This window comes from Pseudomonas sp. Irchel 3H3 (assembly GCF_900187635.1).
Classification (GTDB): Bacteria; Pseudomonadota; Gammaproteobacteria; order Pseudomonadales; family Pseudomonadaceae; genus Aquipseudomonas.
This window is the reverse complement of record NZ_FYEC01000008.1, coordinates 159,451-214,847: the sequence shown is the minus strand read 5'-3', so window position 1 is coordinate 214,847 and position 55,397 is coordinate 159,451. Positions and strand designations below refer to the sequence as shown.

The window sequence follows — 55,397 nt, the reverse complement described above, 5'->3', positions numbered from 1 at the left end:
GCGAGGCCACCAGCAGCAATGCCATGCCCCAGTTGAACAGGCGCAGCCAGCGCCGGTCCCGCAGGACATTGCGCAACAGCGAGCCACAGACCACCCAGACACCGACGCTGGGCAGGTTGATCAGGGCAAACACGGCCGCGATCACAATCACATTGGTGAAGTAGCCCTGCAGCGGTGTATAGGTACTGATGGCACCAATTGCCATGATCCAGGCCTTGGGATTGACCCACTGGAAGGCCGCCGCGCCCAGGTAGCTGATGGGCTGGCCGCGCCCCTCTTCGCTGTCCGAGACCGGCCCTGCGTGGGCAATCTTCCACGCCAGGTACAGCAAGTAGGCCGCGCCGACAAAACGCAGCACGTTATAAAGCAACGGATAGGTTTGAAATACCGCTCCCAGGCCAAACCCCACGGCCAGCACCAGGACAAAAAAGCCGCAGGTAATCCCCAGCATGTGCGGGATGGTACGGTTAAAGCCGAAATTGACCCCGGAGGCCAGCAACATGGTGTTGTTCGGCCCGGGCGTGATCGAAGTCACCAGGGCAAACAGGGCAAAGCCGAGCAGTACATCCAGGGAGAGGGTCATGGTGCGCTTCCATCAGGTCAGTCAGGACTCGACCCTATCGCAGCGTCCACACGGCGGGCACGCACAGTTAACAAAAACTTCAAGCAGTACAGTCGCTCAACTCGCCCGTCCGTGCAGTTGCAGGGAGCGCTCGGCGTTCATCTCGGCCTGCGGGTCAAATCCGCTGGCTTTGCTTGGCTGGGGTAGCAACTGGGCCTTTTTCGCCTGGTATTCATCAAACGACAAGCCACGACGACTCAGCGCTTCCAATGCCAGTTCGCGGCTTTCCTCGGCCGAATAAGGCCGCAGTTCCGGGGCCGGGTGAGTGGCGCAACCGGCAAGCAGCGAGGCGATCAACAACAATGTGGCGCTTGGCAAATGATTCATGGGGGCGATTCCTGAGAGCTGTCCTGAAGCAATGGACACAGGCTACGCCCCAGCCTTTCTCGAGAAAAATCATCGCGCTCGATAGTCCTTATCGAGTTTTTTGCGCGTTAGCGCGTCCTAGCCCACCAGGCTGCATTGCAAGGCATTGTCCGGGCTGCGCTCAATGCTGCGCAGAACCTGGAACGAGCCGAAGGTCACACCCTTGGCCTGATGGGTGCGGATCAACTGCCAGAAATCCTGCTCACCGCTTTCGAAACTGCGAAACGCCGCCTCACCTGCCTCACGGGTTTGCCACTGCAGGTAATTGAGCACTCGCCGTCCGTCATCGCTGGCCTGCACACTGGCGCTGAGAAAGCCGCTGTGGTGCTGGGCCAGTCGCTCGGTCTGGGCGGATAACGCCGACACCAGGCCATGTTGTTGATGGGGCTCGATCTCGAATTCGATCAGTTGGGTAAAACTGCGATTGTTCTCTATCGATTGCATGAGGATTCCCCCTGGCACGTAAGTCGCATCTTGCGAATTGAAGGTTGGCAGGATAAAACCTCTAGTTAAGTCAAGGTCAAGTGGCAATTGAAATGATCAGCAAGGAACACCTGCACAAAGAGTTGAGTGTCGGGCAACTGGCGCAGCGCAGTGGCGTGGCGGTTACCGCCCTGCACTTCTATGAGTCCAAGGGGCTGATCCACAGCAACCGCAACCCGGGCAACCAGCGTCGTTACCCACGGGAAGTGCTGCGCCGGGTGGCGTTGATCAAAGTGGCCCAACGCCTGGGCATTCCCCTGGCGGAAATCGGCGCGGCCCTCAAGTCCCTGCCTGACCATCGCGCGCCGACGGCGGCAGACTGGAAACTGCTGTCGGAAAAATGGAGCAATGACCTTGATGAACGGATCCGTCAACTGAGCCTGCTGCGCGACAAACTCAATGGCTGTATCGGTTGCGGTTGCTTGTCGATGGAGGCCTGCCCGCTGCGCAACTACGGGGATGTGCTGGGTGAGCAAGGCGCCGGCGCGCAGTTGCTGGTACCGGGTCATTGATAGCCCCTGATTGATAGCCACTTGCTGGCCATGCAGCAACCCGTCGGCCGATCCGTGGCGGCACCAGGGCTGGCCTATAGTTACTCGACCGCAAATCGGCGAGAAACAGTGCGCCATCCCCCACCCACCCTGGAGAACCGTCATGAGCGTTAAACCCATCCCGGAGGGTTATCACAGCATCACGCCTTACCTGGGAATCCACAAAGCTGCCGAAGCCATCGAGTTCTACAAAAAAGCCTTTGGCGCCACTGAGGTCATGCGCCTGTCGATGCCCGACGGCAGCATCGGCCATGCCGAACTGCGTATCGGCGACTGCCCGATCATGCTTGGCACGCCGTGCGACCAAGGCCCCTTGAGCAATCCCGACACCTCGCCCTCAGTCGGCCTGCATCTGTATGTCCAGGATGTGGATCAAAGCTACGCCCAGGCAATCAACGCCGGTGGCATCGTGGTGTCCGAGGTCAAGGACCAGTTCTACGGCGACCGTTCGGGCACCCTGAAAGACCCCTACGGCCATTTATGGTTTCTGGCCACCCGCAAGGAAGACCTGACTCAGGAGCAGATCGAACAGCGCGCCAAGGACATGTTCAATCAGCAATAATCCCCAGCCCCTATAGGAACTGGCTTGCCCGCGAACCACAATCTTCAGCCTGAGTGCTTGTTTTCGGGGCGCTGGCGATTGTTTTTGCTGGCAAGCCCGGGCCAACCATTGCGGCGCCTGCAGCCATGAATGCGTCTTGGAAACATTTGCTTTCATATTGTTTTTCGGGATTTTTGATTCTCATTCGTCTTAAATAGATGCAGCAGGTCGCGTAGGCAAAAGCTACGGCCGGCTTTTTCGGGAATCACGGTGCATCCACACCGCTCCTCTCATCGAATCAAGACCCTCATTCATGTCGAAGAAGTCCCGTTCCAAACTGTGGTTTCTGGTGCACAGCTGGCTGGCATTGCCCATCTGGTTCTTTGTACTGATCGTCTGCGTCACCGGCACCCTGGCGGTAGTCAGCCAGGAGATCGTCTGGCTGGCCAATCCGGACATCCGTGCCGGCCAACCATCCGACGACGCCGAACTGTTGAGCTATGACCAGGTCATTGCCGCAATCAAGCAGGCCGAACCACTCACCATCGTCGAATCCATCAGCCGCCCGGATGAATCGCACTTCGCCCTGTCAGCCCAGGTGAGCTACCCGGACGGACGCTCGGTCGAGGTCTATGTGAACCCCTACAGTGGCGTGATTCAAGGGATCAGCCCGGACTTCAACTTCCAGGCCTTTACCCGTGCACTGCATGGCTGGTGGCTGGTGCCCTTTACCAACGGTTTCAGCTGGGGCTGGTACCTGGTGTCGTTCCTCGGCATTCCACTGCTGGTGTCTTTGATCACTGGCCTTGTGGTGTACAAGAAGTTCTGGAAGGGCTTCTTCAAGCCCACCCTGCGGTTCAACCACGGAGCGCGGATCTTCTGGGGCGACTTCCATCGCCTGAGCGGCATCTGGTCGATCTGGTTCATCGCGGTGATTTCCATCACCGGCATCTGGTTCTTGATCCAAGCCCTGTTGTTCGACAACCAAATTTCCATCTCCAGCGAGCCGGTGGTCCCGGTGGTCGCCCGCGAAAGCGTGCCCCTGTCGGCTGATGGCTCCCCGCCGAAAATGCTCGACCTGGACAACGCTATCCTGATCGCCCAGGAGAAAATCCCCGGTTTGGAAGTGAGCTTCGTCAGCCTGCCGAGCAACGCCTACAGCCACCTCAACATCGGTGGCCGTGGCTGGTATCCGCTGATGTTCCAGACCGCCACGATCAACCCCTACAACGGCGACATCGATGCCTCGCGGCTGCTCTCGGACCGCACCGGCCTGGAGTTCGTCACCGAATCCATGCGCCCGTTGCACACCGGCGACTTCGGCGGCCTGTGGATAAAACTGATCTGGTTCTTCTTCGGCCTGGTCCTCAGCATGATGGTGCTCAGCGGCTTGCTGATCTGGACCAAACGCACCGCCCTGGCCACCGCCCACGCGCTGAAGCGCAGCAACAAGACGCCCCGCCCGGCCAAGGTCGAACAGCCAGTGGCAGCCATGAACGACAACTCGCCGGAGGGTAACCTGTGAGCAAGGCCATCACCGCAGTCCCTCCTTCGCGCCTGAGCGTGTTCTGGCGTAAATGGCGCTTTCACATCAACATCCTGCTGCTCCTGATTCCACTGGGGTTCATGCCCAAGTACTTCGCCGACGTCGCGCTGTTTCGCGGCGACAGCGGCCTGGGTGAGCGGGAAGTCGGTGAAATCCAGGTCGGCCCCTGGAGCCTGCGTCTGGCCGAACTGCGCAATCAGGAGCCGCAACTGTCAGGCCCGGCCGGCTACATGAAGAGCTTTAACGCGGCGCTGTGCCAATCCTGCATCGGCCAGGTCAAGGCGACTTACCTGCGCATCGGCAAACCCCGCAGCCTGCGTGCCGCCGGGGTGATTTTCTTCGGCGCCCCCTATCGCATGGGCGCGACCTTGCCGATCCCCGAGAAGAGCAAAACCGACGCCGAAATCTGGATCACCATGGAAGGCTGGGACGGCAGCATGCATCAGGCGGCCGTGCCGCTTGCCCAAGCGTCCCCGGCCACTATCGCCTGGCTGAACAAACAAGGAGGCAAACCATGACCGTTGCCCGCAGCTTGACCCCTTTGCGCCTGCTTGGCAGTGCGCTGGCCCTGGCCCTCGGCGCGGGCTTCAGTGCCCAGGCGCTGGCCCACAACCCGATGTGCGAATGCAAGGCCATCGACGCCGAGCAGATCCAGTGCACCGGCGGCTTCTCCGATGGCAGTGGCGCTCCTGGCGTGACCCTGGATGTGATCGGCTATGACGAAACCATCCTGGTGCCGGGCAAACTCGGCGCCGACTCGACCCTGACCTTCAAGAAGCCCGGATCCGAGTTCTATGTCTTGTTCGACGCCGGCCCAGGCCACGTGGTCGAGATCGACCAAGCGGATATCGAGGCCCCATGAGTACGCCCACCACACAGCTCGTCCGCCCGGCCGGTGCCGGCCATGAAACCCTCTACGTACTGTTGCTGTGCCTGGCGATTCTCGCAGTTGCCGGTTCCGTGGTGCTCTGGCGTGGCGAGCCAGAGGTGGTCAGCAGCGTGCAAACCCATCAACTGGATGCGCGGCGCGATCTCGGCGCCTCGGAGCAAGGCATTTATGCCGACCTGCGGGTGACCCTCGATGAAATCCACCTGCTGCGTGAAGAGCAGCAAGCCCTGCCGACCCCGCAAGTCCTGGCCGATGAGGGTTTTGCGCCTTTCGCCCAAGACGCCAGCTCCGTCAGCCGTGGCGCTCACGCCTGGCAGTTGCTGGGCAGTGGCGCGTACTTCGGGCAGAGCCAGGTACCGAGTGTCGCCGGTTCCTTCCTGATGCGCCTGAATGCGCACGGCAACACCGAACCGGATATCTGGCTCAACCGCAGCGCCGGCCTCCAGGCCCCTGCCGATCTGGCCGACGCCGCGCTGATCAGCGCAGGCTGGCAGCAGGTCATCGCCCAATTCGACGCCGGTGTCACTCGCCAGCATCGTCACTGATTTGCGTATTTACCCCAGAGAAGACCGTTTGCTCATGCCTAGTTCATCTGCGCACCATCGTTTTCTGTACCGTGCACGCCTGCTGCTGGCAGGCCTGCTGGCCCTGGTGGTCATGCCCCTGGCCAGCGCCGAAGAGGCCAAGCGCCTGCGCATCGGCATCACCTTGCATCCGTACTACAGCTACGTGGCCAATATCGTCGGCGACAAGGCCGAAGTAGTGCCGTTGATTCCGGCCGGCTTCAATCCCCATGCCTATGAGCCTCGTGCCGAGGACATCAAGCGCATCGCCGGCCTGGACGTAATCGTGCTCAACGGAGTCGGCCACGACGACTTCGCCGACCGCATGATCGCCGCCAGCGAAACCCCCAACGTCAAGGTGATCGAGGCCAACGAAAACGTGCCGCTGCTGGCGGCCACCGGGATTGCCGCGCGGGGCGCAGGCAAGGTGGTGAACCCGCACACTTTCCTGTCCATCAGCGCCTCCATTGCCCAGGTCAACAACATTGCCCGGGAACTGGGCAAGCTTGACCCCGCCAATGCCAAGACCTACACCCAGAACGCCCGCGCCTACGGCAAACGCCTGCGGCAGATGCGGGCCGACGCCCTGGCCAAGCTGACCAAGGCGCCCAATGCCGACCTGCGGGTGGCCACGGTCCACGCGGCCTACGACTACCTGTTGCGCGAATTCGGCCTGGAAGTGACCGCCGTGGTCGAGCCGGCCCACGGGATAGAGCCGAGCCCGAGCCAACTGAAAAAAACCATCGACCAACTGCGCGAACTGGACGTCAAGGTGATCTTCTCGGAGATGGATTTCCCCTCCGCCTATGTCGACACCATCCAGCGTGAGTCGGGGGTAAAACTGTACCCGCTGTCGCACATTTCCTACGGTGAATACAGCGCCGAGAAATATGAAAAGGAAATGACCGGCAACCTCGACACCGTGGTCCGGGCGATCCAGGAGGCCGGGGCATGACCATCCAGCAAACCCTCACCACGCCACTGGCCGGACCCGCCATCGAGTTCGCCGACGTCAGCCTGACCCTTGGCCGCACGACCATCCTCGACCAGGTCAGCTTCCAGGTCCAACCCGGCAACGTGCACGCCCTGGTTGGCCCCAACGGCGGTGGCAAGAGTTCTCTGATCAAGACGCTGCTTGGGCAAATGCCCCACCAGGGCCGCTTGAGCCTGCAATGGCCGGGTGAGCCCGGGACCATCGGTTATGTGCCACAGGCTCTGGAGTTCGACCGCGGGTTGCCGATGACCGTCGACGATTTCATGGCCGCGATGTGCCAGCGGCGTCCGGCGTTTCTGGGTATCAGCCGGCATTACAGCGTGGCCATCGGCGAAGCCCTGGAACGGGTCGGCATGCAGGACAAGCGCAAGCGCCGCATGGGCGCGCTATCCGGCGGTGAACGCCAGCGCGTTCTGCTGGCGCAGGGCTTGATCCCGGCGCCCCAGTTGCTGGTGCTCGATGAGCCGATGTCGGCCCTCGATGAAGCCGGTATCCAGGTGTTCGAACGTTTGCTGGGAGACTGGCGTCAATCCGGGATCAGCGTGCTGTGGATCGAGCACGATCTGGAAGCCGTCGGCCGCCTGGCCGACCGCGTCACCGGCCTCAATCGCCGGGTGCTATTCGATGCCACACCCAAACAGGCCCTGACCCCGGAGCGTTTGCTGAGCCTGTTTTCCACCCACCCACGGACGAGCGGGAGCGCTGCGTGATGAGTTACGAAGCCTTTCGTTTGATGATCCAGGGCTGGGCATCTTCCGGCTATCTGCCCGAAGCGCTGGCCTACGGGTTTGTGGTCAACGCCCTGCTCGCGGGCCTGTTGATCGGCCCGGTACTGGGCGGCCTGGGCACCCTGGTGGTGGTCAAGCGCTTTGCGTTTTTCTCCGAAGCCGTCGGCCATGCGGCGCTGACCGGCGTGGCCATCGGCATCCTGCTCGGCGAACCCTACACTGGCCCCTATGGCAGCCTGTTCGGCTACTGCCTGTTGTTCGGCATACTGCTCAACTACCTGCGCAACCGCACCGGCCTGGCACCGGATACCCTGATCGGGGTGTTTCTCTCAGTGTCGCTGGCCATGGGCGCGAGCCTGCTGCTGATTCTCGCCGGCAAGATCAACGTGCACATTCTGGAGAACGTGCTGTTCGGTTCGGTGCTGACGGTCAACGGTAACGACCTGCTGGTGCTGGCCATCGTCGGCACGCTGGTGATGGGCCTGAGCCTGCCGCTGTACAACCGCATCATGCTGGCCAGCTTCAACCCACAACTGGCAGCCGTTCGCGGGGTGGCGGTGAAGACCCTCGACTATCTGTTCGTGATCCTGGTGACGCTGATTACCGTGGCGGCAGTAAAAGTCATCGGCGCGATTCTGGTGGGCGCCCTGCTGGTTATTCCAGCCGCTGCGGCGCGCCTGTTGAGCCAATCGCTCAAGGGCTTTTTCTGGTGCTCGGTGCTCATCGCCACCATCAGCACCCTGTGCGGGATTCTCGCGCCGATTGTCTTCGACCTGCCGATTCCGTCCGGTGCGGCAATCATTCTGGTGGCCGGTATCGCCTTCGCCCTCGCCGCCATTGCGCGCGGTGTGGTGCCCAGCCTCAAAGGGAATATTGGATAAATGGCTTTCTCCATGCGTCAGTTGACTCTGGCCATCGCCCTGTGCGGCCTGGCCACCAGCAACACCTTCGCCACCGACCGCTTCGAACCGATGCGCCTGGTGGCCAATAACGGCGTCGGCAACACCGTGCTGCATGCGGCCACCTCGGCCCACAAAGTGCGGGTGCTAGCCTCGCTCCCCATCACCTATGGACTGGCCAACAGCCTGGTCGAAGGCAGCGAGATCATCCTGGAACGGGCGGCTGCGGCCAACCTCCCCGGCTCGCGCCAGGCCGCCTACTTCACCGGTCGCGGCGCACCCGCGCTGCACAAATTGTCCATGGACGCCGATGCTGTGATCGGCCTGCGCTCGATCTGGGCGGATGACCCGCTGTACCCCAACGCCCGACGCAGCAATATCCGCATCATTGAAATCGACGCGGCGCGCCCGGTCGATGGCGCGCTGCCTGGCGTGGCGCTCCAGCCGGGCACCAGCGACGGGCTGAACAGCCAACCGTGGATGGCCACCAACAACATGGGGCGCATGGCTGACGTAATCGCCGCCGACCTGGTGCGCCTGGTGCCAGAAGCCAAACCGCAGATCGAGGCCAACCTGGCTGCGCTCAAGCAGCGCCTGCTCAAGCTCAGCGCCGACAGCGAAGCGAAACTGGCCGAGGCAGACAACCTCAGCGTGTTTAGCCTCAGCGATCACTTCGCTTACCTGATCAGTGGCCTCAATCTGGAGCCGGTAGGTGTCGATGCCCGCGCCGATAACGAGTGGACGGCCGACGCCCTGCAACAACTGAGTACCACTCTCAAGGACAACGACGTGGCACTGGTGCTGCATCATCGCCAGCCGTCGGCCGCCCTGCAGGCCGCCATCACTGCCGCTGGCAGCCAACTGCTGGTCCTGAGTACCGAGGGGGTGGACCCGGTGGCCGAACTGTCCGGCAACATCGAACACGTACTCAACGCCCTGCTGCAGAAGTCCTGAAGCGCCCCGCCTGATTGCGCGGGCCCCGGTGCCCGCGCTTACAAAATCCCTCAAGAAACCCCGTCCCAGCCGATGCTAGTCTGCCCTGCACATAATCAGGACCGACCAGGATGGGGTCTTCACCATGAGTGACTATATCTCGCTGAACAAGGCCAACTGGGACGAGCGCGCCCCGCTCCATGCGGCCTCCAGGGACTACGCGACCCAGGCCTTCGTCGAGGCCGCCGATCATCTGTCGCAGGTGGTGCGCTTCGACCTGCCATTGCTGGGCAACATCCGCGGGCTGCGCGGGGTGCACCTGCAGTGCCACATCGGCACCGATACCCTGTCGCTGGCCCGTCTGGGCGCGCAGATGAGCGGGCTGGATTTTTCCCCCGCGGCCCTGGTCCAGGCGCGCTCCCTGGCCCAGCGCTGTAACACGCGGATCGACTATGTCGAAGCGGATGTCTACAACGCCTGCTCCGTATTGCCCGCGGCCTCCTTCGATCTGGTCTACACCGGCATCGGCGCGTTGTGCTGGCTGCCGAGCATCGACGCCTGGGCGCGCACTGTCAGTGGCTTGCTCAAGCCCGGTGGCCGGCTGTTCATTCGCGAAGGGCATCCAGTGCTCTGGTCACTGAATGAAAGCCGTGCGGACCTGTTGTCCATCGAACAACCCTACTTCGAGCGCGAGACTCCGCTGGTGTGGGATGACGACAGCACCTATGTCGATACCGACATTTCACTCAAGGCCACACTGACCCATGAGTGGAACCACGGCCTGGGGGAGATCATCAGTGCACTGCTGAACCACGGACTGGCCATTAGCGGATTGGTCGAGCATCAGAGTATCCCCTGGGACGCCCTGCCAGGGCAGATGAGCCGCGATGAACAAGGTGAGTACCACCTCAAGCAGGCACCTTGGCGCCTGCCGCTGAGTTACAGCTTGCAGGCCATCAAGCACGGCGCCTGAAGCGCAAACACGAAAAAGCCCGTTGAACCGAAGATTCAACGGGCTCGGGGGGCATCAATTGCTTCGCGGGCACGCCTTGCTCCTGCGGGCCTGGGGTCAGGCCTGGAGCGGCATGGTCAGCTCGACGCGCAAGCCATCAGGACGGCTGTCGAAATGCAGGACACATTCGCAGCGCTGGACAATTGCCTGGACAATCGCCAACCCCAGGCCACAACCGGTGCTCCCGCCGTTGCGCCAGAAGCGCTGGGTCAGGTGCTGCAGGTCATCGTCGGCAATTCCCGGACCATGGTCACGGACCTGGAAGCGCACTCGATTAGCAGTGGTTTCCAGGCTCAGCTCCACCGGTCCGTCATCGGGTGTATGCCGCAGCGCGTTGTCCAGCAGGTTACGCAAGGCGGCAATCGCCAATACCGCGGGCATCTGCAGCGGTGCCTGGGAACAACCCGGCGGCACATGCAACTGGATCCGCCGGCGATCACCGCTGGACGCGTCCTGGATGGCCAGGCGGGCGACCTGCTCGGCATTGCACTGCACGCCGTCGTCGAACGACAGGCTGCCCTCGACCCGTGCCAACAGCAACAACTGCTCGAGGGTCCGATGCAGACGATCGGCACCCTCCTCCGCACGAGCCAGGGATTGGTCGCGGGCCGCGCCCTCGGTCATGCGCGCCACTTGCAGATGGGTCTTGATCGCCGTCAGTGGACTGCGCAGCTCATGGGCGGCATCGCCGGTCAGGCGCCGTTCGCGTTCGATGGCCTTGCCGATACGCTGGAACAGTTGGTTCTGGGTTTCCAACAACGGCTTCAATTCACTGGGAAATGCCTGCAATTGCAAGGGTTCCAGCGAGTCGGCATTGCGCCGCATCAAGGCTTCGCGCAGACGGTTGAGCGGTGCCAGCCCCTGGCCGATCCCCAGCCACAACAGGCACAGGCAGCCGAGCAGCGCCACCGCCACCGGCACCGAGGCCGCCAGCAGAATCGACATGTTCAGGGCCTCGCGCTCGATCTGCCGATCCGCCGTGGTGATCCGCACATCGCCCCGAGCCAGGGTGAAGCTGCGCCACGGAGCGCCGTCGATCATCTGGTCGTGGAAGCCCATCTTCTCGGCTTCCAGCGCTTGTTCGGGATGATTGTGGCTGCGGGCCAGAATTTCGCCGCGCAACGAGCTGACCTGGCAGGCCATACCCCCGGGCACGTTCAGTTGTTCGGCACTGAAATGGGTGCCCTCGCCCTTGCTCGGCAGGCTCGGCAACTGCTCCAGCAACCCGGCCACCATGCGCGCCGACGCCACCAGACGCTGGTCGAGGGAAAACATCATCTGGTTGCGCAGGTCGCTGAGCATCCAGGCCGCGGCCAGGGCCCAGATCAGTGCAAATGCGGCGCCGAGGGTCAGGCTCAGGCGCAGGCGCAGACTCATCACTTGCTTGGCCCTGCCCCATCCGCCGGCCCCAGGCGATAGCCCAGGCCGCGCACGGTTTCAACGATGCCTTTGCCGAGTTTGCTGCGCAAATGGTGGATATGTACGTTCAGCGCGTTGCTCTCCAACTCGTCGTTGAAACCGTACACGCTGTCCTTCAGTTGCTCGGTCGACAGCACCCGGCCGCGGTTATGTAGCAGCGCTTGCAACAGCGCTTGCTCGCGACGCGAGAGGTCCACCGGCTGACCGGCCAACAGGGTTTCCCGGCTGCTGGGGTCATAGCTCAGGGCGCCATGCTCGATCAGGTTGACGCTGCGCCCCGCGACCCGGCGCAGCAGGGTGTGCAGGCGCGCGGCCAGTTCGCGCAGGTCGAAGGGTTTGAGCAGGTAGTCATCGGCACCGGCTTGCAGGCCGTCGACGCGGTCGGTGACCGAGTCCCGGGCAGTCAGGATCAGCACCGGAATCTCCAGGCCCTGGTGGCGCAACTGCTGCAGCAGTTTCAGGCCGTCTTCGTCCGGCAACCCAAGGTCGAGCACCATCACATCGAACTCGGCAACCTTGAGCATGGCCCGGGCCGCCGATGCCGTGGCCACATGCTCGACGGTCAGGCCCTGAGCGGTCAGGCCGGCTACAATGCCGCTGGCAATCAGCTCATCATCTTCACAGACAAGTACGTGCATGGTGAGACCTGTAGAAAAATGTTGATTAAGAAGGCGACGGATTAAGCGGACATTATGCACCGCCCGCCGTTGCCACAAGGATAACGCGGTTAATCATCGGTTAATCGTCACCCCTCATGGTGCATCCAAATTGCACCGGTATAAGGCTTGCTCATGCGTCGTCTGTTTTTACTGTTCCTGGTTTTTTTTGCCAGCCTGGCCCAGGCCGCGTCGAACCCGTTCGAGACCAAACCCGATTTCCTGCCCGTCGGCAAAGCTTTCGTTTTTACCTCCGAGCGTCTTGAGTCGGGCGAAACCCAACTGTTCTGGCAGATAGCCGACGGTTACTACCTGTACCAGAAGCGCATGAGCTTCAACGGCCTGGCCGAGGCCCACAAGCCGGCATTGCCTGAGGGCGAGGCCCACAGCGACGAGTTCTTTGGCGACCAGCAGGTCTACCGCCAAGGACTGGAACTGAAGATCCCGGCCGGCGCCACCGGCCAGATCAAGGTCGGCTTCCAGGGCTGTGCCGATGCCGGCCTGTGTTACCCACCACAGACCCAGGTGGTCGACCTCGGTGGCGGCGCGGTGCAAGCCAACGCCAGTGAGGCGCCGGACCAGGCCCTGGCCAGCGGCCTGCAACAACACGCCCTGGGTTGGAGCCTGCTGGTGTTCTTCGGCCTGGGCCTGCTCCTGGCCTTCGCCCCTTGCTCGTTGCCGATGCTGCCGATTCTCGCCGGCCTGGTGGTTGGCAGCGGAGCCAGCGCCAAGCGCGGCTTTGCCCTGGCCGGCAGCTACGTGGTGAGCATGGCGCTGGTGTATGCCGCGCTGGGGGTACTCGCCGCCCTGCTGGGTGCCAATTTGCAGGCCCTGTTGCAGAACGCCTGGCTGCTCGGCAGTTTTGCCGTGATCTTCGTGCTGCTGTCGTTGCCAATGTTCGGCTTCTTCGAACTGCAACTGCCGGCCGCCCTGCGTGATCGCCTGGAGAACGCCAGTCGCAAACAAGGTGGCGGCAGCCTGGTCGGCGCGGGCATCCTCGGGGCGCTGTCCGGTTTGCTGGTGGGGCCGTGCATGACCGCACCGCTGGCCGGCGCCCTGCTGTACATCGCCCAGAGCGGCAATGCCCTGCACGGCGGGCTGATCCTGTTCAGCATGGGCCTGGGCATCGGTTTGCCGCTACTGCTGCTGGTGACCGTTGGCAATCGATTCCTGCCCAAGCCCGGCGCCTGGATGAACCTGCTCAAGGGGGTTTTTGGCTTCCTGTTCCTGGGTACCGCGCTGGTAATGGTGCGCCCAGTTCTGGACCCGGTGCTGTGGGTCGGGTTGTGGGGTGGGCTGTTGCTGGTCATCGCCTACAGCGCCTGGCGCCAGACCGAAGGTTTTGGTCGCGCCACCCACCTGTTCGGCGGCCTGGCCCTGTTGTCCGGATTGTGGGGTAGCCTGCTGCTGATTGGGGCCGCCGGTGGCAGCGATGACTTGTTCAATCCATTGCAGGTGTATCGCGCGCCGAGCTCCAGCGCGATCGCTGCGCCGACCGCCCACGATGCCTTCATCACCGTCAAGGAGCCCGCCGAGTTGCAACGCCAGCTCGACGATGCCCGCGCCCAGGGCCAATGGGTGTTGCTGGACTACTATGCCGACTGGTGCGTGTCCTGCAAGATCATGGAGAAACAGGTATTCGGCAAACCCCAGGTCATGGAGGCCCTCAAGGAAGTGCGTCTGCTGCGCCTGGACGTGACCGCCGACAACCCTGCCAGCCGCGAACTGCTCGCTCGCTACAAGGTTCCGGGGCCACCCAGCCTGTTGTGGATTGGTGCCGACGGTGTCGAGCGTCGCAGCCAGCGCATTACCGGCGAAGTGGATGCCGCCGGTTTCCTGCAGCGCTGGGACATTACCCGGGACGCGCGCTGATGCTGACCTTCACCCTCGGTACCTTCGCCATCGCCCTCAATCACCTGCTGCTGATCAGTGCCCTGGCACTGGCGACCTTTGTCGGCTGGCGGGTGGCCAAGCGTGGCGGAGATAACCCCGAGTCGGTGCTGTTCGGCCTGTTCATGCTCGGCATGCTGGCGGCGCGCCTGGCTTTTGTCGCGTGGTACTGGCCCCACTACCGCAACGATCCCTGGCAGATCATCGACCTGCGCGACGGCGGCTTCCTCGCCTGGCCGGGGGTGATCGTGCTGTTGCTGGCCGCCTTGTATCGCGGCTGGCGGCGACCCGGGCTCCGACGCCCGATGGGTTTCGGCGTCGCCAGCGGCCTGGCGTTCTGGCTGCTGGCAAGCCTGTCGCTGAGCATCTACGAACAAGGCACGCGCCTGCCGGATATCACCCTGCGCAACGCCGCCGGGGAAACCCTGCAACTGACCGACTACCAGGGCGGCCCACTAGTGATCAATCTGTGGGCCACCTGGTGCCCACCCTGCCGCCGGGAAATGCCGGTGCTGGAAAACGCCCAGCAACAACGCCCGGACCTGACGTTCCTGTTCGTCAACCAGGGCGAAAGCATGCAAAGCGTCGCTACCTTTCTCGAGACCCAAGGCCTGAGCCTGAGCAACATGCTGTTCGACCGCGGCGGCCGCCTGGGCCAGGCCGTGGGTTCGATGGCCCTGCCGACCACGCTGTTCTATAGCCCGGACGGACGCCTGCTGAGCAGCCACCTGGGCGAACTGTCCAATGCGAGCCTGGCCCACGCCCTGGAAGCCTTCGAGCCCTCCACCCCTGCCACAGCACCCGCCACCTCTGTAAGGAAACTGCCATGCCCCGCCTCCGCCACCTGCTGACGCTGACCCTGGGCGCTGCCCTGTTGCACCTGCCGTCGGTGCAGGCCGAAGAACTGCCCGCCGCGATCAAACAGATGGAAGCCAAGGGTGCAAAAATCATTGGCAGCTTCGATGCGCCCGACGGCCTGCGCGGGTATGCCGCGCAATACCAGAACCGCGGCATGGCCTTGTACCTGACACCCGATGGCAAACACGTGTTGCTGGGCAATTTGTATGACGCCGACGGCAAGGACCTGAGCGCCGAGCCGCTGCAAAAACTGGTGTATGCACCGATGGCCAAGGAGGTATGGGCCAAGTTCGAGACCAGCCACTGGATTCAGGACGGCAACCAGGATGCACCGCGCGTGGTGTACCTGTTCAGCGATCCCAACTGCCCTTACTGCACGCTGTTCTGGGAGCAGGCACGGCCTTGGGTGAAGTCCGGCAAGGTGCAGTTGCGACACATCATGGTCGGCATCATCCGTGAAGACAGCCCGGGCAAATCCGCCGCCCTGCTGGCCAGCAAAGACCCAAGCAAGGCCTTGGACGCCCACGAGAAGGCCGGCAAACAAAGCACCCTCAAGGCGCTGAAAACCATCCCGGCAGACGTGCAGGCCAAGCTCGACGCCAACTTGCAGTTGATGGACGAACTCGAACTGTCCGCCACCCCGGCGATTTTCTACCTGGACGCCAAGGGCGAACTGCAACAGCAACAAGGCGCGCCGTCGCCGGCAAAACTGGCCGCGATACTCGGGCCGAAATAACCCACCGCTCTCAACGACATTGCAAGACTCGGCAGCCTTTTCGCTGGCAAGCTCCGCTTGCCAGCAATGAGCCTGGATTATCTTCAACGTAGGACCGTCAACGATTGGCCAGGAATGCCAACAACGCCTCGGTGACGAATTGTGGGTTTTCCAGATTGCAGATGTGCCCCGCCTCGGGCACCAGTTGGTAAGGGCAACCGATCAACTCGGCCATTTCCATGGTTTCTGAAGGCGGCCTTGGCGTGTCCTGCTCCCCGCACATCAACAGCGTCGTATCCGGGTTCAATTGATTCAGGCGCGCCAGCATGTCTTCGCGACCGAAGGTGATACGCCCCAGCGGCACGATGCTCCTGCGCAGCCGTTCGGCTGGCAGCGCGGCCAATGAGTCGCGCAACTGTCGATACAACGCTGATTGCGGGTCGATTCCCGGCCGGAAGAAGATTGGCACCACGACATCGAGGATCTGCGGTGTAATTGCACCCGCCTCCTCAATCTGCTTGAGCAGTGAGAAATAGTATTGCCGAGTGGCTTCGGGCTCAGCCCCCAGGTACGTGTCCATCAGTACCAGGGCGCTTATGCGTTGCGGGTGCGACAGGGCCAGGCGCGCCCCCCACATTCCGCCCACTGAAAGACCCACCAGTGCGACACGCTCAATGCCCAGGTGATCGAGTAACGCCAGTGCCTGGCGTGCCAGGTCACTGAGTGAAGCGGTTCCCTGCGGCAGTGCCCCGGACTCCCCGTGCCCCCACAAATCCAGGGCAATCACCCGATAGTGTGAGGACAACGCGGCAATCTGCGGCGCCCACATGGTCTGGTCCCACAAGTAGCTTCCAGCCAGGAGCACGGCAGGGCCTGTGCCCTGATCAATATAGTGAAGGGGTTCACCATCAATAGTAACGAAGGGCATCCTGTATCTCCTGCGTAGGCTCTGTTGAAAAAATCCCCGCAAAGACTGTCCCGCCCGGGTACCTCCGTCAATTCAAGCCTTAACAGTAGATATTACAGAGCCCCCGACAACAGAAACCACGACCGCGATCTGCAGTAATGGCTATCTCAAACTCACACCCGGCTTACACGCGATGATCTCCCCCAATGGTTCGACGGCTTTAACAATTAGTCTAAAACACCGAGCGCAAGTTAATCCTTCACTGCATTCCAAAGCTGAAAAGCAACACTAACAAACTGTAAAACACCCACAAAGACTTCCACCAATAAAAATACTACTTTCAGGGCTTCAAAAACCCATTGAAAAGTAGAGCACATACAATGAACAGCATCAGCGACTACACACGCAACTTTGAACGCAGCGCCAATATCAGCGAACTCAGAATATCTGCAAAAATAGCCGAGGAAAATTGGGCAGGCACCGATGACAAAGTATACATAAGCATGGGCCATCATAATAACTTCCAGTTGTTTTCCGACGCCCCCAGGGTGGGTGAAATCATTAGCGTTGACATTGATATTTCCCGCCTGTTCGGAAAACAAAGCATTCACATCAGTGAACTGCAAAATATCTCCCTGCACCAAGTACCGATTGCTCACCCCATCGCCAGCGACAACTGGGAGCTAGAGTCGCTGATACTGACCGCCAATGGCGTTTTCACTAACCGTTCCTTCAAACAAATTCATCAGTGGCTACATGCCTCTTCCTCACATCTCCAGCAGGTTTGGGCTGGACATATCAATTGGTCAGACTGGAGCAACTCCGACAATCGTCCCGTCGATATCAACACCCAAACCTATCCCGTGCGCTGGATGCCCTGGATCGGCGATATCAAATCATGGCGAACCTACGATCCCTCGACTATCGAGGGCACAGGCCAACTGGTCGGCATGGTCGATGGAAAGCTGCTGGGCGAACTGTTGAAAGACCGACAGACAGAAGTACTAACACCTAACACCTCCAACGATAGTTACACCTGGGTGTATACCCCAGAGGGTGCAATTATCTACAGGCGCTGGAAACATGAGTCGCGAAACGACTACATCAGGCATAGCCAACTGGGCAGTGGACGACCGGTCATCTGCGCAGGCGAATTCAGAATAGAGAGTGTCAACGATGGTATTGCCTTGCGAGACGTTATCGCTAGCGTCAATGACGCCTCCGGCCACTATCAACCCGATGGAGGATTATGTTTGAAGTACGTAGAGGAAAAGCTCAACGGATTAGGCATTGATACCGATGATACCCATTGGTACTTCAAACAAAAATAAGTCCTCTGTAACGACTTCGCGGCAGGTCGGATCGAGACCCGACCTGCCGCGAACAGGCCGTCGATGTGTTCAAGCGCGGGCTTGGCAAGCAGGACGTAACCAGGACGCAATTGCCCCATACGAACGGATGGAGCAACGAGCGAATTGATCCTGGTGGGGCAGCCAGCGCCGCAACTCAAAGCGTGTCAGCGTGAGCTTGTCGGCGAAAGCCAAACGGAATTAATTCTTCCTCTCAATTGACAATTATTATCATCTAGCCTAGCTTGTCGCTCAATGCGTAGGACGGATCCGAAGCGCTGGTCGTCCCACTAACTTTTTGCAGCGAGGTGACTTCCATGGCGCAATCCGTTTCCACAGACAGCTGCGACTCATCCTTACTCCAGGCGTTCGTCGACAACCGGCTGATGCTGGTGAAGACTGCGGCACGCATTACGGGTTGCCGGTCGCGTGCCGAAGACGTGGTGCAAGACGCTTTCTTCCGCTTGCAATCGGCGCCCCAGATCACCTCTTCGTTCAAGGCCCAGCTCAGCTACCTGTTTCAGATCGTGCGCAACCTGGCGATCGATCACTACCGCAAACAGGCCCTGGAGCAGAAGTACTCGGGCAGTGAAGAAGAAGGCTTGAATGTGGTCATCCAGGGTGCTTCACCGGAAACCTCGCACATCAACTTCCGCGTCCTGGAAAACATCGCCGATGCCCTTGGCGAATTGCCCAGCCGGACCCGCTACGCCTTCGAAATGTATCGCCTGCACGGCGTGCCACAAAAAGACATCGCCAAGGAACTGGAGGTCTCGCCGACCCTGGTGAACTTCATGATCCGCGATGCGCTGGTGCACTGTCGCAAGGTCTCGGACACCCTCAGCGATACCTTCGCCCGCCGCTGACCAACCCCTCCCCCCGGCCTCGCAGAGTGATGAGCTGATTTCAGCCCTGGGGCACAGCGACGAGCGCAATCTTGTAAGGCTGGAAAATCTTCAGCATCTGGCCGTTATCCCGCAGGCCCTGCAACATCTTGCCGAACGCTTCGCCACTGAGCGGTGCCTGCGGACGGATCAGGGCGTAATGGTGATAGACCTGATCAACCCGCTCGGACACCAGCAAGTGGGAGGCGACCTGTTCGTTGCGCAACACGTAGTCACTCAAGAACGAGCGGGTAACCAGGGCGATGTCGGCACGACCGCGCAGCACCATCAGCAGGTTGCTGTCGTGGGAATACGTCAGCGTCACGTTGTAGCGGCTGGCGAGATAGCGAGTGTCGGAATTGAAGTCGGCAAAGGCATAGTGATAGCCATTGAACAGCGCGAGGCGTTTGTCCTGCAGGTCGGAAAAATAGCTTTGCGCGCGCTCAGGGAGCAGTTGCGAGACAAACACCTCCGCATCCTCCAGGCCCATGTCGACGGCGGTGTGCGGGACATCCTTCCAGCCCCACTGGGGATTCTCGAAGATAGCCACGTCGATCCGGCCCTGCTTGAAGTCACCGAAGCGGCGCGGAATGGAGGTGGGCACCTGGACAAATTGATAGTCGCCCTGCAACTGGTTGAGGGCGACGATCAATTGCGCGAGAAGACCGGTATCGGCGCCGGTTTCCGGGCGAATGGTGTAAGGCGGGAAATGCGCCGCGCCGATGCGCACCAGTTGTGCGGCCGAACTCGGCGCTACCGACAGCGCACCTAGCGCCATCAACAACATCCGCGAAGCCATCCGAACTGGCGAATACATCAACCAACACCACCCCTGAAAATAGACCCACCTGGATTAAGCTAGGCGGTTTCGCCCACTAAGACAACGCGATGGTGGCTATTTAATGCGTTTTGCCCAAATCGTCATGCTTGCGTCAGCACCAGAATCAACGCCTCATCGGCCAACTGATCGAGGTTCATGCTGCCATCGGGGCGAAACCAGGTGGTGGTCCAGGACAATGCACCGGTGAGGAAACGACGGGTGATGAACAGGTCCCCGCGAATCAGCCCCGCGTCCTTGGCTTCTCCCAGTACCTGCAGCCAGATCTGCTCGTAAATGTCGCGCAGCGCCAGCACCTGGGCCTGCCCGCCTTCGGACAACGAGCGCCATTCGTAGACCAGCACCGCCATCGCCTCGCCGCTGCCGCCCATGATCGACTGCAACTCGCAGCGGATCAGCGCCAGGACTCGCTCGCGCACGCTGGTGGATTGCGCCAGGGCGGCGCGCATCAACGCGGTGTTGTAGCGAATGGTTTCCTCCATCACCGCGCGCAGGATTTCGTCCTTGCTCTTGAAGTGATGAAAAATGCTGCCGGACTGAATCCCTACCGCACTGGCCAGGTCGCGCACCGTGGTGCGTTCATAGCCCTTGTTGCGAAACAGGTGGGCCGCCATCTGCAGCAGTTTGCCGCGAGCGCTGTCCGGATCGGTCAGTTGCCCGTTGTCGACCAACTCGCGCATTACCAGCAGAGCTTTTTGCTCGTCCACCCATTCTCTCCTACAGTCGCTCGAACCCAACGCACACACCACAAATGCCGTGGCTGGCGCGGGCAATTTAAGCCGCCGAAGGAAACCAAGCAAGCGCTCGGGTAAAAGTCCTGCCCGGGATTTACAAACCAAGCGCTTGCTTGGTAGTCTCGAAACACTTCTGTCGGAGGCTTGCCATGAACAAGACGGTTCGTATCGGATGTGCCAGTGCCTTTTGGGGGGATACCTCGACCGCTGCCGCTCAACTGGTGGAAGGCGCCGCCCTGGACTATCTGGTCTTCGACTACCTGGCAGAAATCACCATGTCATTGCTGGCCGGGGCGCGCATGAAGGATCCCCAGGCCGGCTACGCCAGCGACTTCGTCGAGGTCCTCAGTCCGTTGCTCGGGCAGATCGCCGAACAGCGCATTCGGGTGATCAGCAACGCCGGCGGAGTCAATCCACTGGCCTGCGCCGCCGCCTTGCAGCACGCCTGCGACCAGGCCGGCGTGCCCCTGAAGATCGCCGTCCTGCTGGGCGATGACCTGCAACCGCAGTTCAAGCAATTGGCCGCCAGTGGCGTGCGCGAGATGTTCAGCGCAGCGCCCCTGCCGCCCGTCTGCGTATCGACCAACGCCTACCTTGGCGCTCCCGGCATTGTTGAAGCCCTGCGCCTGGGGGCGGACATTGTCATCACCGGGCGAGTCGTGGACAGCGCGGTGGTCAGCGCAGCACTGGTGCATGAGTTCGGCTGGGCGTGGCACGACTACGACCGCCTGGCCCAGGCAGCACTGGCCGGGCACATCATCGAGTGCGGCGCACAGTGCACCGGCGGCAACTTCACCGATTGGCAGCAGGTGCCGGACTACGAGCACATCGGTTTCCCCGTGGTCGAGGTCAGCGCCGACGGCCAGTTCATTGTCAGCAAACCCGAAGGCTCCGGTGGTTTGGTCACGCCCTTGAGTGTGGGCGAACAATTGCTCTACGAAATCGGCAATCCACGAGCTTACCTGCTGCCGGACGTAATCTGCGATTTCAGCCAGGTCAAACTCCAGCAGCAGGGCCCGAACCGGGTCCAGGTCCACGGCGCCAAAGGCTTGCCGGCACCGGCGCAGTACAAGGTCAGCGCCACCTACCCGGATGGTTTCCGTTGCACCGCCAGTTGCTTGATTGCCGGGATCGACGCCGTGGCCAAGGCGCGCCGGGTGAGCGAGGCGATCATCAACAAGACCGGGCAAATGTTCAGTCAGCGCGGTTGGGCACCCTATAGCGAAGTGCACATCGAACTGCTCGGCAGCGAGGCCACCTATGGTCCTCACGGGCAACGCCAGGACAGCCGCGAAGTGGTGATCAAGCTCGCGGTACGGCATCCGAACAAACAGGCACTGATCCTGTTCTCCCGGGAAATCGCCCAGGCTGCCACCGGCATGGCGCCGGGCCTGACCGGCATTGTCGGCGGCCGTCCTACGGTCTACCCGCTGATCCGCCTGTTCTCGTTCCTTATCGACAAAAACGCCTGCACCCTGCAGATCGACCTGCAAGGCCAGCGCCACCCTTGCACCCTGCCCGCCCTCGATCACCTCGACAGCGCTGACCTGCCCTTGCCCTTTATTGCCCCCAAACCCCAAGGCCGTGCCGATGCCAGCGTGGCACTGGTGAAACTGGCGGTGGCGCGCTCCGGTGACAAGGGCAATCACAGCAACATCGGGGTCATGGCCCGCGCCCCCGAATACCTGCCGTGGATCGCCGAAGCACTGACTCCCGAGGTGGTCGTGGACTGGATGAGCCACGTGCTCGACCCGCTCCTGGGGCGCGTCGAGCGCTGGTACCTGCCGGGCAGCCACAGCCTCAATTTCCTCCTGGAAAACGCCCTTGGCGGTGGTGGCGTGGCCAGCCTGCGGATCGATCCACAAGGCAAGGCATTCGCCCAGCAACTGCTGGAAATCCAGATTCCGGTGCCGCAAAGCATCGCTGACCAAGTCAACTAGAGGGCTGTCGCCGTGGCTTTTGATTCGATCTTCAAACCCGAGCTGTTTGCCGGTCAAAACATCATTGTCACCGGTGGCGGCAGTGGCATTGGCCGCTGCACCGCCCACGAGCTGGCAGCCCTTGGCGCCCACGTGCTGTTGGTGGGGCGCAAGGCGGAAAAACTGCAGCAGGTCGCCGCCGAAATTGCCGCCGACGGTGGCCAGGCCAGTTGGCAAGCTTGCGACATTCGTGAGGAGGAAGCGGTCAAGCAACTGGTCAGCCAACTGCTCAAGACCCACGGCCCGATTCATGGCCTGGTCAACAACGCCGGCGGCCAATACCCTGCGCCACTGGCGTCGATCACCCAGAAAGGCTTCGAGACGGTGATGCGCACTAACCTGGTGGGCGGTTTCCTGATGGCCCGGGAGGTGTTCAACCAGTCCATGTGCAAGACCGGGGGCGCCATCGTCAACATGCTCGCCGACATGTGGGGCGGCATGCCGGGCATGGGCCACTCGGGGGCTGCGCGCTCGGGCATGGACAACTTCACCAAGACCGCCGCCTTCGAATGGGGCTACGCCGGGGTCCGGGTCAATGCCGTGGCCCCCGGCTGGATTGCGTCCAGCGGCATGGACACCTATGAAGGCGCGTTCAAGGCGGTGATCCCGACCCTGCGCGAGCATGTGCCGCTCAAGCGCATTGGCAGCGAATCGGAAGTCAGCGCCGCCATCGTGTTCCTGCTGAGTCCTGCGGCCGCCTTTGTCAGCGGCAGCACCTTGCGCATCGACGGTGCAGCCAGTCTCGGCAGTCGGGCGTGGCCATTGCACAAGGCCCAGCACAGCGAGTCCTTCAATGGCTTTCACCGCGCCTTCCTGCCCGATGTACTCAAGGACGAGGACTAAGCGATGCCAATGATCGAATCCCAACTCGACCCCCACAGCCCGCAGTTCGCGCAGAACCGCGAGGCGATGCTGGCCAGCATCGAGCAGGTCCGCCAACTGGAACGTAATCTGCTGGCCAAGGCCGCCGAGGCCAAGGCGAAATTCGACCGGCGCGGACAACTGCTGCCGCGTGAACGCTTGAATCTGCTACTGGACCCCGGCGCGCCGTTTCTCGAACTGGCGAGCCTGGCCGGCTATAAATTGCACGACGACAAAGACGGTTGCCAGGCAGGCGGCGGCTTGATCGCCGGGATTGGTTATGTGTCCGGGGTGCGGGTACTGGTGGTGGCCAACAACAGCGCGATCAAGGGCGGGACCATTTCCCCCAGCGGCCTGAAAAAATCCCTGCGCCTGCAGCAGATCGCCATGGAAAACAAACTGCCGGTGATCACCCTCGCCGAAAGCGGCGGCGCCAACCTCAACTACGCCGCAGAGATTTTTGTCGAAGGCGCGCGCAGCTTTGCCAACCAGGCGCGGATGTCGGCCATGGGGCTGCCACAGATTACCGTGGTGCACGGCTCGGCCACCGCCGGTGGCGCCTATCAGCCCGGGCTTTCGGACTACGTGGTGGTGGTGCGCGGCAAAGCCAAGCTGTTTCTCGCCGGCCCTCCGCTGCTCAAGGCTGCCACCGGGGAAATCGCCACCGATGAAGCCCTGGGCGGCGCCGAAATGCACGCGCAGACCGCCGGCACCGCCGAGTACCTGGCCGAGAACGATGCCGACGGGCTGCGTCTGGTGCGCGAGATCGTCAGCCTGTTGCCGTGGAATGCCCGTCTGCCACTGCCCGCCCGCACCGACTTCGATGAGCCGCTGTACCCCATCGAGGATCTGCTGGGACTGATTCCCACCGATCCGAAAAAACCCTACGACGTGCGCGAAATCATCGCGCGTATCGCCGACGGTTCGCGCTTCCTCGAGTTCAAGGGCGAGTTCGACCAGCAGACCCTGTGTGGTCATCTGAAAATCCAGGGCCGGCCTTGTGGTTTTATCGGCAACAACGGCCCGATCACCCCGCAAGGCGCGAGCAAGGCGGCGCAGTTCATCCAGCTGTGTGACCAGAGCCAGACTCCGCTGCTGTTTTTCCACAACACCACCGGCTTCATGGTCGGCACCGAGTCGGAACAGCAAGGGGTGATCAAGCATGGCTCCAAGCTGATTCAGGCCGTGGCCAATGCCCGGGTGCCGAAGCTGACGCTGGTGGTCGGCGGCTCCTACGGTGCCGGCAACTACGCGATGTGCGGCCGGGGACTCGATCCGCGGTTCATCTTCGCCTGGCCCAACAGCCGCACTGCGGTAATGGGCGGCGCCCAGGCCGGCAAGGTGCTGCGTATTGTCACCGAGGCCAGGCAGCTCAAGGATGGCCTGGTCCCGGACCCGAAGATGCTCGACATGCTGGAGCAGGTCACCGCACAGAAACTCGACAGCCAGTCCACCGCCCTCTACGCCAGTGCCAACCTGTGGGATGACGGGCTGATCGATCCACGGGACAGTCGCACGCTGCTGGGCTACCTGCTGGATATTTGCCAGGAGGCCGAGGTTCGTCAGCTGCAACCCAACAGTTTTGGTGTCGCCCGGTTCTAGTCCGGCCAAAGGAGAACAACAACAATGATCTTTACCCAGGAACACGAAGCCCTGCGCCGTACCGTGCGCCAGTTTGTCGACAGCCAGATCAACCCCTACGTCGATGAGTGGGAGAAGGCCGGGCGCTTCCCGATCCACGAGATTTTTCGCCAGGCCGGCGAACTCGGCCTGCTGGGCATCAGCAAACCGGAAAAATTCGGCGGCATGGGCCTGGACTACAGCTATTCGATAGTCGCGGCCGAAGAGTTCGGCACCATTCACTGCGGCGGGATCCCCATGTCCATCGGCGTGCAGACCGACATGTGCACCCCGGCGCTGGCGCGCTTCGGCTCCGATGAACTGCGCGAGGAGTTCCTGCGTCCGGCCATCAGCGGCGAACAGGTCGGCTGCATTGGCGTCTCGGAAGTCGGCGCCGGGTCCGATGTCGCCGGGTTGAAGACCACCGCGCGCAAGGACGGCGACGACTACGTGATCAACGGCAGCAAGATGTGGATCACCAACGCACCGAGTGCCGACTTCATCTGCCTGCTGGCCAACACTTCCGACGACAAGGCGCACATCAACAAGTCGCTGATCATGGTGCCGATGAACACGCCGGGCGTCAGCCTCGGCTCGCACCTGGACAAACTGGGCATGCGCAGCTCGGAAACTGCCCAGGTATTCTTCGATGACGTGCGCGTGCCGCAACGCTACCGCATCGGCCACGAAGGGGCCGGGTTCATGATGCAGATGCTGCAGTTCCAGGAAGAACGCCTGTTCGGCGCGGCCAACATGATCAAGGGCCTGGAGTACTGCGTCGACAGCACCATCGAGTACTGCAAGGAACGCAAGACCTTCGGCAATGCCCTGATCGACAACCAGGTCATCCACTTCCGCCTGGCCGAACTGTCCACCGAGATCGAGTGCCTGCGGGCGTTGGTCTATCAAGCCACCGAGCAGTACGTCAAAGGCCAGGACGTCACCCGCCTGGCGTCCATGGCCAAGCTCAAGGCCGGTCGCCTGGGCCGGGAAGTCAGCGACAGTTGCCTGCAGTACTGGGGCGGCATGGGCTTCATGTGGGACAACCCGGTGGCCCGCGCCTACCGCGACGTGCGCCTGGTGTCGATCGGCGGCGGTGCCGACGAAATCATGCTGGGGATTATCTGCAAGCTGATGGGTACCCTGCCCGGGAAGAAAAAATGAGCACCCTGCCCGATTGCCAGACCCTCTTGCTGGAACTGCACAGTGGCGTGCTGCACATCACCCTGAACCGCGCCGATTGCCGCAACGCCATGAGCCTGCAGATGGTCGCCGAGTTGCGTGCGGTGCTGGCGGCGGTCCGCGATGACCGGCAGGTACGCGCACTGGTCTTGGGCGGTGCCGGCGGGCATTTCTGTGCCGGCGGCGACTTGAAAGACATGGCCAACGCCCGAGCCCAGGGCGCAGACGCTTACCGGGAACTGAACCGGGCCTTCGGCGCGTTGCTGGAAGAAGCCCAGCACGCGCCTCAAGTGCTGATCTGTGTGTTGCAGGGCGCAGTACTCGGCGGCGGCCTGGGCCTGGCCTGTGTCAGCGACATTGCCCTGGCCGACCACAAGGCACAATTCGGTCTGCCGGAAACCAGCCTGGGGCTGCTACCGGCGCAGATCGCGCCCTTTGTGGTCCGGCGTATCGGCCTGACCCAGGCCCGGCGCCTGGCCCTGACGGCGGCGCGTTTTGACGGGCACGAGGCACGGCGCCTGGGCCTGGTGCATTTTGTCGAGCAGGATGCGCAAGCCTTGGCCGAACGCCTGGACGCGGTACTCGAGCACGTCCTGTGCTGCGCTCCAGAGGCCAATGCCGCGACCAAGGCCCTGCTGCTGGCCAGCACCGAACAACCGTTGGGGCCATTGCTCGACCAGGCCGCCGAGTGGTTCAGCGCTGCAGTGACAGGCGCAGAAGGCGTCGAGGGCACCCTGGCGTTTGTCCAGAAACGCAAACCAGGTTGGGCGCCCTGACAACATCGCAAGCAGGCCCTTACCGACTCCGCACTCACCAATGGGAACCCGACCATGCCGACCCTGCGCAAAATTCTCATCGCCAACCGCGGTGAAATTGCCTGCCGCATCCAGCGCACCGCCCAGGCCCTGGGCTATCGCACCGTGGCCGTCTTCAGTGATGCGGATGCCGACGCCCTGCATGTGCAACTGGCCGACGAAGCCGTGCACATCGGCCCTGCTGCGGTGGCCCAGTCCTACCTCAATGCCCAGGCGATCCTCGACGCAGCACGACGCAGCGGGGCCGACGCGATCCATCCCGGCTACGGTTTCCTCTCGGAAAACGCGCCGTTCGCCCAAGCCTGCGCCGACGCCGGGCTGACCTTTATCGGCCCAAGCCCCGAGGCCATCGAACTGATGGGCAGCAAACGCCTGTCGAAAATCGCCATGCTCGCTGCGGGCGTGCCGTGCATCGCCGGCTACCAGGGCGCAGAGCAGGACGATCAGACCCTGGCGCGCGAAGCCGAGCGCATCGGCTATCCCTTGATGATCAAGGCCAGCGCCGGTGGTGGTGGACGCGGCATGCGCCTGGTGCACGAGGCCGACCAGCTAGTGGCGCAACTGCGCACCGCGCGTTCCGAAGCCCTGAATGCCTTTGGCAGTGCCGAGCTGATTCTGGAGCAGGCACTGATCGCTCCGCGCCACGTTGAAATCCAGTTGTTCGGCGATCAACACGGCCACCTGATCTATCTCGGCGAGCGTGACTGTTCCATCCAGCGCCGCCATCAGAAAGTCATCGAAGAGGCGCCTTGCCCGGTGATGACCCCACAGCTGCGCCAGGCCATGGGCGAAGCCGCACTGAAGGCGGCGCGCGCGGTCAATTATGTCGGTGCCGGCACCGTGGAGTTCTTACTCGATAGCCGGGGGCACTTTTACTTCCTAGAAATGAACACCCGGTTGCAGGTCGAGCATCCGGTCACCGAACTGATCACCGGTCTCGACCTGGTGGCTTGGCAACTGCAGGTCGCCGCTGGATTACCCCTGCCGTTGCGCCAGGAACAGGTCGAACTCAAGGGGCATGCCATGGAGGTGCGCCTGTATGCCGAAGACCCGGCGCAGGCGTTCATGCCACAGACCGGGCGTATCCACCACTGGTTGCCGGCGCTGCAAGAAGGGGTGCGCATTGACCATGGCCTGCTCGAAGGGCAGCAGGTCAGCCCGTTCTACGACCCCATGCTGGGAAAAATCATCGCTTACGGCGCTACCCGCGAAGAGGCGCGGTGCAAACTGTTGCGGGCAGTCGAAGACACGGTCCTGCTGGGGGTGCAGACCAATCAGCGCTTGCTCGCCGCCCTGCTGGACCATCCGCAGTTCATCGCTGGCGCGTTCAGTACCGGCTTTATCCCCGAGCATTTCAGCGCTCACCCAAGCCTGCACCCCCACACCCCCAGCGCCGAAGAACTGGCAATCGCCGCGGCCTTGTTCTACCAGCAGTCCGCCCAGGTGCACGGCGCAGGGCTCACGGGCTGGCGCAACAATGCCAGTGCCCCGCTGCAACTGCAGATCGGCCTGCAGGATGCCCGTTGGTCTGCGCAGATAACGGTGCTGGCCGAAGGTCAGTTGCGCATTGAGGTGGCCGCGCAAACACTGCACCTGAAGTTGCTGGAGATCAGCCCGCACTCAGCCTATCTGGAGCTCGATGGTATCCGCCGGCGTTGTGCCTATGCCTTGGCCCACGACCAGCTCTGGCTGGGCACCCGTCCTGGCGCCCTGGTGCTGCAAGACCAGACGCTGGCACCGGTGCGTGGCCAGGCCGCCGCCAGTTGTGGGACCCTGAAAGCGCCGATGGACGGGGCGATCGTCGATGTGTTGGTCAGCGAAGGCGCACAGGTCAGCAAGGGCCAATTGCTCCTGGTACTGGAGGCAATGAAGATGGAACACCCGCTCAAAGCCGGCATCGACGGCGTGATCAAACGCTTGCAGGTCAGCCGGGGCGATCAGGTGAAAAATCGTCAGATTCTGTTGGAGGTTGAATAAGTCCCTAGGCGGAACCGCCGCGGTTGGCTACGCTCAGCCTCATCAGTACGCGGATACCGGGAAAGCTGCGATGCCTCATTGGCTGGTAATTGATCTTGAAGCGACAACTGATGATGGCGGCTGGCCTATCGAAGAGATGGAAATCATTGAAATCGGTGCCACCCTGGTCAACCGCCAGGGCCGCGAGCTGGATCACTTCCAGCGCTTCGTCCGGCCGTTGCGACGGCCCTTGTTGACCCCATTTTGTCGGGAACTGACCCATATCACCCAGGCCAACATCGACGCGGCCCAACCGCTGGCAGACGTCTGGCTGCAGTTCGAACGCTGGCTCGGCCAGCATCACAGCCGCCTGGAGGGCTGGGCCAGTTGGGGCGACTACGATCGCAAACAATTACTCCAGGAATGGCAGCGCCTGCAACTCGACAGCGCCCTGAGCCGGGTGCCGCACATGAATCTCAAGCAGCGCTTTGCCAAGGCCCGCCGACTGGAGCGGCCACTGGGCCTCAATGCGGCCCTGCAACTGGCCGGCCTGCAGTTCAGCGGGCAACAGCATCGGGCGCTCGAGGATGCGCGCAATACCGCCCGTTTATTACCGTTGACCCTGCCCGCCACTCCTTGAGTGCAACAGGTGACGGGCGAAAAGGCCTTGTGCATACTGGCCGGCCTTTTTAGCCCTTTTCGAGGAATCGCCCATGTTCAAAGTCAACGAGTACTTCGACGGCACCGTCAAGTCGATTGCTTTCGGCACTGCCGAAGGTCCGGCCACCATCGGCGTCATGGCAGCGGGCGAATACGAGTTTGGTACTAGCCAGCGCGAAATCATGCACGTGGTCTCCGGCGCCCTGACCGTCAAACTGCCGGACAGCGACGATTGGCAAACCTTCGCCGCCGGCAGCCAGTTCAATGTTCCGGCCAACAGCAAGTTCCAACTCAAAGTGGCGGTCGACAGCGCCTACCTGTGCGAATACCGCGGCTAAGCGTTATTGCGCTACAACAAAAATGCCCGTGTCCTGCGACACGGGCATTTTTCGTTTTGCACCCACGGGATTACTCGAGAATCGTCACCGGCATGCCAACTTCCAGCCGCCCATTGGCGTCGTTGACCAGATTCTGCCCAAACATCGCACCATCGGCTTGCGCGCGATACTGCTGCAGGGTTGCCAACGGCTCGCGGTCAGCACTGCGCTCACCGGTCTGCGGGTCGATGGTGGTCAGGATGCAACGCGAGCATGGCTTGACCACACGGAACTCGACATCGCCAATGCGAATCCGCTTCCAGCCGTCCTCGGCAAACGCTTGGCTGCCTTCGATCACCAGATTGGGCCGGAACCTGAGCATCTCCAGCGGCCGACCGACCCGTTGCACCAGGTCATCGAGCGAAGCCTGGCCAATCAACAGCAGGGGGAAACCATCGGCGAAGGCGACTTTATCGTCATCCTTGCCATAGCCTGCCTGGGTGGTCCGGGCCAACGCCTCGGGCACTTGCACCAGGCGCGTGGGCTTTCCGATAAACGCGCTGACCCAGGCAGCCGCGGCGTCACCGGCATCAGGCACCCGCAAGGTGTCGCGCCAGATGGTCACGCCACGCAGTTCGGCGTCGTCCACCGGCAAGGCCACCTCAATCGGCGAATGCCCAGGCGCCGCCAGTGTCAGGCCACCCGTGGCATTCCACAGGGCCGACAATTGACTCATCGCCGCAACCGCCCGCTGCGTCAGAAACCGCCCACTGGCCTCGTCCACCAGCATCCAGCGACGGTCACCGACCAGCCCCAGCGTGTCCAGGTGCGCCTGTTGCAGGACTTCACCCTTGGCGGACTTGAGTGGATAACGGTACAGCGCGCTCAGACGCAACATGGCCAGCTCCCTGATGGGCAAAAACGCCACCCTATACGAGCTTGATCGCCGAATCAAAGGCCGGGGGGCTGCCAACGCCTTGCAGGTGCGGATTTTGTGGGGCTGGCAACGCGAGTAGACGGAGCGCCGCCCGGCCCACAGTAAATCTGCCTGCCCGCAAGTATTGTGTACCGCCAGCAAACCTGTGGGAGCAAGGCTTGCCGCGATAGCGGTGTGCCAGGGGCCATCGATGTTGAATGGACCGGCCCCATCGCGGGCAAGCCCGCTCCCACAGTGGTTCTGGGTGTTCGCAGATTCTGGGTACACCCACTCAACCTGTGGGAGCGGGCGCCCGCTTGCGGCTTGCCCGCGATAACGGTGTGTCAGGCACCATCGATGTTGAATGGACTGGCCCCATCGCTAGCAGGTCGGCAGGCCGCCTCGCCCGCCCTTACCACTCAACAGGCTGGGACTTCATCGAGCATCAACCGCTGGCGCACCACATCGACCAGTTTGTCGGGCTGGAACTTGGAAAGGAAGTTGTCGCAACCGACCTTCTTCACCATCGATTCGTTGAAACTGCCGGATAGCGAGGTGTGCAGCACCACGTACAGCCCCCGCAAACGCGGATCGTTGCGGATCTCGGTAGTCAGGCGGTAGCCGTCCATTTCCGGCATTTCCGCGTCGGTGAAGACCATCAGCAGCTTCTCGGTCATCTCCACCCCACTGTCTGCCCAGCTCTTGAGCAGTTTCAAGGCTTTCAGGCCGTCGCTGGCAATGTGCATTTTCACCCCCAATTGGCTGAGGGTATCGCGCATCTGCGCCAGCGCCACGTTGGAGTCGTCCACCAGCAACACTTCACGATGGCGGGCACGCTCGAGTACTGGGTCCTCGAGTTTCTCGCGCGAGACCTTGGTGCTGTAGGGCACGATCTCGGCGAGGACTTTTTCGACGTCGATGATTTCCACCAACTGTTCATCGACTTTGCTGATGGCGGTCAGGTAATGCTGGCGACCTGCGCTAGTCGGCGGAGGCAGAATGGCTTCCCAGTTCATGTTGACGATGCGGTCCACACCGCCGACCAGGAACGCCTGAACCGAACGGTTGTACTCGGTGACGATAATCGTGCTGTTGGGGCCCGGCACCAGCGGGCGCATGCCAATGGCCTGGGACAAGTCGATCACCGGCAGGGTCTGGCCACGCAGATTGACCACACCACAGACAAATGGATGACGATGGGGCATCAGCGTCAGCTTGGGCAGCTGCAGGACTTCTTGCACCTTGAAGACGTTGATCGCGAACAACTGCCGACCGGCCAGGCGGAACATAAGGATTTCCAGGCGGTTCTCACCCACCAGTTGGGTGCGTTGATCTACCGTGTCGAGAATGCCGGCCATTATGACTCCTGGGTTTACCGATGAATTCACTCAGGCAAGGTATCGGCGGCGGCCTGCACTTCTTGACCCTGGAGAGACGGGCCGCGTAAAAAAATTGATGTCATATTGGCATCATGCTCTACTGAATGAATCTCCCCCGGGTAACGTGCTCCACGAACAGCCCCCATCAGCCTTGCGTGTAGCGCATCAGGGAAACCCCTAGATGCAATCGGGACTCGCCTGATATTCGTGATATCCAATAGCCATTAATGTGACGCCATTCTCATTGCATGAATGGAGTCAGGCTTTTGTTGTTGATCGCGGAGCCACCGCCAGGCCCTCTTTACCCCCCTTCAAAACATTCAGCGAGAGCCTCACGACGCCGTGTCGCCGATGTTCGTTGTGCTACCCCTGCCACCAACGCCGTAGCCCTATGGGTAACTGGTAGGGACCTGCCGGAAAAACCGGAACCGTCCTACAGACTTTGTGCAATTGCAGACAGTAACTTAGCCCCGTTCACCAGACGCCCGATTGCCCTACCTGACTTGAAGTCGTGGAGAAAAGCATGTTGATCGAACGGAATAACTGGAACCCTCGACTGCCTGAATTCCTGATTGAAGCCGAAATGCTGCTGGCAAAATCGGAGGAGTGCCTGGCGCACCTGCAATTGATCAAAAACGACCCGGACGCCATCCACTGCCTGCTTGGCACTCTGCTGACCCTGGCCAATCGCGCGGACGTCCTGGCCCTGGGCGCCATCTGTACATTTGCCCGCTCCCTTCACGCCGTACTCAGCCAGGTACGGGGGCAAGTCGATCTGCATGACCAGGCACTTGGTGCTTTAAAGGAGTGTTTGACGCTGATCGCCTGGCAACTGGAACTGGTCGATCGACATACCGGTGATCTGCGCCTCGACAACACCGAGCAGGCGTTTTTGCTTGAGGCATTCGTGGCGCAAATCGACTGTGCGGCCTTTCCGTTCGCCGGGCCGACCAGCGGCCTGGCCTGCGCAAACATGGCCACCAGGCGGGCGTAAAGCTCGTCATCAAGACCGTGCCGGGGCGATGTGCGCAAGCGCGACCAACCGCACCTTAGGTGGTAACATGCGCACCAATTAATTGACGCTACAGAAATGACACTCTGAATCCCGGCCCTTGGCGACGGGAAGTGCAAGGCTCTACCTTGCCCCTCAGACTGCTCTGCTTTGCAGCCGCCCGCTCCAGTCAATCACCCTGACCGGCCAGCCCACAGCGAACATTCATGGGTTCCCTGCGCCATGCACGCCAGCCTCAAATCAGTCATGAACTGGCGCCCCTCCCGACAGGCAGCACAACGCCTGACCCTGCTGCTTTGCCTTTGCACTGCCATCGGTTGCCTGCTGGCCTATTCCCTGTCCAGCCCGGTGTCATTGGCCTTGCTGGTGTTGAGCCTGGCGGCGGCAATCGGCGTATTGCGCCAATACCTGCGCTTGCGCAGCGCCATCAAGTTTCAGCCCCACGAGTTGGCGGACCGCTTGCTGCAGGTCCAGGAAAGCGAACGTCATCGACTCAGCCGGGAGTTGCACGACGACATCGGCCAATTGCTCACCGCAGCAAAACTGCAAAACGAATGGCTCAAGCGCCGCCTGCCAGCAGAACTGCACAGCCACTGCAACCTGCTCGGCGAAACCCTGGAAGACACCTTGGGCAAGGTGCACGACATCTGCGTCGTGCTCAATCCACGGCAACTGTCGAGCCTGGGCCTGGAAGCCAGTTTACGCGCCCATCTGCTCAAGACGCTGGCCAACAACAGCCTGCACTGGAGCCTGGAATGCCAGCAGCAACTGGCAGGCATTCCAGAAGAAATGGCGGTCGCGGCGTTTCGCGTCACCCAGGAAGCCATCACCAATGTGCTGCGCCACGCCCAGGCCGAGAATCTGCTGGTCCGTTTGCAACGTACCCCGGAGGGGCTGGCACTGTTGATCAGTGACGATGGCGTGGGCTTTTGTCCTGCCGCGTTTCCTGGCCGTGAAGGACAGCGTGGCATGGCGGGCATGTCGGAACGGGTCGAGCAGTTGGGCGGCAAGCTGGACGTCAGAAGTGACCCGGTCAAGGGAACACGGATCGACGCCCTTTTCCCCTGGGCACCCCGCACACTCGAACGAGCCGCCACCCATAAGGTTCCCCATTGACTTGCAATTTGCTACTGGTAGATGACCACTCGCTGATCAGGGCTGGCGTGCGTGCGCTGGTCCTGGATATTCCCGGCTATGCGGTGATTGGTGAAGCCGACGATGGGGCCCAGGTGCTGGAGATGGTCGAGACCTTGAACCCGGACATTATTGTCCTCGACCTCTCGATGAAGCAGGTCGGCGGATTGGACGCACTGCAAAGGCTCAAGGCGGTCCATCCGCACAGCAAGGTGCTGATCCTGTCGATGCATACCGATCCGACGCTGGTCATGCGCGCCCTGGAGTCCGGGGCTCATGGCTACCTGCTCAAGGACACCACGGCCACGGAGCTCGCGCACGCCCTTGAAGCCCTGCGCAACAACGAACGCTACCTGAGCCCTGCCATCGCCCACACCGTGATCGACCAGGCGCTGGCACGGGCCCACAACCCTCAGGTTCCCACCGTTGATAGCCATAACCTCACCGCGCGGCAACTGGAGATCCTGCGGCTGATCGTACGCGGCAAATCCACTCGCGAGATTGCCTGCGGCCTGGGGCTGAGTATCAAGACCGTGGAAACCCACCGCTCGCAGATCATGAAGCGCCTGCAGATCTACGAGGTGGCGGGGCTGGTGCTATTTGCCGTGCGCGAGCGCATCATCAGCCTCGACGACTGACCCGGTTCACGCCTTGAGCAAAGGCGAGTCCGCGGGTAGATGCACGCGCAATGCGCCAGGACGCACCGAAAAGCGCAGGCTCTCGCCTTCCAGTGGCTCGCCATCAAGATTGATATAGAGCCCCTCCGAGACCTTGATCTCGACCCATGGCAGGCGCGCGCGGACAAACATGTTGTCGATGCCCCAACCGTCCGCCAACAAATCCTTGAGCGTGCCCACGACATCCTGCGGTGCCGGGAGGATGCTGACATCCAGCAGGCCGTCATTGACCAGCGCCTGCGGACATAACTCATGCCCGCCACCGGCCTGCCGGCCATTGCCGATCCCCAGTGCCAGTAACTGCCCATGCCAGTGAAAATCGGGACCTTGCAACTCGCCGTAGGCGGCATGCAACTCGCTGAAGCGCGACAGTCCGGTGAACAGGTAAGCCGCCCCGCCCAGCATCTTCTTCAGGTCTTCAGAGGTGTTCGCCGTCACCTGGCTGCCAAATCCGCCGGTCGCCATGTTGAGAAATACCTGACCGCCCACTTCCCCCAGGTCGATCGGTTGCGCCGACACGTCGAGCAACGCGAGCGCCTCTCGCGGGACCAGGGAAACCCCTGCTGCGCGCGCAAAGTCATTGGCTGTACCCAACGGCAGCAGCACCAGGCTAGCTTGATCAGTCTGCGCCGCCAGCGCTTCAGCGATGTCGCGCAAGGTACCGTCGCCACCTCCGGCAATCAATCGGGTAAAGCCCGCAGCCAGTGCCTCTTGCACCAGACGCTGGGCGTCCCCGGCTTCCCACGTCAGGCGCACCGCCAGTTCCCAGCCTTGTTCGCGCTTTTCCTCGACCGCCGAACGGACCTCTTCGTTGAGTGCCTGCTTACCGTGCAAAATCAACAGCGCCTTGCGCTCACTCATCGTCATCTCCCCGGTTGATCTAAGGCCTCTGGCAAATGTTGACCACACACGCGACTGAAAGAGCCAACGACCGCGATAAGTTTCGAGTTTTTTCTTACAGCCTGTGACGAATCGGCCTAATTGACGCTGAATTGATATTGGAACACCTTGTGTCCAGGCATCTCAGGAACAGATCGGTAATACACAAGGAAGTGAATACTTATGAATGGCACCGCCCTCCAGACCCTGACCCGCTTCACAACAAAAAAACCTGCACCGACAACCCCCAAGGGCGACCCACACTCGGCAACCCGTTGCACGTCCATACCAGCCGAAGGAAGCGACATGGAACCTCGTATCGCAGAACTGGAGGCCCATCTCAAGTCACTGCACAAGAACCTTTACCAGGCCCGGGACGAGTTGCAAGCTATCAGGTACAGGGTTGCCTACTCGACCGGCATCCTCATCGTGATCATCGGTCTCGCCAGCTGGATTGCCAACAGCCGCTTCGATCAACTGCTGACACTACTCAACTAAGCATGCGCCAGACCCGGGCTGCAGCACGGGCGTGGCGCGAATCAGCCAAGCACTTCACTCAATGGAATGAAGTTCACCCAATCACCTTCGACCAGGGTGCGCTCCTCCAGCACCTCGACCAGCCCTTCGGCCCACGCGGCACTGCGTAACACTCCGGAGCTCTGGTTGCGATAGACAATTGCCCGCCCCTGCTCCAGGCGTCCACGCAGGTACTCGCGACGGTTACCGGCCTTGGGCCAGACAAACCCTGCCGGGACCTGGAACTGCAGCGGGGTCACCTCCGTCACGCCCTGGCGTCGTAACAGATAGGGCCGCGCCAGCAAGGCGAAGGTCACCAGGGTCGACGCCGGATTGCCCGGCAAGCCAATCACCGGCACACCTTGAAAGTGCCCAAATGTCAGGGGTTTGCCGGGTTTGATCGCCAGCTTCCATAACGCCAATTCACCCGCCTCGCGCAGCGCAATACCAAGGAAATCCGCTTCGCCGACTGACACCCCGCCAGTGGAGAGGATCAGGTCGACGCTGCCCAGTTGCGCAAGACGCTCGCGGGTGGCCTGCAGGTTGTCCGGCAAGATGCCCGCATCCAGCACCTCACACCCCAGGCGCTGCAACCAACTGCACAGCAGCACCCGATTGCTGTTGTAGATCTGCCCAGGCCCGAGTGCCTGCCCCGGCTCCACCAACTCATCCCCTGTCGACAGCACGGCGACCCGCACTTTGCGGACCACCCGCAGCTCGGCATTGCCCAATGATGCGGCCAGGCCAAGTTCGATCGGTCCCAGGCGAGTACCGGCGTTCAGCACCCGTTCGCCCACGGTGGTCTCCTGCCCTTGCGGGCGGATGTTCTGCCCGACGTGCAATGGCTCGCTGAAGCGCACCCGCTGATCGGCCAGGACCTCGGTGTTTTCCTGCATCTCAACGCAGTCCGCACCGGCCGGCACCGGGGCACCGGTAAAGATCCGCGCACAGGTACCTGGAGCCAATGGCTCGGGAGCCATCCCAGCAAAGATCTTCTGGCTGACGAGCAATGGTTCGCCTGTCCAGTCGGCGACGCGTACGGCGTAGCCGTCCATGGCACTGTTGGGCCACGGCGGCAGATCGAGGCTCGAGAGCAGATCCTCGGCCAGCACCCGGCCTTCAGCGGCCGCCAACGGCAGGTGCTCAAACTCGACAATCGGCGCAGCCTCGGCCATCTCCAGCAGGCGCGCCAATGCTACTTCGACTGGCATCAAGCTGCCGGTCTTGCCAGGCTTACCCACGGGATTCACAAGGTGCCGCCTGCTTCAAATGGGCGACAAAGTTGCACGGCCGGTGACGGACATCCAACTGCTCGGCCAGAATTCCATCCCAGCCAGTGCGTACCGCATTGGTGGAGCCCGGCAGGCAGCACACCAGGGTGCCATTGGCCAGGCCGGCCAGCGCGCGGGACTGCACCGTCGAGGTGCCGATGTCCGCCACCGATATCTGGCGAAACAACTCGCCGAAGCCATCGACCTGCTTGTCCAGCAGGCAACTGACGGCTTCCGGGGTGCTGTCGCGTCCGGTGAAGCCAGTCCCGCCGGTAATCAGCACCACTTGCACCACGTCGTCGGCAATCCAGGTGGCTACTTGCGCACGTATTTTGTACAAGTCATCTTTAAGCAGCACCCGTGCAGCGAGGTGATGGCCGGCAGCGCCCAGACGGTCGACAAAGACCTGTCCCGAGGTATCGGTGTCCAGTGTGCGAGTGTCGCTGACAGTCAGCACCGCGATGTTCAGCGGGGCGAAAGGTACATCAGCCTTGGCTTTCATAGGCTCGTCCAGTTGTAGGAGAAACAGCCCGGTGTTATATCACAGCGCCTTGTTTTTTTGCCGCCCCGATGGAGTAGCGCCATGCCCTTGAATGTTCAGCTACCACCCTGCTCGATCCTGCTCCTGGCAGGCGGACGCGGCCAGCGCATGGGCGGCCAGGACAAGGGCTTACTCGAGTGGCAGGGCGAACCTTTGATCAGCCATCTGCACCGGCTGACGCGCAGCTTGACCGATGACCTGATCATCTCCTGCAACCGTAACCGGCACCGGTACGCGGCCTACGCCGACCAACTGGTGCACGACGAGATTGCCGACTTCCCTGGACCGTTGGCCGGCATTCGCGCGGGCCTGGCGGCGGCACGGCACGCCCATCTGCTGGTGCTGCCGTGCGATGTGCCGCGCATTGATGCCCAGCTTGTGCACGACATGCGCGCAGCCGCCAGCCAGCACCCGGCCACCCCCTTGATGCTGCGCCAGGGTGAACATTGGCAACCGTTGTTATGCGTGATCCCGGTAGCGCTTGCGCAGGCGTTTGAAAGCGCCTGGAATACCGGTGAGCGCAGTCCTGGGCGTATCATGCGTAATCTGGGTGCTTTGGCCATGCAGTGCCCGGACCATGATCAGCGCCTGGCCAACCTCAATACGCCCGAGCTGTTAAGCCTGCACGCCAGCGTGTCAGAATGACGGCGCCAAGGAACTTGCCGGCGTGTCACACGTCTCAAGTCCAGTACTTAAAAGAATTCATTTGCGGAGACATCTCATGACTCAACGGACCCTCGCTACTTTCATGCTTGCTCTGGGCCTGGCCACCCTTGCTGGTTGCTCCTCGCCTGCAGTCATCACCTTGAATGACGGTCGCGAAATCCAGTCTGTCGATAGCCCTAGATTCGATTCCGAGTCGGGTTTCTACGAGTTCGAACAACTGGACGGCAAGCAGACCCGCATCAACAAGGATCAGGTTCGCACCGTTAAAGAGCTGTAACCCTCGGCCTCTACGGCTGCACGACAATGCCCGCCCTGCGCGGGCGTTGTCGTATCTGGGAGACGGAAAAACCTGTTGTGCAATTCCTATGGCGAAGACTCACCAGGCCAGTCTGATCCGGCTTTCGAAAACCCGCTCTACACCGCTCAGCGGATCGCTGAAGCGCAACCCCCTGGCCAACAGCTTCAGCGGATTGGCGTAGTCGTCCTCGACATCCTTCAGTACCTGCGGATAGAACGGGTCATTGCAGATGCTCGCCCCCAGCGCAGTCATGTGCACCCGTAACTGGTGCTTCTTCCCGGTCACCGGGGACAAGCCGTACCGCCAGAGGTCGCCATTCTTTTCCAGGACCTGCACCGCCGTTTCGGTGTTACTCACCCCCGGGCCTTCCTGCATGCGAAAGAAGGGTTCGCCATCCACCAGCCGGCTTTTGTGGACCAAGGGAAATGCCAGCTGGGGCAACGCCTGGGCAATGGCTTCGTAGTATTTGTCGATCTTGCGGGTTGGAAACAGCGACTGATACGCCGAACGGCTTTGCGGATTGGCGGAAAACAGCACCAGCCCGGCGGTGTGCCGATCGATGCGATGCAACGGCACCAGATGGGGATTGTCCAGGCGGCGAATCAAGCGGCGCAGCAGGGTCTGCTCGACATATTCACCCGCTGGCGTCACTGGTAGAAAATGCGGTTTGTCCGCCACGATCAGGTGCTCGTCGGCATACAGGATCGTTTCCAGAACCGGGATGACCTTTTCGTCCGGCACTTCGCGAAAGTAATGGATCCGCAAGCCTTCCTTGTAGGCCAGGTCCAGGGTAATCGCCTGGCCCTGGGCATCGAGGACGCGACCACGGGCGATCCGGTCCAGCCACTGTTCGCGCCCAATGGCACTGAAGTGTTCGCACAGGCAGTCAAGCACGGTGACCCAGGAACCCGGTGGCAGGTACAGCGTGCTGGCCTGGCTCTGGGCGGCGGAAAATGATGAAGTGGACATACACAGGCTCTTGCGGTTAATGCAGACGAGCATTATCCAGCAACAGCTGGAGCCCACCTAGGGAAGATTCCGTGCCGCCGTGGTTCAGGCCCCACAGGTGGCCATTGATTCGCGCAAGGCCGCAGCCTCGGTGAACTCTTTCAACCAGCGCAATACCTCCACCGCTTCCCAGCGCCCGGGATCATAAAGCGCGTAGAGCAAACCCTGATAACCCACCACATCCAGTTGCCGGTGATACCCGGCGCGCTGGAACAAGGCTTCGATTTCCGCAAAGCAGGTATTGAAGTGCAATTTGTTGAATGGGGTCTTCCCTTCCGTCACCAGGCCATCGAGCCGCAACTCCAGAACCGCCTCACGCACCACGTCGGCCGACATCCGGTTCACGCTGGCTTTCAACTGTTCGACATTGACCATGCTGTATCACTCCTGTTTCGTATGCGCCCGCTGATGCCTGACGCTTTATGCAAATGCTTGCTGGACCGCCCTCAGCCACGTCCCACATAGCTGACCACCCAGAGCACTACGCCCCAGATCGGGGCCGGGTCGAGATCGTCGAAAGCAACCGAGGCCACCGAGGGCCGGGCAGCCTTGAGCAGCAGCCCGCCCTTGGGGTCGGCTGCCAGCAAGCGCACGCAGTATTCGTTGTCGCCATCGAGGTGAGCCACCACGTACTGATCCTGAACCGGTCTGATCGAACGATCGACGATCAGGCGATCACCTGGATAAATACCAAAGCCCAGCAAGCTGTCGTCTTCCACCAGCACCGCACGTACCTGGGGCGCGCCCAGGCCGACAATTCGGTCGAGGGAGAAGTTCTGGCCTCGATCCTCGGCGGCACAATGCACGGCGCTGAGGCTCAGCTCATCGGCATCGGGCAAGTGCAGGCGCTGGGTACTGGCGAGCAAGGTGAGGGACATGGCGGCCTCCCGGATAACTGTATGCACATACAGTAACCGAATATCCGGATGGGTGCCAATGCATGTCGCGTGGGACACGACAAACGGAGTGCTTGGTGCTGAACTGGCTCCAGGTATCAGCGCAGGAAGGCGACGACTTGCTCGGCGTCGAAGGGCCAGCCCAGTTCCGCGCCGGTATCGACCCGGCGCAGCACCGGGATCCGCAGGCCATAGGCATCGAACAGTTGCTGGCTATCGGCGATGTCCACCAGCTCTACTAACAGGCCGTGCTCGACCAGCGGCATCAGTTCCGCTTCGGCGAGTTCACACAGGTGGCAGGCAAGGGTGCCGAACAACTGGCATTCAGGGGGCATGACAGACGGACCACGAAAGAATGGGTGTTCATTCTAGGCTGGCCACCAAAAACCGTCGAGCACGGGGCGGCCACCATCAGTCCTGACTGACCGCGCCGATCTTGTGGATCGACAGATCAGCGCCGTAGTACTCCTCTTCCTGGCTCAGGCGCAGTCCGTGCAGGCGCTTGATCACGCCGTATACCAACAGTCCGCCGAGTAGCGCGATGACAATGCCCAACGCGGTGCCGATCAATTGACTGACCAGACTGACGCCACCCAGACCGCCCAATGCTGTCTGGCCGAAAATCCCACAGGCGATGCCGCCCCAGGCCCCGCATAGGCCATGCAGTGGCCAGACACCGAGTACGTCGTCGATCTTCCATTGGTTTTGCGCTGCGATAAAACACCAGACAAACAGGGCGCCGGCAATGGCCCCCGTGACCAACGCACCGACCGGGTGCATCAGGTCGGAGCCTGCACAGATGGCCACCAGCCCGGCCAAGGGACCGTTGTGCAGGAACCCTGGGTCGTTACGTCCGACGATCAGGGCCGCCATGGTGCCGCCGACCATCGCCATCAACGAGTTGACCGCTACCAGGCCACTGACCCCTTGCAGCGTTTGTGCACTCATGACGTTAAAGCCGAACCAGCCAACGATCAGTATCCACGAGCCAAGGGCCAGGAACGGAATGCTCGACGGCGCAAACGCCACCAGTCGCCCCTCGCGGTATCGCCCGTTACGTGGCCCGAGCAGCAGCACTGCCGCCAGGGCCAGCCAGCCGCCCATGGCGTGCACCACCACGGAGCCCGCGAAGTCATGGAAGCTGGCGCCAAACTGTTCCAGCAACCAGGCCTGCAGGCCAAGATTGCCGTTCCAGACCATGCCTTCGAAAAACGGGTAGATAAACGCCACGATCAACGCCGTCGCGCACAGTTGCGGAACGAAGCGCGCCCGCTCGGCGATCCCTCCCGAAATAATCGCTGGAATGGCGGCGGCAAAGGTCAGCAGGAAGAAAAACTTCACCAGGCCATACCCGTGATCGGCGCTGAGCACGGCGGCCGGTTGCAGGAAATTGACCCCGTAGGAAATCCAGTAGCCTATAAAGAAGTAGGCCAGTGTCGAGACCGCAAAGTCGCTGAGGATCTTCGACAGAGCATTGACCTGATTCTTTTGGCGAACCGTACCCACTTCAAGAAAGGCAAAACCGGCATGCATGGCCAGGACCATCACCGCGCCAATCAGGATGAACAGGGTATTGGAGCTATGGACCAGGGTGGCCACTGCACTTTGCACATTTTCCATGGGATTGGCAGACCTTCAAACCGCAAATAGCACCAAAGCAGTTCGTCGAGCCTGTGCGCGCACCAAGTTGATACTTTCCCTGGTCTCAACCCGGTTTGACGGTGAACCGTTTTGGCGCAAAGACTTCAACGCGATCAATCATTGCTTCGATGTTGCCGCGAGTTTCTATTATTTGAGTTAAGGTTTTCGCCAGGCATGCCCGTTTCAGGACAATCGAAGCGCCCGGCGCACCAGGACATAGCAAAAGCTGTACCAGTCATTTGCACTGAACCTTAGTGCAAGGCCCATACTCGAACCTTTGACACGCCACTTATGGAGATCACCATGGCCAGCAAAACAGCAAAGACTGCTCAAGAAATCCTGATGGATGATTTTCAGACTCTGGTCAGCGACACCGAACGTTTGCTCGAGCACACCGCGACCCTGGCTGGCGATCAAGCCGACGAATTGCGTGACCAGATTCATCAGAGCCTGTTGCGTGCCCGTGAAACCCTGCAATTGACCCAGGACTCCCTGACCGAACGCGGCAAGGCCGCCGTGACGGCCACCGAAGACTACGTCCAGGCCAACCCTTGGCAGTCCGTAGGGATCGCCGCCGGTGTCGGCTTCCTGATCGGCCTGCTGGCGACACGGCGCTGATATGGCTATCGGTGAATCCGGCTCGTCCGAGACTGGTACTGGCTCCTCGCCGCGACGCCTGGGCGCCGCTTTTCTGGGATTGCTGCACAGCCACGTAGAGCTGTTCGGCATCGAATTGCAGGAACAGAAAGCCCGTACCGTCAGCCTGTTGCTGTTTGCCGGCCTGGCCCTGGTGTTCGCCCTGCTGTTGCTGGTGGGGATTTCGGCACTGGTGATGATTCTGCTCTGGGACACTTACCGCCTGACCGCGATCATTGGCCTGTGCGTGTTCTATGCGGCCGCCGCGCTGTTTTGCGGGATGCGCCTGAAAGCGGCAATTTTCGATGAGTCCTCGCCATTCCACGCGACCCTCGAAGAGCTGGCCAATGACCGGGAGCGCCTGCTGCCATGAACCTGCCTGAAATCCCCAAGAACAGTACCCGCAAGGAAATGCGCAAGGCCCTGCTGCGCCTGCGCATGGAAATGCATCGCCAGGAAATCCGTCACGAGTCGCAACAATTGTTGCAGCCGCTGCAGCGTGTACGGGGCATGGGCCAGAGCTTCCAAGACGGCCTGGGCATCAAGCATGCGCCGCTGTGGGGAGTGGCAGCGGTTACCCTGCTCGGCTTTCTGACGGGCAAGGGCGCCAAGGGCGGCGGCATACGCAGTGCCACCCGCCTAGTCAGATTGGGCACTACGCTGCTGCCACTGATTCGTATGGTGCTACAGGGCAGCTCACGCAAGGACTGATCGACACATCATGTCAGCCCGACCGAAGCTCTTGCCCGAGAGCTTCGGTCGGGCTTGCAGCCTGGCGCTTGAACCGGGAAGCTAGCGCATCAGTTCCCTGACGGAGAGATCAGCCTTGGATTGGCAGACCCTGCTTAACCGTGAACGCCTCGGCAAACCTGTGCACAGTCCGGAAGAACTTGGCCGCAGCCCTTTCCACAAGGATCATGACCGGGTGATTTTCTCCGGGGCCTTCCGTCGCCTGGGCCGCAAGACCCAGGTCCACCCGGTTCACAGCAACGATCACATCCACACGCGCCTGACCCATTCGCTGGAAGTCAGCTGCGTGGGGCGTTCGCTGGGCATGCGCGTCGGTGAAACCATCCGCAGTGCCCTACCCGACTGGTGCGAGCCCAGTGACTTGGGGATGGTGGTGCAATCGGCCTGTCTGGCTCATGACATTGGCAATCCACCCTTTGGCCACTCCGGCGAAGACGCCATTCGCTACTGGTTCCAGCAAGCCGCGAACAAAGGCTGGCTGGATGCAATGAGTGAAGTGGAACGTAACGACTTCCTCAACTTCGAGGGCAACGCGCAAGGTTTCCGGGTACTGACTCAACTGGAGTATCACCAGTTCGATGGCGGCACCCGACTGACCTACGCCACCCTTGGCACCTACCTCAAGTACCCCTGGACCGCACGACACGCCGACTCACTGGGCTACAAGAAACACAAGTTCGGCTGTTATCAGAGCGAACTGCCCCTGCTCGAACAAATTGCCCAGAAGCTCGGTCTGCCGCAACTGGAGGAACAACGCTGGGCCCGCCATCCCCTGGTCTACCTGATGGAGGCTGCGGATGACATTTGCTACGCCTTGATCGACCTGGAAGACGGCCTGGAAATGGAGCTGCTGGAATATGCCGAGGTCGAATCGCTGTTGCTCGGACTGGTGGGCGATGACCTGCCGGAAACCTACCGCCAGCTTGGCCCCTCTGACTCACGCCGGCGCAAGCTGGCGATTTTGCGCGGCAAGGCCATTGAACACCTGACCAACGCCGCGGCGCGGGCCTTCGTCGAGCAACAGGACGCCCTGCTGGCGGGCACGCTGCAAGGTGACCTGGTAGAGCACATGCATGGCCCGGCCAAACGTTGCGTATTGAATGCCAAGGACATGGCCCGCAAGAAAATCTTCCAGGATAAACGCAAGACCCTGCATGAAATCGGCGCCTACACCACGCTGGAAATACTCTTGAACGGCTTCTGTGGCGCGGCGCTGGAGCAACACGGCGGCGGTACGGCCTCATTCAAGAACCGTCGCATTCTCGATCTGCTAGGTAATAACGCACCCGATCCACACGGTCCGCTACATGCCTCGTTTCTACGCATGATCGACTTCATAGCCGGCATGACCGACAGCTATGCCAGCGAAATGGCCATGGAGATGACCGGACGCTCCAGCCGACCGTGACCCATGCACCCGTCGCGCCACCTCTTTGGGCCGCGACGGGTGATTACAGTCCTCGGCGCCTCCCAGGAATCATCCTACGGTTAGCGTCGAATTGAATGACGACGAGAGTATCGGTACACATACAACTTCGCTTCTATGCTGAACACTATGATCAAAAATCAATACAGCGGTAGATATCCAGCAACAGAAAAAAGATAATCCATCTCCTATTAAAGCTAACGCCGACACTCCCAAGGCCAATCTCTCTTCCAGGAAAGCCAAATGTTAACTTACAACTTACGCATCCTGTTGGTTGAAGACCACCCCTTTCAACTCAGGGCAACACTTTGCTTGCTTAACAGTTACGGCTTCACCCAAGTCACTACCGCCGACACTGCCGACAATGCACTACAAAAGATGAATCTGGCACATCAACCTTTTGAACTGCTACTCTGCGACCAATGCCTTCCAGATCTTCCCGGCCTGGAACTGATTGGTATTGCGAGCCTGCAGGGACTAATACAACAAGCCATTCTCCTGAGCAGCCTTGACAGCCGGGAATTAAACACTTTGAAAAAAGCCGCTGATGAACATCGACTACCCTTACTCGGTTATCTGGCAAAGCCGCTGAAAAAAACCGAGTTTATTAACCTGCTGATGTCAGAGCAGCGTAATCGCTGAGCATCGTCACTACTGCCCCCCCCTGAGTCTCCCACCCAATTACAAGCGTCCTTCCCGTTACAACTTACAAGTTTAAACATAGGCTTTCGACAGCAGACTTCCTCCTGATATTCCTTCCTACTGCGTAATCCCTAGCCTTCTCTTATGTAGGACTCGTCCTATATTGCACTCCTGCCCCCCTCGGTTCATACGTCGCTACTGCTATCTGAGCTAAGGTGCTCGCTTTATTTGCGCACGTATGGGACTTGATTATGAACACCGTTTTTATTGTCGACGATCACCCCGTCATTCGTCTCGCCGTTCGTATGTTGCTGGAACATGAAGGTTACAAAGTCGTCGGGGAATCGGATAACGGCGTCGATGCCATGCAAATGGTTCGCGAATGCATGCCTGATCTGATTATTCTCGATATCAGCATCCCAAAACTGGATGGTCTGGAAGTTCTTTCGCGCTTCAACAGCATGAATACGCCCCTGAAAACCCTGGTACTGACCGCACAGAGCCCGGAACTTTTCGCCATTCGCTGCATGCAATCCGGTGCATGCGGGTACGTCTGCAAACAGGAAGACCTGAGCGAGTTGGTAAGCGCCATCAACGCCGTTTTTTCCGGCTATCACTACTTCCCCAGCCAGGCATTGAACCCCTCGCGCAGCAATGACGAACTGAACGCCGAACTCGACTTGTTCCGTTCCGTCAATGACCGCGAACTGATGGTCCTGCAATTGTTTGCCCAAGGCCGCAGCAACAAGGAAATTGCCAAAGGGATGTTTCTCAGCAACAAGACTGTCAGCACCTACAAAAAAAGGCTCATGCAAAAGCTCAAGGCACAATCTCTGGTGGAACTCATCGAAATGGCAAAACGCAACGCTTTAGTGTGAGAGACAGGATGCCCAGTTCTTTAAAGGACTATTTGTTGTATTTAAGTGTCGGACTTTGCCTGAGTGCCTCTGCCTGCATGGCAGACCCAGAAATCGGTAATTACTCACTGCTCAGTCGCTCGACGACCAAACCCATGGACGTTGAGCTGGATCTATCACAGCGCCAGTGGGTACAAGACCGACCCGGACTGGTCCTGGGGACTTCGGCACCCGACTATCCACCATTCGACCTGACAATCCGGGGCCAGGACTATGAAGGATTCACCGCAGATTACGCGGGTATCATCGGCAACACCCTGGGCCTGCCTATCCAGATCCGGCGCTACCCTTCCCGAGAAGCCGCCATCCAGGCACTGGAAAACGGCGATGTAGACCTGCTGGGCACGGCCAACGGCTATGAAGCCAGGAAATCGAACATCGCGCTGTCGATCCCCTACGCCATAGACCAACCGGTCCTGGTCACCCGGGAGACCGAAACCCGCTCGCTGACCGAGGGCCTGGCCGGCATGCGCTTGAGCATGGTCTACCACTACCTGCCTCTGGAAGAGGTAACGGCCCTGTACCCCAACGCCATCATTACACCCTACCCGTCCTTTCAGAATGCGATCAATGCCGTGGCCTTCGATCAGGCTGACGTGTTTCTGGGCGATACAATTTCCACTCACTTCACGATCAACAAGGGCTATCTGAAAAACGTCAGGATGGCCAACTTCGGTAAACACGAGGCCTATGGTTTCAGCTTTGCCGTCAAGCAGGACAACCAGGAGTTGTTGAACCTCATCAACACGGTCCTGGCAAGGGTGCCGGCCCGTGAGCGAGAAGACATCGCCAAACGCTGGAGCGCCGGCAGTGACATCCTGCTGACTGACCGCAAACTGCAGTTGAGCAATCGTGAAGAACGCTGGCTGGCGCAACATCCAGTGGTGCGAGTGGCCGTCAACGATGGTTTTGCACCGCTGACCTTCTTTGATTCCGATGGCAACCTGCGGGGGATCACCGCCGACCTGCTGGAGCTCATCAGGTTGCGCACCGGATTGCGTTTCGAGCTTCATCGCAGCCCAAGCGAACGCGCCATGCTCAACCTGATTGAGGAGGACCGCGTCGACCTGATTGCCGCCATTGCCCCCAGTGTCGAGCGCGAGACACGCCTGAGCTTCACCCGCCCCTACCTGGAAAGCTCCTATGTACTGCTGAGCAGCAAGAGCCCCGGCAGCCCGACGGATCTCGAGCAACTGCGTGGCAAGAGCCTGGCAATCACCGAAAACAATCCATTGCGTGATTACCTGCAACGCGAACACCCGGGTATCCACCTGGTGCAAACGCAGGACGCCTTCAGCGCCGTGGAGTTGCTTGCCAAGGGCCAGGTCCAGGGCGCGGTTGAATCCCTGATCATCGCCAACTACTTCATCGCCGCGCAGTTGTTCGAGGACCAACTACAGATCAGCGCAACGGTCGGCACACAGCAAGCCGCAGTTTCCCTGGCCACCGCCCGTGGTGCGATTGAGTTGAGTACTATCCTCGACAAGGCCCTGCTGAGTATCGCCCCGGACGAACTGGGGATCATCAACAGCCGCTGGCGTGGCTACATGGGTCCGGCCAGTGGCACCTGGCGCAACTACCAGCGCCAGCTATACCAACTGGTGATCGGCAGCAGCCTGGTACTGCTCATGCTCCTGGCCTGGAACGCCCACATGCGTCGCCAGATCAAACAGCGGCAAAAGGTTGAGCGCGCCCTCAATGACCAGCTCGAGTTCATGCACACGCTGGTCAATGGCACGCCCCACCCCATCTACGTGCGCGACCGCCAGGGGGTGCTGAAAAGTTGCAATGACAGCTATCTGGAAACCTTCTGCGCCAAACGCGAGGAGGTGATCGGCAAAACCGTCATGCAAGGCTCCATGAGCAACGCCTTTGAAGCCGGGGAATACCAGGCGGACTATCAGCGAGTGATGGCCGAGGGCGTGCCGATGCTGCTCGATCGCACCCTGCACATCGGCAGCACAAAACTGACGATCTATCACTGGATCCTGCCCTATCGGGATTCCACGGGAGAGGTCCAGGGAATTATCGGCGGCTGGATCGACATCAGCGACAGACGCCAGCTGTTTGATGATCTCAGGTCCGCCAAAGAGCGCGCCGATGAAGCAAACCGCGCCAAGAGCACCTTCCTGGCCACCATGAGCCATGAAATCCGTACGCCGATGAACGCCGTGATCGGTATGCTCGAACTGACCCTCGAACGCGATGAACATAGCCTGCAGGATCGTCCCGCCATTGAAGTGGCCTATAACTCGGCCAAGGACCTGCTGGAGCTCATCGGTGACATTCTCGACATTGCCCGAATCGAATCCGGCCGCCTGAGCCTGGCGCCCGAACGGGTCAATCTCGGCGTCACCCTGGAAGCGGTGATACGGGTCTTTGACGGACTCGCGCGGCAGAAGAAACTGACGCTGAGCCTCGACTTTCCCGACGCGACGGCGCAGCCGGATGTGCTGACCGACCCTCTGCGCCTGAAACAGATTCTGTCCAACCTGATCAGCAATGCCATCAAGTTTACTGAGCAGGGAAAAGTCAGCATCAAGGTCCGGTTGGTGACGGTCGAGGGCGCCGACCAGCAGCAGATGGTCATGTACATCACCGATACGGGGGTCGGCATCAGTGCGGACGACCAGCGCCTGTTGTTCGAACCCTTCGCCCAGGCGCAGAACACCGGCCAAATGGCCAGGAGCGGAGCCGGCCTGGGTCTGGTGATCTGCCGCAGCCTGTGCGAAATGATGGGCGGCGACCTGCAACTGAGCAGCCAACCGGGAGTCGGCACCGAGATCCGGGTTGACCTGCCCATGACGCCGCTGCCAGGCGCCACTGTGCAGGAGCCACTGCCGGCGCTGGTCGCACCTGGCCAGACCTGCTTGAACGTGCTGGTGGTCGACGATCATCCGGCAAATCGGCTGCTGATGAGCCAGCAACTGGGGTTCCTGGGGCATCGTTGGGTCACGGCGAACGACGGTGCGCAAGGATTGGCGGCCTGGCAAGAGGGTCATTTCGACCTGGTGATCGCCGACTGCAACATGCCGGTGATGAATGGCTACGAACTGGCGCGGGCCATCCGCAGGATCGAACACGATGAACAACGCCCACCGTGTACGGTGCTCGGCTTTACTGCCAACGCCCAGCCAGAGGAAAAACCTCGATGTCGCCAGGCCGGAATGAACGATTGCCTGTTCAAGCCCATCAGCCTGGCGACACTCAGCCAATGCCTGGAGACCCTGCGTCCTCTCACCGAGGAACCGGCCTTCAGCCTGCAGAGCCTGCAAGCACTGACCGGTGGCGACCCCTTACTGGTGCAGCGCCTGCTCACCGAGTTGCTCAACAGCAACCGCCTCGATCGCCAAGAACTGCTCGACTTGTCGCCGGCCAGCGGGCGCGAGGGATTCATCGATATCGCCCACAAAATCAAAGGCGCGGCCCGCATCGTCCAGGCCACCAGACTGATGGACAGCTGTGAGGCACTTGAGCGGATGTGCCACGAAGCGTTCACCGAGGCCAGGCTGGCGACCTGCACCGAGGCGATACAGCAGGCCATGCTGGAACTGGAGCAGGCACTGCAACGAGAGATTGCTCAATCTTCGACCTGACATCTCCCGGGCCACAGTTTGAACCCTGCTGGCCCTGGCGCTCGGACAGCCTCAAGGATTCACAGCAGACCGTTGTGCCATTAACTATGCTTGTTGGCTGAGCCGTGCGTATCGACTATGGAGAGCCTGCAATGCCCAGCCCACCGCGCCCGGACAAACGCCGATTGCCGCTGCACGTGCATATCAGCGTGATGTTCACCCTGTTGCTGCTGTTCACGGGCGTTGTGCTGGGTATTTTCAATTATCGACAAACCACCGAGATCATCCTCTCCAGCAGTGAGAAGCTGTTCGAACGCATAGACCAGGACGTGCGCAGGGACCTGCAAACCACCTACCAGCCCATTCGACGATTGCTCAGCCTGTTGGCAGAAAGCGCCGCGATCCAGGGAACAGACCTGGCGCACCGGCTGCCCCTGCTCAAACCCTTCAGCCAATCCCTCAGGGACAATACCGAGCTGGCATCGCTGTACGTCGGTTATGCCGATGGCGATTTTTTCATGGTCCGTCCATTACGCAGCGATGCCCTGAAAAAAACCCTGCAGGCACCTGATGCAGCCGCCTTTCAGGTCTGGAGCATCGATCGTGACAGCCTCACCGGGCAAACCCGCTCACAATCACTGTTCTATGACGCGACACTGAACCAGATCGGGCGCCTGGATAATCCGCAGGAGGCCTATGACCCTCGCACCCGGGCCTGGTTCGACCGGGCCAACAGCAGCGAAGAACAGATCACCACTGAACCCTACATCTTCTTTTCGACCCACAACATCGGCACGACGCTCGCCCGCCACAGCGGCCCCAATGCCGTGGTGGGCGCCGACCTGACCCTGGCCCAGCTGTCCGCCACCCTGGCCAAGCACCAGGTAACACCCGGCACCGAAGTCGTGCTGTTCGATGGCGACGGCAATGCCGTCGCCTACCCCGACAGCCGCAAGCTGATCATCGATGATCAAAAGGCCCACCTGGCCAAGGTCAAGGACTTGAGCCCGGCCCTGGCAGCCCTGTTTATGCACCCGGCCAGTGGCAATCGCCTGGAGGTCGGCAACCGCCAATGGATCTTTGCTCGCAGCAGCATCCAGGAAGGTGGCCCGCGGGGACTGAACCTGGCAGTGATGGTTCCCGAAGAGGAGTTGCTGGTCGATGCCTATCGAATGCGCTGGCAGGGCGCCCTACTGACCCTGGCCATCTTGTTACTGTGTGTGCCACTGGGCTGGCTGACCTCGCGTATCCTGGTCAAGCCATTACGGGCTCTGGTGCAGGAAGCCGACGCGATTCGCAGTTTTGATTTCAACTACCCGGTTGCACGCCGCTCGCCGGTGCTGGAAGTCGACCAACTCAGCGTCTCCATGGCGCGCATGAAAGCGACCCTGGCCAGCTTCTTTGAAATCACCGACAGCCTATCGGCGGAAACCCGCTTCGAGCCGCTGCTGCTTCGAGTCCTGGCGGAAACCGTGAAGATAGGCCAGGCCCAGGCGGGACTGATATACCTGCGGGAAAATGAAGGCAACCGCCTCCAGCCCCATGGCTTGTTCATCGAGGGTGAATCACGCGACCTTTCGGCATTCAACGTCAAGAGTCATGATCCTGACGACACGCAGGCCCCTGCCTGGCTGCACCCACTGGCGAGCCAGAACGCCCTGGTGACGACTCTGGGATTCGAGCAGGCAGGCGATCTGCAAAGTGTAATGCTGGCGCTGCAGTGCCCCAGCGTGCACCTGATCGGCATTCGCCTGCACAATCGCCATAACGAAACCGTCGGCGTGCTGATCCTGTTGCTGGCCGACAGCGGTGCGCAAGCGGACCTCGAAAAGCTGCGCCCTGACCGGATCGCCTTTATCCAGGCGGTCTCCGGCGCTGCGGCCGTGAGCATCGAAAGCCAGCGCCTGCAGCACAAGCAAAAACAGCTGCTGGACGCCTTCATTCAGTTGTTGGCAGGAGCGATCGATGCCAAGAGTCCCTATACCGGCGGCCACTGCCAGCGGGTACCCGCCCTGACCCTGATGCTCGCCCAGGCCGCCGCCGCCAGCCGGGCCCCGGAATTCGAACGCTACAACCCCACCGACGATGAATGGGAAGCGCTGCACATTGCCGCCTGGTTGCACGACTGTGGAAAAGTCACCACACCTGAATACGTGGTCGACAAAGCCACCAAGCTTGAGACCCTCACCGACCGCCTGCATGAAATCCGCACCCGCTTCGAAGTACTCAAGCGCGATGCCTGGATCGACTACTGGCAAGGGCTCGCCCAAGGTGGCGACGGGCAGACACTGGCTGTAACGCGCGACGCCAGCCTCGCCGCCCTCGACGACGACTTTGCCTTTGTCGCCCGCAGTAACCTGGGGGGCGAGGCCATGGTCGAAGGCGACCTGCAACGGCTGCACAACATTGCCCAACGCACCTGGACCCGCACGCTGGATGACCGGCTGGGGCTGTCCTGGGAGGAGAACCGCCGCCAGGCTCGCACCCCGACTCCCGTGCTGCCGGTCAGCGAGCCGCTGCTGGCGGATAAGCCCGAACACCTGTTCGAACGCAACAGTGCAGAGCTAATGCCCGCGGACAATCCCTGGGGCTTCAAACTCGACGTTCCGCCGCACAAATACAACCGTGGCGAGCTGTACAACCTGAGCATCACCCGCGGCACGCTGACCTGCGAGGAGCGCTACATCATCAACCATCACATGGTGCAGACGATCCTGATGCTCAGCCACCTGCCCTTCCCCGGGCACTTAAGCAACGTCATGGAAATTGCCGCCGGGCATCACGAAAAAATGGACGGCACCGGCTATCCGAGACGACTCACACGGGAACAGATGAGCCTGCCGGCGCGGATGATGGCGATTGCCGATATTTTCGAAGCGCTGACTGCCGCAGACCGCCCCTACAAGAAGGCCAAGACCCTCAGTGAGGCTCTCGGCATCATGGCGTTCATGTGCCGTGATGCCCATATCGACCCGCAGCTGTTTGCCCTGTTTATCGAGGAACAGATCTATCAGCAGTACGCCGACAGATACCTCGACCCGGTACAAATCGATGCCGTGGACCGACAAAGCCTGCTCGCCAAAGCAGGCCTGGTTAGCTGATCAGCAGTCGGTCAGGCGCAGGAAGATCGCGGCCAGTTGCTCGATACCGGCCTGGTCAGCGACGCTGAAGCGCGCCAGTGACGGGCTATCCAGGTCCAGCACGCCGATCAGTCGACCGTCCTTGACCAGTGGCACCACCAACTCACTGTTCGAAGCGCTGTCACAGGCAATATGCCCGGCGAACGCATGCACATCCTCCACGCGCTGGGTGGTCAGCGTGGCCGCTGCAGCGCCACAAACACCGCGACCAAAGGGGATCCGCACGCAGGCTATCTGGCCCTGGAACGGCCCGAGCACCAACTCTTCATTGCGATTCAGGTAGAAGCCGGCCCAGTTCAGGTCATCGAGTTGATTGAACAGGAACGCCGAGAACTGCGCGGCATTGGCAATAAAATCTCGCTCATCGGCCAGCAACGACTCCAGCTGTGCGCACAGCAGGCCATAACCCTCCAGGCCTGCGCCGCTGTTTTGCAAATCAATCATGCCTGCTGCTCCAACAGTTTGAGCCCGACCCAATAGCGGGCGAACTGATAGGCGCATCGCCCGTTGCGGTTACCACGGCCAGTAGCCCAGCGCACCGCGAGGATTTCCAGCTCTTCATCCCGTTGCCAGGCCAGGCCGGCCTTGGTGGCCAACTCGCCGACCCAGTGTTCGACCACGTTGAGGAAGTGCTCCTGGGTAAACGGGTAGAACGACAGCCACAGGCCAAAACGATCCGACAGCGCGATCTTGTCCTCCACCGCCTCACTGGGGTGCAGCTCACCGTCGACCCTTTTCCAGTTCTCGTTATCGCTCTCCTTTTCCGGCACCAGGTGACGCCGGTTGGAGGTGGCATACAACAGGACATTGTCCGGGGCCTGCTCCAGCGAGCCGTCGAGCACACTCTTGAGTACTCGGTAATCGCCCTCGCCCGCCTCGAAGGACAGGTCGTCACAAAACAGCACGAAGCGTTGCGGCAGCTTGGCAACCTGCTCGACCACCCGCGGCAAGTCCGCCAGGTGATCTCGCTCGATCTCGATCAAGCGCAGCCCGCCCTTGGCATGCTCGGCCAACAGCGCGCGCACCAGCGAAGACTTGCCCGTCCCTCGCGAGCCCCAGAGCAGGGCATGGTTGGCAGGCATGCCATCGAGGAACTGGCGTGTATTGCGGCCCAACTGTTCCAATTGCTTGTCGACCCCGATCAGGTCGCTCAGGCGCATATCCAGGCTGACCTCAAGTGGCAGCAGAAAACCGCTGCGTCCCTCACGCTGCCAGCGGGCAGCCAGGCATTGTGTCCAGTCGATGGCACTGCGTGGCGCTGGCAGCAGCGGCTCGATACGAGCCAGAACCGCATCAGCGCGTTCAAGAAAGGCATTCAATCGAGAGTCCACGTCTTCTCCTCAAGGCAGTTCACAGTAATGATGGGCAGACCAACCCGTTCCTGGCGCCAGACACCGTCCCGGGTCGCGAGCCAGAGCGCTGCACGCGTCGGCAAAATCCGGTAACGATCAGCTATGCTTGGCCCAGAAGGGAAACGAAAGTGGCTGCGCACCCAATGGATATCAAGTTCACCAACCGCCTGTCCTACAAGCAAGCCAAGCTCACCGTGCTGGTCGGTTTTGTCCTGGGTATGCTGCTGAGTCTGCTGCAGATAGGCATCGATTATGCCAGCGAAGATGCTTCCATCAACCGGGAAATATTGTCGCTGCTGGAAATCAGCCACAGTCCCGCCTCCCGGATCGCCTACAACATCGACGCCGAACTGGCCCA

General features: G+C 61.0%; 59 protein-coding genes (2 of these 59 only partly in view). 39 read left to right on the top strand and 20 right to left on the bottom strand.

The window, feature by feature from the left end; translation table 11 throughout:
• The 3 genes from CKW24_RS12275 to CKW24_RS12265 all read right to left on the bottom strand — a co-directional run.
• On the bottom strand, window positions 1-583 hold the 5' portion of the coding sequence (locus CKW24_RS12275) for a LysE family translocator (protein WP_095168240.1). 32 nt of this gene lie to the left of the window's left edge; only the first 583 of its 615 coding nucleotides appear in the window; its start codon is at window positions 581-583; the stop codon falls past the left edge of the window.
• 96 nt (window positions 584-679) lie between these two features.
• Complete coding sequence (locus CKW24_RS12270; RefSeq protein WP_095168238.1) at window positions 680-949, bottom strand: hypothetical protein; 270 nt, start codon at window positions 947-949, stop codon at window positions 680-682.
• Window positions 950-1,066: 117 nt separating this feature from the next.
• Window positions 1,067-1,432, bottom strand: coding sequence for an antibiotic biosynthesis monooxygenase (locus tag CKW24_RS12265; protein ID WP_095168236.1), 366 nt, complete (start codon window positions 1,430-1,432; stop codon window positions 1,067-1,069).
• 92 nt (window positions 1,433-1,524) lie between these two features.
• Between CKW24_RS12265 and soxR the strand changes: the two genes are divergently transcribed.
• The 11 genes from soxR to CKW24_RS12210 all read left to right on the top strand — a co-directional run bounded on the left by soxR (window position 1,525) and on the right by CKW24_RS12210 (window position 10,088).
• Window positions 1,525-1,983, top strand: a complete 459-nt coding sequence (soxR, locus tag CKW24_RS12260) for a redox-sensitive transcriptional activator SoxR (protein WP_095168235.1) — start codon at window positions 1,525-1,527, stop codon at window positions 1,981-1,983.
• Between the two features lie 142 nt (window positions 1,984-2,125).
• Window positions 2,126-2,584 (top strand): VOC family protein, encoded by a 459-nt coding sequence (locus CKW24_RS12255; RefSeq protein ID WP_095168233.1) that lies wholly within the window; start codon window positions 2,126-2,128, stop codon window positions 2,582-2,584.
• 292 nt (window positions 2,585-2,876) lie between these two features.
• Window positions 2,877-4,088 (top strand): PepSY domain-containing protein, encoded by a 1,212-nt coding sequence (locus CKW24_RS12250; protein ID WP_095168231.1) that lies wholly within the window; start codon window positions 2,877-2,879, stop codon window positions 4,086-4,088.
• Complete coding sequence (locus CKW24_RS12245) at window positions 4,085-4,627, top strand: thiamine pyrophosphate-binding protein (RefSeq protein ID WP_095168230.1); 543 nt, start codon at window positions 4,085-4,087, stop codon at window positions 4,625-4,627. The genes CKW24_RS12250 and CKW24_RS12245 overlap by 4 nt, the downstream gene beginning before the upstream one ends.
• Entirely contained in the window at window positions 4,624-4,971 is a 348-nt protein-coding gene (locus tag CKW24_RS12240; protein WP_256585454.1) for a hypothetical protein, read from the top strand. Before CKW24_RS12245 ends, CKW24_RS12240 begins: the two co-directional genes overlap by 4 nt.
• Window positions 4,968-5,543 carry a DUF6162 family protein gene (locus tag CKW24_RS12235; protein ID WP_095168228.1) on the top strand — a complete coding sequence of 192 codons (576 nt, stop codon included), beginning with the start codon at window positions 4,968-4,970 and terminating at the stop codon, window positions 5,541-5,543. The genes CKW24_RS12240 and CKW24_RS12235 overlap by 4 nt, the downstream gene beginning before the upstream one ends.
• A gap of 34 nt (window positions 5,544-5,577) precedes the next feature.
• The gene (locus CKW24_RS12230; RefSeq protein ID WP_095168226.1) at window positions 5,578-6,516 is read left to right on the top strand and encodes a metal ABC transporter substrate-binding protein; all 939 of its coding nucleotides are present in this window, start codon (window positions 5,578-5,580) and stop codon (window positions 6,514-6,516) included.
• Entirely contained in the window at window positions 6,513-7,265 is a 753-nt protein-coding gene (locus tag CKW24_RS12225; RefSeq protein WP_095168224.1) for a metal ABC transporter ATP-binding protein, read from the top strand. The genes CKW24_RS12230 and CKW24_RS12225 overlap by 4 nt, the downstream gene beginning before the upstream one ends.
• Window positions 7,265-8,164, top strand: a complete 900-nt coding sequence (locus CKW24_RS12220) for a metal ABC transporter permease (protein WP_095168223.1) — start codon at window positions 7,265-7,267, stop codon at window positions 8,162-8,164. The genes CKW24_RS12225 and CKW24_RS12220 overlap by 1 nt, the downstream gene beginning before the upstream one ends.
• Entirely contained in the window at window positions 8,165-9,136 is a 972-nt protein-coding gene (locus tag CKW24_RS12215; protein WP_095168221.1) for a metal ABC transporter solute-binding protein, Zn/Mn family, read from the top strand.
• 124 nt (window positions 9,137-9,260) lie between these two features.
• A complete protein-coding gene (locus CKW24_RS12210) occupies window positions 9,261-10,088 on the top strand; it encodes a bifunctional 2-polyprenyl-6-hydroxyphenol methylase/3-demethylubiquinol 3-O-methyltransferase UbiG (protein WP_095168219.1) in 828 nt (275 codons plus the stop codon).
• A gap of 96 nt (window positions 10,089-10,184) precedes the next feature.
• On the opposite strand, the gene CKW24_RS12205 is transcribed toward CKW24_RS12210, so the two are convergent.
• Both CKW24_RS12205 and CKW24_RS12200 read right to left on the bottom strand, forming a co-directional pair.
• Entirely contained in the window at window positions 10,185-11,504 is a 1,320-nt protein-coding gene (locus tag CKW24_RS12205) for an ATP-binding protein (protein ID WP_095168217.1), read from the bottom strand.
• On the bottom strand, window positions 11,504-12,184 hold the full coding sequence (locus CKW24_RS12200; RefSeq protein ID WP_095168216.1) for a response regulator: 681 nt from the start codon (window positions 12,182-12,184) through the stop codon (window positions 11,504-11,506). The genes CKW24_RS12205 and CKW24_RS12200 overlap by 1 nt, the downstream gene beginning before the upstream one ends.
• Before the next feature lie 153 nt (window positions 12,185-12,337).
• On the opposite strand from CKW24_RS12200, the gene dsbD reads away from it, so the two are divergent.
• From dsbD to dsbG, 3 genes are read left to right on the top strand one after another with little or no spacing between them, the layout of a single operon-like run.
• A complete protein-coding gene (dsbD, locus tag CKW24_RS12195) occupies window positions 12,338-14,074 on the top strand; it encodes a protein-disulfide reductase DsbD (RefSeq protein ID WP_095168214.1) in 1,737 nt (578 codons plus the stop codon).
• The gene (locus tag CKW24_RS12190; RefSeq protein WP_095168212.1) at window positions 14,074-14,943 is read left to right on the top strand and encodes a TlpA family protein disulfide reductase; all 870 of its coding nucleotides are present in this window, start codon (window positions 14,074-14,076) and stop codon (window positions 14,941-14,943) included. Before dsbD ends, CKW24_RS12190 begins: the two co-directional genes overlap by 1 nt.
• Window positions 14,919-15,686 carry a thiol:disulfide interchange protein DsbG gene (gene dsbG / locus CKW24_RS12185; RefSeq protein ID WP_095168209.1) on the top strand — a complete coding sequence of 256 codons (768 nt, stop codon included), beginning with the start codon at window positions 14,919-14,921 and terminating at the stop codon, window positions 15,684-15,686. The genes CKW24_RS12190 and dsbG overlap by 25 nt, the downstream gene beginning before the upstream one ends.
• A 97-nt stretch (window positions 15,687-15,783) precedes the next feature.
• Here the strand turns inward: dsbG and CKW24_RS12180 are convergent, their stop codons facing one another.
• A complete protein-coding gene (locus CKW24_RS12180; RefSeq protein WP_095168208.1) occupies window positions 15,784-16,593 on the bottom strand; it encodes an alpha/beta fold hydrolase in 810 nt (269 codons plus the stop codon).
• Between the two features lie 359 nt (window positions 16,594-16,952).
• Between CKW24_RS12180 and CKW24_RS12175 the strand changes: the two genes are divergently transcribed.
• Both CKW24_RS12175 and CKW24_RS12170 read left to right on the top strand, forming a co-directional pair.
• Window positions 16,953-17,903, top strand: coding sequence for a hypothetical protein (locus tag CKW24_RS12175; protein WP_095168207.1), 951 nt, complete (start codon window positions 16,953-16,955; stop codon window positions 17,901-17,903).
• Window positions 17,904-18,238: 335 nt separating this feature from the next.
• Window positions 18,239-18,787 carry an RNA polymerase factor sigma-70 gene (locus tag CKW24_RS12170; RefSeq protein WP_095168205.1) on the top strand — a complete coding sequence of 183 codons (549 nt, stop codon included), beginning with the start codon at window positions 18,239-18,241 and terminating at the stop codon, window positions 18,785-18,787.
• Window positions 18,788-18,827: 40 nt separating this feature from the next.
• Here the strand turns inward: CKW24_RS12170 and CKW24_RS12165 are convergent, their stop codons facing one another.
• Window positions 18,828-19,622, bottom strand: a complete 795-nt coding sequence (locus CKW24_RS12165) for an ABC transporter substrate-binding protein (RefSeq protein WP_095168203.1) — start codon at window positions 19,620-19,622, stop codon at window positions 18,828-18,830.
• A gap of 104 nt (window positions 19,623-19,726) precedes the next feature.
• Window positions 19,727-20,350: a TetR/AcrR family transcriptional regulator gene (locus CKW24_RS12160; RefSeq protein ID WP_095168201.1), complete on the bottom strand. Its 624-nt coding sequence runs from the start codon at window positions 20,348-20,350 to the stop codon at window positions 19,727-19,729.
• Window positions 20,351-20,526: 176 nt separating this feature from the next.
• Between CKW24_RS12160 and CKW24_RS12155 the strand changes: the two genes are divergently transcribed.
• The 8 genes from CKW24_RS12155 (at window position 20,527) to CKW24_RS12120 (ending at window position 29,788) form a co-directional block, all read left to right on the top strand.
• Window positions 20,527-22,317 (top strand): acyclic terpene utilization AtuA family protein, encoded by a 1,791-nt coding sequence (locus tag CKW24_RS12155; protein ID WP_095168200.1) that lies wholly within the window; start codon window positions 20,527-20,529, stop codon window positions 22,315-22,317.
• A 12-nt stretch (window positions 22,318-22,329) separates the two neighbouring features.
• Window positions 22,330-23,199, top strand: coding sequence for an SDR family oxidoreductase (locus CKW24_RS12150; protein WP_095168198.1), 870 nt, complete (start codon window positions 22,330-22,332; stop codon window positions 23,197-23,199).
• Between the two features lie 3 nt (window positions 23,200-23,202).
• Entirely contained in the window at window positions 23,203-24,819 is a 1,617-nt protein-coding gene (gene atuC / locus CKW24_RS12145) for a geranyl-CoA carboxylase subunit beta (protein WP_095168196.1), read from the top strand.
• A gap of 24 nt (window positions 24,820-24,843) precedes the next feature.
• The gene (gene atuD, locus CKW24_RS12140) at window positions 24,844-26,001 is read left to right on the top strand and encodes a citronellyl-CoA dehydrogenase (RefSeq protein WP_095168195.1); all 1,158 of its coding nucleotides are present in this window, start codon (window positions 24,844-24,846) and stop codon (window positions 25,999-26,001) included.
• The gene (locus CKW24_RS12135; protein WP_095168193.1) at window positions 25,998-26,795 is read left to right on the top strand and encodes an enoyl-CoA hydratase/isomerase family protein; all 798 of its coding nucleotides are present in this window, start codon (window positions 25,998-26,000) and stop codon (window positions 26,793-26,795) included. Before atuD ends, CKW24_RS12135 begins: the two co-directional genes overlap by 4 nt.
• A 54-nt stretch (window positions 26,796-26,849) precedes the next feature.
• Complete coding sequence (locus tag CKW24_RS12130; RefSeq protein WP_095168191.1) at window positions 26,850-28,811, top strand: acetyl/propionyl/methylcrotonyl-CoA carboxylase subunit alpha; 1,962 nt, start codon at window positions 26,850-26,852, stop codon at window positions 28,809-28,811.
• A gap of 70 nt (window positions 28,812-28,881) precedes the next feature.
• Window positions 28,882-29,430 (top strand): exonuclease domain-containing protein, encoded by a 549-nt coding sequence (locus CKW24_RS12125; protein WP_095168190.1) that lies wholly within the window; start codon window positions 28,882-28,884, stop codon window positions 29,428-29,430.
• Window positions 29,431-29,503: 73 nt separating this feature from the next.
• Window positions 29,504-29,788: a pyrimidine/purine nucleoside phosphorylase gene (locus CKW24_RS12120; RefSeq protein WP_095168189.1), complete on the top strand. Its 285-nt coding sequence runs from the start codon at window positions 29,504-29,506 to the stop codon at window positions 29,786-29,788.
• 70 nt (window positions 29,789-29,858) lie between these two features.
• On the opposite strand, the gene CKW24_RS12115 is transcribed toward CKW24_RS12120, so the two are convergent.
• Window positions 29,859-30,665, bottom strand: coding sequence for an MOSC domain-containing protein (locus CKW24_RS12115; protein WP_095168187.1), 807 nt, complete (start codon window positions 30,663-30,665; stop codon window positions 29,859-29,861).
• Between the two features lie 437 nt (window positions 30,666-31,102).
• The gene (locus CKW24_RS12110; RefSeq protein ID WP_095168185.1) at window positions 31,103-32,041 is read right to left on the bottom strand and encodes a chemotaxis protein CheV; all 939 of its coding nucleotides are present in this window, start codon (window positions 32,039-32,041) and stop codon (window positions 31,103-31,105) included.
• Window positions 32,042-32,585: 544 nt separating this feature from the next.
• Between CKW24_RS12110 and CKW24_RS12105 the strand changes: the two genes are divergently transcribed.
• From CKW24_RS12105 to CKW24_RS12095, 3 genes are all read left to right on the top strand, one after another.
• A complete protein-coding gene (locus CKW24_RS12105; protein ID WP_095168183.1) occupies window positions 32,586-33,056 on the top strand; it encodes a hypothetical protein in 471 nt (156 codons plus the stop codon).
• A gap of 240 nt (window positions 33,057-33,296) precedes the next feature.
• Window positions 33,297-34,190, top strand: a complete 894-nt coding sequence (locus CKW24_RS12100; RefSeq protein ID WP_095168181.1) for a sensor histidine kinase — start codon at window positions 33,297-33,299, stop codon at window positions 34,188-34,190.
• Window positions 34,187-34,846 (top strand): response regulator transcription factor, encoded by a 660-nt coding sequence (locus CKW24_RS12095; protein WP_095168179.1) that lies wholly within the window; start codon window positions 34,187-34,189, stop codon window positions 34,844-34,846. The genes CKW24_RS12100 and CKW24_RS12095 overlap by 4 nt, the downstream gene beginning before the upstream one ends.
• Window positions 34,847-34,852: 6 nt before the next feature.
• Here CKW24_RS12095 and yegS read toward each other — a convergent pair whose 3' ends face one another.
• Window positions 34,853-35,746: a lipid kinase YegS gene (gene yegS / locus CKW24_RS12090; protein ID WP_095168177.1), complete on the bottom strand. Its 894-nt coding sequence runs from the start codon at window positions 35,744-35,746 to the stop codon at window positions 34,853-34,855.
• A gap of 324 nt (window positions 35,747-36,070) precedes the next feature.
• Here yegS and CKW24_RS12085 point away from each other — a divergent pair, with 324 nt between their 5' ends.
• On the top strand, window positions 36,071-36,262 hold the full coding sequence (locus CKW24_RS12085; RefSeq protein WP_095168175.1) for a hypothetical protein: 192 nt from the start codon (window positions 36,071-36,073) through the stop codon (window positions 36,260-36,262).
• 41 nt (window positions 36,263-36,303) lie between these two features.
• Here CKW24_RS12085 and glp read toward each other — a convergent pair whose 3' ends face one another.
• Window positions 36,304-37,491, bottom strand: a complete 1,188-nt coding sequence (gene glp / locus CKW24_RS12080; RefSeq protein WP_177440627.1) for a gephyrin-like molybdotransferase Glp — start codon at window positions 37,489-37,491, stop codon at window positions 36,304-36,306.
• A gap of 22 nt (window positions 37,492-37,513) precedes the next feature.
• Window positions 37,514-38,053: a molybdenum cofactor biosynthesis protein B gene (gene moaB / locus CKW24_RS12075; protein WP_095168171.1), complete on the bottom strand. Its 540-nt coding sequence runs from the start codon at window positions 38,051-38,053 to the stop codon at window positions 37,514-37,516.
• 81 nt (window positions 38,054-38,134) lie between these two features.
• On the opposite strand from moaB, the gene mobA reads away from it, so the two are divergent.
• Both mobA and CKW24_RS12065 read left to right on the top strand, forming a co-directional pair.
• Window positions 38,135-38,737, top strand: coding sequence for a molybdenum cofactor guanylyltransferase MobA (gene mobA / locus CKW24_RS12070; RefSeq protein ID WP_095168169.1), 603 nt, complete (start codon window positions 38,135-38,137; stop codon window positions 38,735-38,737).
• Between the two features lie 76 nt (window positions 38,738-38,813).
• Complete coding sequence (locus CKW24_RS12065) at window positions 38,814-39,035, top strand: YgdI/YgdR family lipoprotein (RefSeq protein ID WP_095168167.1); 222 nt, start codon at window positions 38,814-38,816, stop codon at window positions 39,033-39,035.
• 99 nt (window positions 39,036-39,134) lie between these two features.
• Here the strand turns inward: CKW24_RS12065 and CKW24_RS12060 are convergent, their stop codons facing one another.
• From CKW24_RS12060 to CKW24_RS12040, 5 genes are all read right to left on the bottom strand, one after another.
• Window positions 39,135-40,025 carry a pseudouridine synthase gene (locus tag CKW24_RS12060; protein WP_095168165.1) on the bottom strand — a complete coding sequence of 297 codons (891 nt, stop codon included), beginning with the start codon at window positions 40,023-40,025 and terminating at the stop codon, window positions 39,135-39,137.
• Between the two features lie 84 nt (window positions 40,026-40,109).
• Window positions 40,110-40,439, bottom strand: a complete 330-nt coding sequence (locus CKW24_RS12055) for a transcriptional regulator (RefSeq protein WP_095168163.1) — start codon at window positions 40,437-40,439, stop codon at window positions 40,110-40,112.
• Window positions 40,440-40,510: 71 nt separating this feature from the next.
• A complete protein-coding gene (locus tag CKW24_RS12050; RefSeq protein ID WP_095168161.1) occupies window positions 40,511-40,942 on the bottom strand; it encodes a LexA family transcriptional regulator in 432 nt (143 codons plus the stop codon).
• 116 nt (window positions 40,943-41,058) lie between these two features.
• Window positions 41,059-41,295 (bottom strand): glutaredoxin family protein, encoded by a 237-nt coding sequence (locus tag CKW24_RS12045; RefSeq protein ID WP_095168160.1) that lies wholly within the window; start codon window positions 41,293-41,295, stop codon window positions 41,059-41,061.
• A gap of 76 nt (window positions 41,296-41,371) precedes the next feature.
• Entirely contained in the window at window positions 41,372-42,580 is a 1,209-nt protein-coding gene (locus CKW24_RS12040) for an ammonium transporter (protein ID WP_095168158.1), read from the bottom strand.
• A 324-nt stretch (window positions 42,581-42,904) separates the two neighbouring features.
• On the opposite strand from CKW24_RS12040, the gene CKW24_RS12035 reads away from it, so the two are divergent.
• The 8 genes from CKW24_RS12035 (at window position 42,905) to CKW24_RS12000 (ending at window position 53,648) form a co-directional block, all read left to right on the top strand.
• A complete protein-coding gene (locus CKW24_RS12035) occupies window positions 42,905-43,219 on the top strand; it encodes a YqjD family protein (protein ID WP_095168156.1) in 315 nt (104 codons plus the stop codon).
• Window position 43,220: 1 nt separating this feature from the next.
• Complete coding sequence (locus CKW24_RS12030) at window positions 43,221-43,610, top strand: phage holin family protein (RefSeq protein ID WP_095168154.1); 390 nt, start codon at window positions 43,221-43,223, stop codon at window positions 43,608-43,610.
• Window positions 43,607-43,948: a hypothetical protein gene (locus CKW24_RS12025; protein WP_095168152.1), complete on the top strand. Its 342-nt coding sequence runs from the start codon at window positions 43,607-43,609 to the stop codon at window positions 43,946-43,948. The genes CKW24_RS12030 and CKW24_RS12025 overlap by 4 nt, the downstream gene beginning before the upstream one ends.
• A gap of 115 nt (window positions 43,949-44,063) precedes the next feature.
• The gene (locus tag CKW24_RS12020; RefSeq protein ID WP_095168150.1) at window positions 44,064-45,395 is read left to right on the top strand and encodes a deoxyguanosinetriphosphate triphosphohydrolase; all 1,332 of its coding nucleotides are present in this window, start codon (window positions 44,064-44,066) and stop codon (window positions 45,393-45,395) included.
• 261 nt (window positions 45,396-45,656) lie between these two features.
• Window positions 45,657-46,055 carry a response regulator gene (locus CKW24_RS12015; protein ID WP_095168148.1) on the top strand — a complete coding sequence of 133 codons (399 nt, stop codon included), beginning with the start codon at window positions 45,657-45,659 and terminating at the stop codon, window positions 46,053-46,055.
• 251 nt (window positions 46,056-46,306) lie between these two features.
• The gene (locus tag CKW24_RS12010; protein WP_095168147.1) at window positions 46,307-46,933 is read left to right on the top strand and encodes a response regulator transcription factor; all 627 of its coding nucleotides are present in this window, start codon (window positions 46,307-46,309) and stop codon (window positions 46,931-46,933) included.
• Between the two features lie 8 nt (window positions 46,934-46,941).
• Window positions 46,942-50,568, top strand: coding sequence for a transporter substrate-binding domain-containing protein (locus CKW24_RS12005; RefSeq protein WP_095168145.1), 3,627 nt, complete (start codon window positions 46,942-46,944; stop codon window positions 50,566-50,568).
• 131 nt (window positions 50,569-50,699) lie between these two features.
• Window positions 50,700-53,648, top strand: coding sequence for an HD domain-containing phosphohydrolase (locus CKW24_RS12000; RefSeq protein ID WP_095168143.1), 2,949 nt, complete (start codon window positions 50,700-50,702; stop codon window positions 53,646-53,648).
• Here the strand turns inward: CKW24_RS12000 and CKW24_RS11995 are convergent, their stop codons facing one another.
• Both CKW24_RS11995 and CKW24_RS11990 read right to left on the bottom strand, forming a co-directional pair.
• A complete protein-coding gene (locus tag CKW24_RS11995) occupies window positions 53,649-54,131 on the bottom strand; it encodes a GAF domain-containing protein (RefSeq protein WP_095168141.1) in 483 nt (160 codons plus the stop codon). It abuts the gene before it with no gap.
• Window positions 54,128-55,018, bottom strand: coding sequence for an ATP-binding protein (locus CKW24_RS11990; protein ID WP_095168139.1), 891 nt, complete (start codon window positions 55,016-55,018; stop codon window positions 54,128-54,130). The genes CKW24_RS11995 and CKW24_RS11990 overlap by 4 nt, the downstream gene beginning before the upstream one ends.
• Window positions 55,019-55,182: 164 nt before the next feature.
• Between CKW24_RS11990 and CKW24_RS11985 the strand changes: the two genes are divergently transcribed.
• Window positions 55,183-55,397, top strand: partial view of a response regulator gene (locus tag CKW24_RS11985; protein ID WP_095168137.1) — the 5' end (the start) only. Its footprint extends 2,107 nt past the window's final position; only the first 215 of its 2,322 coding nucleotides appear in the window; the start codon lies at window positions 55,183-55,185; its stop codon lies beyond the right edge, outside the window.

Excerpts from the sequence above, each read along its gene's own strand:
- CKW24_RS12270 (WP_095168238.1), bottom strand. The coding sequence starts at position 949 with ATGAATCATTTGCCAAGCGCCACATTGTTGTTGATCGCCTCGCTGCTT.
- CKW24_RS12265 (WP_095168236.1), bottom strand. The coding sequence starts at position 1,432 with ATGCAATCGATAGAGAACAATCGCAGTTTTACCCAACTGATCGAATTC.
- soxR (WP_095168235.1), top strand. The coding sequence starts at position 1,525 with ATGATCAGCAAGGAACACCTGCACAAAGAGTTGAGTGTCGGGCAACTG.
- CKW24_RS12255 (WP_095168233.1), top strand. The coding sequence starts at position 2,126 with ATGAGCGTTAAACCCATCCCGGAGGGTTATCACAGCATCACGCCTTAC.
- CKW24_RS12250 (WP_095168231.1), top strand. The coding sequence starts at position 2,877 with ATGTCGAAGAAGTCCCGTTCCAAACTGTGGTTTCTGGTGCACAGCTGG.
- CKW24_RS12240 (WP_256585454.1), top strand. The coding sequence starts at position 4,624 with ATGACCGTTGCCCGCAGCTTGACCCCTTTGCGCCTGCTTGGCAGTGCG.
- CKW24_RS12235 (WP_095168228.1), top strand. The coding sequence starts at position 4,968 with ATGAGTACGCCCACCACACAGCTCGTCCGCCCGGCCGGTGCCGGCCAT.
- CKW24_RS12230 (WP_095168226.1), top strand. The coding sequence starts at position 5,578 with ATGCCTAGTTCATCTGCGCACCATCGTTTTCTGTACCGTGCACGCCTG.
- CKW24_RS12225 (WP_095168224.1), top strand. The coding sequence starts at position 6,513 with ATGACCATCCAGCAAACCCTCACCACGCCACTGGCCGGACCCGCCATC.
- CKW24_RS12220 (WP_095168223.1), top strand. The coding sequence starts at position 7,265 with ATGAGTTACGAAGCCTTTCGTTTGATGATCCAGGGCTGGGCATCTTCC.
- CKW24_RS12215 (WP_095168221.1), top strand. The coding sequence starts at position 8,165 with ATGGCTTTCTCCATGCGTCAGTTGACTCTGGCCATCGCCCTGTGCGGC.
- CKW24_RS12210 (WP_095168219.1), top strand. The coding sequence starts at position 9,261 with ATGAGTGACTATATCTCGCTGAACAAGGCCAACTGGGACGAGCGCGCC.
- CKW24_RS12205 (WP_095168217.1), bottom strand. The coding sequence starts at position 11,504 with ATGAGTCTGCGCCTGCGCCTGAGCCTGACCCTCGGCGCCGCATTTGCA.
- CKW24_RS12200 (WP_095168216.1), bottom strand. The coding sequence starts at position 12,184 with ATGCACGTACTTGTCTGTGAAGATGATGAGCTGATTGCCAGCGGCATT.
- dsbD (WP_095168214.1), top strand. The coding sequence starts at position 12,338 with ATGCGTCGTCTGTTTTTACTGTTCCTGGTTTTTTTTGCCAGCCTGGCC.
- CKW24_RS12190 (WP_095168212.1), top strand. The coding sequence starts at position 14,074 with ATGCTGACCTTCACCCTCGGTACCTTCGCCATCGCCCTCAATCACCTG.
- dsbG (WP_095168209.1), top strand. The coding sequence starts at position 14,919 with ATGCCCCGCCTCCGCCACCTGCTGACGCTGACCCTGGGCGCTGCCCTG.
- CKW24_RS12180 (WP_095168208.1), bottom strand. The coding sequence starts at position 16,593 with ATGCCCTTCGTTACTATTGATGGTGAACCCCTTCACTATATTGATCAG.
- CKW24_RS12175 (WP_095168207.1), top strand. The coding sequence starts at position 16,953 with ATGAACAGCATCAGCGACTACACACGCAACTTTGAACGCAGCGCCAAT.
- CKW24_RS12170 (WP_095168205.1), top strand. The coding sequence starts at position 18,239 with ATGGCGCAATCCGTTTCCACAGACAGCTGCGACTCATCCTTACTCCAG.
- CKW24_RS12165 (WP_095168203.1), bottom strand. The coding sequence starts at position 19,622 with ATGTATTCGCCAGTTCGGATGGCTTCGCGGATGTTGTTGATGGCGCTA.
- CKW24_RS12155 (WP_095168200.1), top strand. The coding sequence starts at position 20,527 with ATGAACAAGACGGTTCGTATCGGATGTGCCAGTGCCTTTTGGGGGGAT.
- atuC (WP_095168196.1), top strand. The coding sequence starts at position 23,203 with ATGCCAATGATCGAATCCCAACTCGACCCCCACAGCCCGCAGTTCGCG.
- atuD (WP_095168195.1), top strand. The coding sequence starts at position 24,844 with ATGATCTTTACCCAGGAACACGAAGCCCTGCGCCGTACCGTGCGCCAG.
- CKW24_RS12135 (WP_095168193.1), top strand. The coding sequence starts at position 25,998 with ATGAGCACCCTGCCCGATTGCCAGACCCTCTTGCTGGAACTGCACAGT.
- CKW24_RS12130 (WP_095168191.1), top strand. The coding sequence starts at position 26,850 with ATGCCGACCCTGCGCAAAATTCTCATCGCCAACCGCGGTGAAATTGCC.
- CKW24_RS12125 (WP_095168190.1), top strand. The coding sequence starts at position 28,882 with ATGCCTCATTGGCTGGTAATTGATCTTGAAGCGACAACTGATGATGGC.
- CKW24_RS12120 (WP_095168189.1), top strand. The coding sequence starts at position 29,504 with ATGTTCAAAGTCAACGAGTACTTCGACGGCACCGTCAAGTCGATTGCT.
- CKW24_RS12115 (WP_095168187.1), bottom strand. The coding sequence starts at position 30,665 with ATGTTGCGTCTGAGCGCGCTGTACCGTTATCCACTCAAGTCCGCCAAG.
- CKW24_RS12110 (WP_095168185.1), bottom strand. The coding sequence starts at position 32,041 with ATGGCCGGCATTCTCGACACGGTAGATCAACGCACCCAACTGGTGGGT.
- CKW24_RS12105 (WP_095168183.1), top strand. The coding sequence starts at position 32,586 with ATGTTGATCGAACGGAATAACTGGAACCCTCGACTGCCTGAATTCCTG.
- CKW24_RS12100 (WP_095168181.1), top strand. The coding sequence starts at position 33,297 with ATGCACGCCAGCCTCAAATCAGTCATGAACTGGCGCCCCTCCCGACAG.
- yegS (WP_095168177.1), bottom strand. The coding sequence starts at position 35,746 with ATGAGTGAGCGCAAGGCGCTGTTGATTTTGCACGGTAAGCAGGCACTC.
- CKW24_RS12085 (WP_095168175.1), top strand. The coding sequence starts at position 36,071 with ATGGAACCTCGTATCGCAGAACTGGAGGCCCATCTCAAGTCACTGCAC.
- glp (WP_177440627.1), bottom strand. The coding sequence starts at position 37,491 with ATGCCAGTCGAAGTAGCATTGGCGCGCCTGCTGGAGATGGCCGAGGCT.
- moaB (WP_095168171.1), bottom strand. The coding sequence starts at position 38,053 with ATGAAAGCCAAGGCTGATGTACCTTTCGCCCCGCTGAACATCGCGGTG.
- mobA (WP_095168169.1), top strand. The coding sequence starts at position 38,135 with ATGCCCTTGAATGTTCAGCTACCACCCTGCTCGATCCTGCTCCTGGCA.
- CKW24_RS12065 (WP_095168167.1), top strand. The coding sequence starts at position 38,814 with ATGACTCAACGGACCCTCGCTACTTTCATGCTTGCTCTGGGCCTGGCC.
- CKW24_RS12060 (WP_095168165.1), bottom strand. The coding sequence starts at position 40,025 with ATGTCCACTTCATCATTTTCCGCCGCCCAGAGCCAGGCCAGCACGCTG.
- CKW24_RS12055 (WP_095168163.1), bottom strand. The coding sequence starts at position 40,439 with ATGGTCAATGTCGAACAGTTGAAAGCCAGCGTGAACCGGATGTCGGCC.
- CKW24_RS12050 (WP_095168161.1), bottom strand. The coding sequence starts at position 40,942 with ATGTCCCTCACCTTGCTCGCCAGTACCCAGCGCCTGCACTTGCCCGAT.
- CKW24_RS12045 (WP_095168160.1), bottom strand. The coding sequence starts at position 41,295 with ATGCCCCCTGAATGCCAGTTGTTCGGCACCCTTGCCTGCCACCTGTGT.
- CKW24_RS12040 (WP_095168158.1), bottom strand. The coding sequence starts at position 42,580 with ATGGAAAATGTGCAAAGTGCAGTGGCCACCCTGGTCCATAGCTCCAAT.
- CKW24_RS12035 (WP_095168156.1), top strand. The coding sequence starts at position 42,905 with ATGGCCAGCAAAACAGCAAAGACTGCTCAAGAAATCCTGATGGATGAT.
- CKW24_RS12030 (WP_095168154.1), top strand. The coding sequence starts at position 43,221 with ATGGCTATCGGTGAATCCGGCTCGTCCGAGACTGGTACTGGCTCCTCG.
- CKW24_RS12025 (WP_095168152.1), top strand. The coding sequence starts at position 43,607 with ATGAACCTGCCTGAAATCCCCAAGAACAGTACCCGCAAGGAAATGCGC.
- CKW24_RS12015 (WP_095168148.1), top strand. The coding sequence starts at position 45,657 with ATGTTAACTTACAACTTACGCATCCTGTTGGTTGAAGACCACCCCTTT.
- CKW24_RS12010 (WP_095168147.1), top strand. The coding sequence starts at position 46,307 with ATGAACACCGTTTTTATTGTCGACGATCACCCCGTCATTCGTCTCGCC.
- CKW24_RS12005 (WP_095168145.1), top strand. The coding sequence starts at position 46,942 with ATGCCCAGTTCTTTAAAGGACTATTTGTTGTATTTAAGTGTCGGACTT.
- CKW24_RS12000 (WP_095168143.1), top strand. The coding sequence starts at position 50,700 with ATGCCCAGCCCACCGCGCCCGGACAAACGCCGATTGCCGCTGCACGTG.
- CKW24_RS11995 (WP_095168141.1), bottom strand. The coding sequence starts at position 54,131 with ATGATTGATTTGCAAAACAGCGGCGCAGGCCTGGAGGGTTATGGCCTG.